The 57,671-nt window shown below is 71.3% G+C and carries 45 protein-coding genes and 1 tRNA gene (2 of these 46 only partly in view); 26 read left to right on the top strand and 20 right to left on the bottom strand.

Features of this window, described 5'->3' with window-relative positions; all coding sequences use genetic code 11:
• Positions 1–564, bottom strand: the 5' end (the start) of a protein-coding gene (locus EV385_RS08580) for a CocE/NonD family hydrolase (protein WP_130508984.1). The gene continues 1,104 nt to the left of window position 1, outside the view; 564 of the gene's 1,668 nt are visible here — the first part of the coding sequence; it begins with the start codon at positions 562–564; its stop codon lies off the left edge, out of view.
• A gap of 171 nt (positions 565–735) precedes the next feature.
• Between EV385_RS08580 and EV385_RS08575 the strand changes: the two genes are divergently transcribed.
• Positions 736–2,016, top strand: coding sequence for a serine/threonine-protein kinase (locus tag EV385_RS08575; protein ID WP_242624778.1), 1,281 nt, complete (start codon positions 736–738; stop codon positions 2,014–2,016).
• Between the two features lie 97 nt (positions 2,017–2,113).
• Positions 2,114–3,940 carry a serine/threonine-protein kinase gene (locus EV385_RS08570; RefSeq protein ID WP_242624777.1) on the top strand — a complete coding sequence of 609 codons (1,827 nt, stop codon included), beginning with the start codon at positions 2,114–2,116 and terminating at the stop codon, positions 3,938–3,940.
• Here the strand turns inward: EV385_RS08570 and EV385_RS08565 are convergent.
• Positions 3,923–5,470, bottom strand: a complete 1,548-nt coding sequence (locus EV385_RS08565) for a GGDEF domain-containing protein (RefSeq protein WP_242624776.1) — start codon at positions 5,468–5,470, stop codon at positions 3,923–3,925. The genes EV385_RS08570 and EV385_RS08565 overlap by 18 nt on opposite strands.
• Before the next feature lie 154 nt (positions 5,471–5,624).
• Between EV385_RS08565 and EV385_RS08560 the strand changes: the two genes are divergently transcribed.
• From EV385_RS08560 to adhE, 4 genes are all read left to right on the top strand, one after another.
• Positions 5,625–7,046: a hypothetical protein gene (locus EV385_RS08560; protein ID WP_130508980.1), complete on the top strand. Its 1,422-nt coding sequence runs from the start codon at positions 5,625–5,627 to the stop codon at positions 7,044–7,046.
• Positions 7,043–7,894: a hypothetical protein gene (locus tag EV385_RS08555; protein ID WP_130508979.1), complete on the top strand. Its 852-nt coding sequence runs from the start codon at positions 7,043–7,045 to the stop codon at positions 7,892–7,894. The genes EV385_RS08560 and EV385_RS08555 overlap by 4 nt, the downstream gene beginning before the upstream one ends.
• Positions 7,895–7,985: 91 nt before the next feature.
• Positions 7,986–8,576: a CPBP family glutamic-type intramembrane protease gene (locus tag EV385_RS08550; RefSeq protein WP_165449419.1), complete on the top strand. Its 591-nt coding sequence runs from the start codon at positions 7,986–7,988 to the stop codon at positions 8,574–8,576.
• A 124-nt stretch (positions 8,577–8,700) separates the two neighbouring features.
• Positions 8,701–11,340 carry a bifunctional acetaldehyde-CoA/alcohol dehydrogenase gene (gene adhE / locus EV385_RS08545; RefSeq protein ID WP_130508977.1) on the top strand — a complete coding sequence of 880 codons (2,640 nt, stop codon included), beginning with the start codon at positions 8,701–8,703 and terminating at the stop codon, positions 11,338–11,340.
• A gap of 7 nt (positions 11,341–11,347) precedes the next feature.
• On the opposite strand, the gene EV385_RS08540 is transcribed toward adhE, so the two are convergent.
• Complete coding sequence (locus tag EV385_RS08540) at positions 11,348–12,676, bottom strand: hypothetical protein (RefSeq protein WP_130508976.1); 1,329 nt, start codon at positions 12,674–12,676, stop codon at positions 11,348–11,350.
• 39 nt (positions 12,677–12,715) lie between these two features.
• Positions 12,716–13,786: a hypothetical protein gene (locus tag EV385_RS08535; RefSeq protein WP_130508975.1), complete on the bottom strand. Its 1,071-nt coding sequence runs from the start codon at positions 13,784–13,786 to the stop codon at positions 12,716–12,718.
• A 274-nt stretch (positions 13,787–14,060) separates the two neighbouring features.
• Here EV385_RS08535 and EV385_RS08530 point away from each other — a divergent pair, with 274 nt between their 5' ends.
• On the top strand, positions 14,061–15,227 hold the full coding sequence (locus EV385_RS08530) for a hypothetical protein (RefSeq protein ID WP_165449418.1): 1,167 nt from the start codon (positions 14,061–14,063) through the stop codon (positions 15,225–15,227).
• Between the two features lie 118 nt (positions 15,228–15,345).
• On the opposite strand, the gene EV385_RS08525 is transcribed toward EV385_RS08530, so the two are convergent.
• Positions 15,346–18,435 carry an amidohydrolase family protein gene (locus tag EV385_RS08525; protein ID WP_207229783.1) on the bottom strand — a complete coding sequence of 1,030 codons (3,090 nt, stop codon included), beginning with the start codon at positions 18,433–18,435 and terminating at the stop codon, positions 15,346–15,348.
• A gap of 346 nt (positions 18,436–18,781) precedes the next feature.
• Here EV385_RS08525 and EV385_RS08520 point away from each other — a divergent pair, with 346 nt between their 5' ends.
• On the top strand, positions 18,782–19,693 hold the full coding sequence (locus EV385_RS08520; RefSeq protein ID WP_130508972.1) for an SGNH/GDSL hydrolase family protein: 912 nt from the start codon (positions 18,782–18,784) through the stop codon (positions 19,691–19,693).
• A gap of 111 nt (positions 19,694–19,804) precedes the next feature.
• Here the strand turns inward: EV385_RS08520 and EV385_RS08515 are convergent, their stop codons facing one another.
• Positions 19,805–20,272: a MarR family winged helix-turn-helix transcriptional regulator gene (locus tag EV385_RS08515; protein WP_130508971.1), complete on the bottom strand. Its 468-nt coding sequence runs from the start codon at positions 20,270–20,272 to the stop codon at positions 19,805–19,807.
• 113 nt (positions 20,273–20,385) lie between these two features.
• Between EV385_RS08515 and EV385_RS08510 the strand changes: the two genes are divergently transcribed.
• The gene (locus EV385_RS08510; RefSeq protein ID WP_130508970.1) at positions 20,386–21,147 is read left to right on the top strand and encodes a pirin family protein; all 762 of its coding nucleotides are present in this window, start codon (positions 20,386–20,388) and stop codon (positions 21,145–21,147) included.
• Positions 21,148–21,183: 36 nt separating this feature from the next.
• Here EV385_RS08510 and EV385_RS36220 read toward each other — a convergent pair whose 3' ends face one another.
• Positions 21,184–21,306: a hypothetical protein gene (locus EV385_RS36220; protein WP_479723876.1), complete on the bottom strand. Its 123-nt coding sequence runs from the start codon at positions 21,304–21,306 to the stop codon at positions 21,184–21,186.
• Between the two features lie 17 nt (positions 21,307–21,323).
• Positions 21,324–22,817, bottom strand: a complete 1,494-nt coding sequence (locus EV385_RS08500) for a PAS domain S-box protein (protein WP_165449417.1) — start codon at positions 22,815–22,817, stop codon at positions 21,324–21,326.
• Between the two features lie 277 nt (positions 22,818–23,094).
• Here EV385_RS08500 and EV385_RS08495 point away from each other — a divergent pair, with 277 nt between their 5' ends.
• Positions 23,095–23,940: an ATP-binding protein gene (locus EV385_RS08495; protein ID WP_130508967.1), complete on the top strand. Its 846-nt coding sequence runs from the start codon at positions 23,095–23,097 to the stop codon at positions 23,938–23,940.
• Between the two features lie 37 nt (positions 23,941–23,977).
• On the opposite strand, the gene EV385_RS08490 is transcribed toward EV385_RS08495, so the two are convergent.
• From EV385_RS08490 to EV385_RS08475, 4 genes are all read right to left on the bottom strand, one after another.
• Positions 23,978–25,942: an N-6 DNA methylase gene (locus tag EV385_RS08490; protein ID WP_130508966.1), complete on the bottom strand. Its 1,965-nt coding sequence runs from the start codon at positions 25,940–25,942 to the stop codon at positions 23,978–23,980.
• A 2-nt stretch (positions 25,943–25,944) separates the two neighbouring features.
• Positions 25,945–28,677 (bottom strand): type I restriction endonuclease subunit R, encoded by a 2,733-nt coding sequence (locus EV385_RS08485; protein WP_130508965.1) that lies wholly within the window; start codon positions 28,675–28,677, stop codon positions 25,945–25,947.
• 268 nt (positions 28,678–28,945) lie between these two features.
• A complete protein-coding gene (locus tag EV385_RS36075) occupies positions 28,946–29,206 on the bottom strand; it encodes a HipA domain-containing protein (protein ID WP_207229782.1) in 261 nt (86 codons plus the stop codon).
• A gap of 431 nt (positions 29,207–29,637) precedes the next feature.
• Positions 29,638–29,709, bottom strand: a tRNA-Arg gene (locus EV385_RS08475).
• A gap of 241 nt (positions 29,710–29,950) precedes the next feature.
• Here EV385_RS08475 and EV385_RS08470 point away from each other — a divergent pair.
• Positions 29,951–30,331 carry a hypothetical protein gene (locus EV385_RS08470; RefSeq protein ID WP_130508963.1) on the top strand — a complete coding sequence of 127 codons (381 nt, stop codon included), beginning with the start codon at positions 29,951–29,953 and terminating at the stop codon, positions 30,329–30,331.
• A 46-nt stretch (positions 30,332–30,377) separates the two neighbouring features.
• Here EV385_RS08470 and EV385_RS08465 read toward each other — a convergent pair whose 3' ends face one another.
• Both EV385_RS08465 and EV385_RS08460 read right to left on the bottom strand, forming a co-directional pair.
• A complete protein-coding gene (locus EV385_RS08465) occupies positions 30,378–31,049 on the bottom strand; it encodes a DUF305 domain-containing protein (RefSeq protein ID WP_130508962.1) in 672 nt (223 codons plus the stop codon).
• The gene (locus EV385_RS08460) at positions 31,049–31,858 is read right to left on the bottom strand and encodes a DUF3105 domain-containing protein (RefSeq protein WP_130508961.1); all 810 of its coding nucleotides are present in this window, start codon (positions 31,856–31,858) and stop codon (positions 31,049–31,051) included. Before EV385_RS08460 ends, EV385_RS08465 begins: the two co-directional genes overlap by 1 nt.
• A gap of 98 nt (positions 31,859–31,956) precedes the next feature.
• Between EV385_RS08460 and argS the strand changes: the two genes are divergently transcribed.
• The 9 genes from argS to EV385_RS08415 all read left to right on the top strand — a co-directional run bounded on the left by argS (position 31,957) and on the right by EV385_RS08415 (position 46,798).
• Positions 31,957–33,621, top strand: coding sequence for an arginine--tRNA ligase (argS, locus tag EV385_RS08455; RefSeq protein WP_130508960.1), 1,665 nt, complete (start codon positions 31,957–31,959; stop codon positions 33,619–33,621).
• A gap of 3 nt (positions 33,622–33,624) precedes the next feature.
• Entirely contained in the window at positions 33,625–35,010 is a 1,386-nt protein-coding gene (gene lysA, locus EV385_RS08450) for a diaminopimelate decarboxylase (RefSeq protein ID WP_130508959.1), read from the top strand.
• Positions 35,007–36,329, top strand: a complete 1,323-nt coding sequence (locus EV385_RS08445) for a homoserine dehydrogenase (protein ID WP_130508958.1) — start codon at positions 35,007–35,009, stop codon at positions 36,327–36,329. The genes lysA and EV385_RS08445 overlap by 4 nt, the downstream gene beginning before the upstream one ends.
• Before the next feature lie 84 nt (positions 36,330–36,413).
• Positions 36,414–37,466, top strand: coding sequence for a threonine synthase (thrC, locus tag EV385_RS08440; RefSeq protein WP_130508957.1), 1,053 nt, complete (start codon positions 36,414–36,416; stop codon positions 37,464–37,466).
• Positions 37,467–37,542: 76 nt separating this feature from the next.
• On the top strand, positions 37,543–40,848 hold the full coding sequence (locus EV385_RS08435; protein WP_130508956.1) for an efflux RND transporter permease subunit: 3,306 nt from the start codon (positions 37,543–37,545) through the stop codon (positions 40,846–40,848).
• A 54-nt stretch (positions 40,849–40,902) separates the two neighbouring features.
• Complete coding sequence (locus EV385_RS08430; protein WP_130508955.1) at positions 40,903–42,126, top strand: MFS transporter; 1,224 nt, start codon at positions 40,903–40,905, stop codon at positions 42,124–42,126.
• Positions 42,127–42,180: 54 nt separating this feature from the next.
• Positions 42,181–43,125: a homoserine kinase gene (gene thrB / locus EV385_RS08425; protein ID WP_130508954.1), complete on the top strand. Its 945-nt coding sequence runs from the start codon at positions 42,181–42,183 to the stop codon at positions 43,123–43,125.
• 297 nt (positions 43,126–43,422) lie between these two features.
• On the top strand, positions 43,423–45,387 hold the full coding sequence (gene rho / locus EV385_RS08420) for a transcription termination factor Rho (RefSeq protein WP_130508953.1): 1,965 nt from the start codon (positions 43,423–43,425) through the stop codon (positions 45,385–45,387).
• A gap of 220 nt (positions 45,388–45,607) precedes the next feature.
• Positions 45,608–46,798 (top strand): nitric oxide synthase oxygenase, encoded by a 1,191-nt coding sequence (locus EV385_RS08415; protein WP_130508952.1) that lies wholly within the window; start codon positions 45,608–45,610, stop codon positions 46,796–46,798.
• Between the two features lie 47 nt (positions 46,799–46,845).
• Here the strand turns inward: EV385_RS08415 and EV385_RS08410 are convergent, their stop codons facing one another.
• The 3 genes from EV385_RS08410 to EV385_RS08400 are packed head-to-tail and all read right to left on the bottom strand — an operon-like array spanning position 46,846 to position 49,429.
• Positions 46,846–47,463, bottom strand: a complete 618-nt coding sequence (locus EV385_RS08410; RefSeq protein WP_130508951.1) for an RNA ligase family protein — start codon at positions 47,461–47,463, stop codon at positions 46,846–46,848.
• Positions 47,464–47,465: 2 nt separating this feature from the next.
• On the bottom strand, positions 47,466–48,362 hold the full coding sequence (locus EV385_RS08405; protein ID WP_130508950.1) for a phosphatase domain-containing protein: 897 nt from the start codon (positions 48,360–48,362) through the stop codon (positions 47,466–47,468).
• Entirely contained in the window at positions 48,359–49,429 is a 1,071-nt protein-coding gene (locus tag EV385_RS08400) for an RNA ligase (RefSeq protein ID WP_130508949.1), read from the bottom strand. Before EV385_RS08400 ends, EV385_RS08405 begins: the two co-directional genes overlap by 4 nt.
• A 130-nt stretch (positions 49,430–49,559) precedes the next feature.
• Between EV385_RS08400 and EV385_RS08395 the strand changes: the two genes are divergently transcribed.
• The 4 genes from EV385_RS08395 (at position 49,560) to prfA (ending at position 51,749) form a co-directional block, all read left to right on the top strand.
• On the top strand, positions 49,560–49,769 hold the full coding sequence (locus tag EV385_RS08395; RefSeq protein WP_130508948.1) for a CopG family transcriptional regulator: 210 nt from the start codon (positions 49,560–49,562) through the stop codon (positions 49,767–49,769).
• Positions 49,766–50,149 (top strand): type II toxin-antitoxin system death-on-curing family toxin, encoded by a 384-nt coding sequence (locus tag EV385_RS08390; protein WP_130508947.1) that lies wholly within the window; start codon positions 49,766–49,768, stop codon positions 50,147–50,149. The genes EV385_RS08395 and EV385_RS08390 overlap by 4 nt, the downstream gene beginning before the upstream one ends.
• Positions 50,150–50,351: 202 nt before the next feature.
• Positions 50,352–50,576: a 50S ribosomal protein L31 gene (gene rpmE / locus EV385_RS08385; protein WP_130508946.1), complete on the top strand. Its 225-nt coding sequence runs from the start codon at positions 50,352–50,354 to the stop codon at positions 50,574–50,576.
• 81 nt (positions 50,577–50,657) lie between these two features.
• Positions 50,658–51,749, top strand: a complete 1,092-nt coding sequence (gene prfA / locus EV385_RS08380; RefSeq protein ID WP_130508945.1) for a peptide chain release factor 1 — start codon at positions 50,658–50,660, stop codon at positions 51,747–51,749.
• On the opposite strand, the gene EV385_RS08375 is transcribed toward prfA, so the two are convergent.
• The 3 genes from EV385_RS08375 to EV385_RS08365 all read right to left on the bottom strand — a co-directional run bounded on the left by EV385_RS08375 (position 51,733) and on the right by EV385_RS08365 (position 56,058).
• The gene (locus EV385_RS08375; protein ID WP_130508944.1) at positions 51,733–53,058 is read right to left on the bottom strand and encodes an outer membrane protein assembly factor BamB family protein; all 1,326 of its coding nucleotides are present in this window, start codon (positions 53,056–53,058) and stop codon (positions 51,733–51,735) included. The two genes, prfA and EV385_RS08375, sit on opposite strands and share 17 nt — an antisense overlap.
• A 124-nt stretch (positions 53,059–53,182) precedes the next feature.
• Positions 53,183–54,547, bottom strand: coding sequence for an outer membrane protein assembly factor BamB family protein (locus tag EV385_RS08370; protein WP_130508943.1), 1,365 nt, complete (start codon positions 54,545–54,547; stop codon positions 53,183–53,185).
• Between the two features lie 5 nt (positions 54,548–54,552).
• A complete protein-coding gene (locus tag EV385_RS08365) occupies positions 54,553–56,058 on the bottom strand; it encodes a GGDEF domain-containing protein (protein ID WP_130508942.1) in 1,506 nt (501 codons plus the stop codon).
• A gap of 79 nt (positions 56,059–56,137) precedes the next feature.
• Here EV385_RS08365 and prmC point away from each other — a divergent pair, with 79 nt between their 5' ends.
• A complete protein-coding gene (gene prmC, locus EV385_RS08360; protein WP_130508941.1) occupies positions 56,138–57,040 on the top strand; it encodes a peptide chain release factor N(5)-glutamine methyltransferase in 903 nt (300 codons plus the stop codon).
• Positions 57,040–57,671, top strand: partial view of an L-threonylcarbamoyladenylate synthase gene (locus EV385_RS08355; protein ID WP_130513165.1) — the 5' portion only. Its footprint extends 25 nt past the window's final position; 632 of the gene's 657 nt are visible here — the first part of the coding sequence; the start codon lies at positions 57,040–57,042; its stop codon lies off the right edge, out of view. Before prmC ends, EV385_RS08355 begins: the two co-directional genes overlap by 1 nt.

Below are 57,671 nucleotides of genomic sequence, written 5' to 3'. Positions count from 1 at the left end.
GAAGAAGTCCGCCAGCGTGAACGAGCCGGTGCCGAACACCGCCTGCCGGAAGTCGTGCGGGGCGACGTACACCAGCGCCGCCCGCAACTCGGGCGGCGGATCCTGCAGCAGGGTCCACTGCGCCCAGCCCAGGTACGACCCGCCGAGGGTGGCCAGCCGCCCGTCGAACCACGGGCGGGTGCGCAGCCACCGGACCGTGTCCTGCCCGTCGTCGGTCTCCTGGGCCATGGCCCGGAACGTCCCGCCCGAGCCGTTCGTGCCGCGCACGCTCACGATCACCACGTGGTACCCGCGCGCCGCGTAGGTCCGCCCGTGCACCCAGCCTTCCGGGAACCCCCGCGCGTACGGGGTGCGGATCAGCACCGTGCCGCGCGTGGAGGTCCCGAGCGGGGCGAAGTGGTCCGCCAGCAGGGTGACGCCGTCGCGCATCGGCACCGGCACGCCGCGTGTGACCGCGTACGCATTGCGTCGCGGACGGTGACCGAGTGCTCGCCCGAGCGCCGCGTCGGCGAGCCGCTGCAGCGGCCCCGGCGCCCGTCCCGCACCCGCGCCCACGACGTCCATCGATCATCCTCCGTCCGCGACCGGGCCGTCCCGACCGCCATCGTAGGGGTCACGCCGGGGCGTCAGGGCCCGCGCGTTTCGCCCCTCCCTAGGTGGTTTCCGCACGTCATGGCTGTGGCGGCGCTCATTCGCGGTAGGCGAATCGGCGATCATCGAGGCAGACTCCGATCCGTGGAGGCGGAGCAGATCCTGGGTGGCCGGTACACCCTGCTGGACGAGCTGGGCCGCGGGGGCACATCGGTGGTCTGGCGGGCGCGCGACGAAATCCTGGGCCGGGAAGTCGCGGTGAAGATGTTGGACCGGCGGCACACCACGGACCCGCGTTTGCGGGACCGGATCCGGACCGAGGCCCGGGTCGCCGCCATCCTGTCGCATCCGAACATCGCGCAGATCCACGACTACGGTGAGTCGACCTGGGATGGACAGTGCGTGCCGTACGTCGTGATGGAGCTGGTCGACGGGTCCACCCTGCAGGAGTGCCTGACCGCGGGGTTGCCGACGCCGCGAGAGGTCTTCCGGATCTGCGCCCAGGTGGCCGCGGCGCTGGCCGCCGCGCACGCCGCCGGCCTGGTGCACCGCGACATCAAACCGGCCAACGTCATGGTCACACCGGTCGGGGCCAAGGTGGTCGACTTCGGCATCGCCGCGACGGTCGGGCCGGGGGAGCCGGAGGCCGAGCTGATCGGCACGCCCGCGTACCTGGCGCCGGAGCGGCTGGCCGGCCCGGGCGTGGCGCCCGCCTCGGACGTGTACGCGCTCGGGGTGCTGCTGCACCGGCTGCTCGCGGGGGAGTCGCCGTGGCGCGTGGAGAGCACGACGGAGCTGTTGAGCGCGCACGTCCACGTTCCGCCGAACCCGCTGCCGCCGATCAGCGGGGTGCCCGGCTTCGTGGTCGCCCTGGTCAACCGGTGCCTGCGCAAGGACCCGGCCGAGCGGCCGGCGGCCGCGGACGTGGCCGTACTTCTCGCCCGGGCCGAACGGCACCGGCCCGCCCGGTACCGGGCGGCGGCGCGCCCGCGCGCCGGGCGGCGCCATCGCGGCGGCGTCGCGCAGCCGGCGGTGGCGGGCCGCGCCGCGACCTCGGAGCGCGGCCAGGCCGTACCGGGGCTGCGCGGGCAGGCCGTCCCGGGGCTGCGCGGGCAGGCCGTGTCGGGGCTGCGCGGGCAGGCCGTGTCGGGGCAGCGTGGCAGCGGTCAGCCTGCGGCGGTGGGCCGGGTGGCTCTGGCGGAGCGTGGCCAGGCCGGACCGGGTGGGCGGGGGCGGCGCGGGCGTACCCGCAACCGTCTGCCGCTACGGCAGGCCGCGCCGTTCGAGGGCGGTGCCGTGCCACGGCCCGAGACCACCGGGCGACCCGTGGCGGTCCCGCGCTTGCGGTGGTGGTCGTACCGGAACTGGTTGACCCGTGCCGTGCTGCGGGCCAACCGCGACACCGTCGCCCCCACCGGAGCGTGAGCGTTTCACCCCTTTGCCGATGGTTTCGACACGCCGCGCCCCACGCGACTCGCATAGGGGTGTGCGAATCCGTGGCGATCACGGCAGACTCCCAGACGTGGAGGCTGAGCAGACCCTCGGCGGCCGGTACACCCTGATCGACGAACTCGGTCGCGGTGGCATGGCGGTGGTGTGGCGGGCGCGCGACGAGGTCCTGGGGCGCGACGTCGCGGTCAAGGTGCTGGCGGGGCGGCACACCGCCGACCCGCAGTCGCGGGCGCGGATCCGGACCGAGGCCCGGGCCGCCGCCACCCTGTCGCATCCCAACATCGCCCAGGTTCACGACTACGGCGAGTCGACAAGCGACGGCCAGTGCGTGCCGTACGTCGTGATGGAGCTGATCAGCGGCGTCACGCTGCAGGAGCGGATCGGCATGGGGCCCTTGACCCCGGCCCAGACCTTCCGGATCTGCGCCCAGGTGGCCATGGCCCTGGCCGCCGCGCACGCCGACGGCCTGGTGCACCGCGACATCAAGCCGGGCAACGTGATGGTGACCCGGGCCGGCGCGAAGGTGGTCGACTTCGGCATCGCCGCGACGGCCGGGCCGGGCGAGCCGGAGGCCGAACTGCTCGGCACCCCCGCGTATCTGGCGCCGGAGCGGCTGACCGGCGACACCGTCGAGCCCGCCTCGGACGTGTACGCGCTCGGCGTCCTGCTGTACCGGCTGCTGGCCGGGGATTCGCCGTGGCGGGTGGAGAGCACCACCCAGTTGCTGAGCGCGCACATCTACGTCGAGCCGAGCCCGCTGCCGGAGCTGCCCCGGGTGCCCGAGTTCGTGGTCGACCTGGTCAACCGCTGTTTGCGTAAGGATCCGACCGAGCGGCCGACCGCCGCCGACGCGGCCGCCATCCTGGCCCGCGCCGAGTACCTGGCGGAACGTGCCGACGCGGTTCCCATCTCCCGGCCGGCCCGTGCGGAGCCGTCCGCCGCCGGGCTGTCCGCTGCCGCGCTGTTCGGGGCTGGGCTGCCTGGGGGTGGGCCGTCTGACGCCGATCAGTCTGGGCGTGCGCCGTCTGGTGCCGATCGGTCTGGGATCGGGGGGTCTGGTGCCGGGCCGCTTGGGACCGAGGGATCTGGTGCCGGGCCGTCCATCAGCGGTCCGGCTCCCGCCGGTCCGGTGGAAGCCGCGCCGGCGGCCGAGGTGCCTCTGCGGCCGGCCGCCGCGCCTGGGCCGCCGCCCCGGGCGGCGTCGGCGTCGACCCGGCCGGGAAGCAAGTCCGGTCAACGTGCTGGGAGCGGCCAGGGCGCCGGGAGCGGCCGGGACTCCGAGACCGGTCGCCGCAGGCGGCTGCGGCGCATGCTCGTCGGTGGCGGCGTGTGCGCGGCGGCGGTGGCGGCGCTGTCGGTGTGGCAGTTCGGGCCGGTCGGCAGGGCCGCCACGGACGCCGCCGCCCCGCCGTCCTCGGCGCCCGGCGGTGCCCCGCCGCCCGGCCCGGGGAGCAGCGCAGCCGCATCCGCGGGCGGTCCCCCGGCGCCGGGCCGGCACGCCGCCCGTCCGGCGGACGCGATGGGGGCGCTCCCGGTCGACGGCCTCGGCCGGGTGACCGTGGCGCCCACCGGCAAGCCCACCCGACGTGGCACCGGCCCGGAGGCGCCCCGGACGACGCCGCCGGACGAACCCGCGACCACCACCCCGGCCGCCGAGCCGAGCACCGACCCGCCCGTCACCGTCCGCACGCTGTCGTCGGACGGCGGCTCCGTGGAGGCGCAGTGCAGCCAGGGCCAGGCCCAGCTGCTGTCCTGGAACCCGGTCAAGCCGTACAAGGTGGACGGGGTCGACGCGGGGCCGGCGCAGGCCGCCTCGATCGTGTTCCGGCACGGCAACCGGCGCATCCACATGACCGTCACCTGCGGCAGCGGGGGCCCGTCAGCCGAGGTGTCGTAACGACTCCTGGAGCTCCGGCGACCCGGGGGCGAGGTCCATGGATCGGGGCCCCGGCGCGGCGGCCTGGGCGCGTTCGACGCGGTCGCGTCCGGCGGCCTTGGCCCGGTACAGCGCGCGGTCGGCGCGGTGCAGCAGCGCCTCGCCGCTCTCCCGGCCGTCCCAGATGGCCAGCCCCGCCGAGAACGTGCAGCCCATCGGGGTCCGGCGGCGCAGCCGGTCGAGGACGCGCGTCGCCTCCGTCTCGTCGGCGTCCGGCAGCAGGGCCACGAACTCCTCCCCGCCGTAGCGGGCCAGCAGGTCGCCGTCGCGCAGCCCGTCCGCCCAGACGGCCGCCGCCTCCTTGAGTAGGCGGTCGCCCATCTGGTGGCCGTGGCGGTCGTTGAACGCCTTGAAGTGATCCAGATCGATGATCGCCACGCTGACGGGCGTGCCGTCGCGCCCGGCCCGGACCAGTGCCGCGGGTAGCGCACTGTCCCAGGTACGGCGGTTGGGCAGCCCGGTCAGCGGGTCCTGCTCGGCGAGTTCGCGCAGCCGTTCGGCCTGCTGTTGCATCACCCGCGCCTGCCGGTGCAGGCGGCGGACCAGCATCGTCATCCGGGTCAGCCCGAGCAGGAACATGGCCGCGCTGGCCACGGCGATCGGCAGGGCGTCGCGTACGGTGCCGTTGCCCGTCAGCGCCTGCCAGGCCAGCAGCGCCGGGGCGATGAGGACCGCCCCGGCCAGCAGGCCCAGCCGCTGCCAGCTCATCGGCCGGGTGACCGGGGCGGGGGTGGGCAGGCCCACCGCCACCATGCCGGGGTGCGTGATCGCCATCGCCAGCAGCAGGAACGACAGCAGGTAGCTGGCGCTGACGTACCGGCCCACGGACAGTGCGGGGTCGTACGAGGTCATGTCGACGAACGCCCACAGGTGGTCCGCGATCAGGGCCGTGGCCATGCCGGCTACCAGCAGCAGGAAGGCGGCGCGGCGCTTGCCGTCGGTGGTGAGCAGCCAGAGCACGAGTACGAGGACGACCAGGTCGAGGCACGGGTACGCCAGCGTGACCACGTGCCCGAGGGTGCCCATCGTCTCGCCCGCGGCGATGTACCGGATGAGGAAGACCCAGCTCAGCAGCGCGAACGCGACCCCGACGAGCAGGGAGTCGACGAAGCCCGCGTAGCCGCGCCCACGGTTGCGCCGCAGCAGCAGCCCGCACAGTCCCGAGATGGTGCCGAGGTAGCTGATCAGGTACGCGACGTCCCAGGGGCCCGGCCACGAGTCGTCGTGCAGGACCAGGGCGTACACGTCGAACATGATGTCGGCGACCACGCTGGCGGCCTGGCCCGCGATGAGCAGCGACCAGCCGGCGACCGCGGCGGGCCGGTTGCGGCGCACCCCGGCCACCATGGCGGCGACGCAGGCGAACTCGATGCCGTCGTACATGACGGCCGACGCGGTGGGGTTGGGCAGCAGCAGGAACGCGGTGATCACGAGCAGGCCGAGGCCACCGACCCAGGCCCAGGCCCGGTCGGCGCCCGCTGCCGCACCCACCACGGGGAACCCCATCGGCGCGCCGGCCCGGCCGTTGAGGACTTCCTGCGCTCGGCTGAACGCCCGAGGTTGGCTTTTGGTCTGACTTACACTTTTTGCACCGTACGCACACCGCGTCGGTCGCCGCCCGAGCACGGCGGAAGGGGATGGCGGCGTGTACCTCGCGCACGCGTTCGGCGAGCGGTACGACCTGCCGCTGCCCCTTCCGGTGTTCCTGCTCGGCGGCACACTCGTCGTCGTCTTCTCGTTCCTGCTGCTCGCCCGGCGCGGCGGCGAGCTCCGCACCATGCCGGTGGCACCCGGGGAGGCGCCGGGCGCCACGCCGGCGGCGGACGACGACGGCGGGCCGGCGACGGCGGAACGCGGCAGCGGTGCCGCGCCGGTGGGTGGGGCCGGCTGGGTCAGCCTCGCGGTGTTCGCGGCCCTGGCGGCGTGCGGTCTGTGGGGCGCACAGGAGCCCGCCGAGAACCTGCTGCCGACGACGTTCTGGCTGCTCGGCTGGATCGCGGTGCCGCTGTCCTGCGGGCTGGTCGGCGACTGGACCCGGCCGGTGAACCCGTTCGCGGTGCTGGCCCGGCTCGCCGACCGGCCCGGCCTGCGGCGGCGGCTGCTCGGAACGGACGACCCGGTGCCCTGGCCGTCCTGGCTGGGGTGGTGGCCCGCCACGCTCGTGTTCTTCGCCGTCGCCTGGGCGGAACTGGTGGTCAACGCGACCGCCGTCGTGCCCGCCAACACGGCGTTCGGGCTGCTGGCGTACGCCCTGGTGTGCGCGGCGGCCGGGCTGGTGTTCGGCACCGAGTTCGCACGCCGGGGCGAGATGTTCACCGTTCTGTTCGCCACCTGGGGCCGGCTCGGGCACTGGCGCTTCGGGGGGCCGGGGCGGCCCGGCCTGGGCGGCGGGCTGGTGGTGCCGTTCGACCCGAGCCCGTCGCGGACCGCGTTCGTGCTGCTGTTGCTCGTCAGCGTGACCTTCGACGGGCTGCTGGCCACCCCGGGCTGGGACCGGCTGGAGCGGCGGATCCCCGGCAACCTCGTCCTGCACCCGGGTTGGCTGGCGACCTGGCGTACGGTCGCCTTTCTGCTCGTGGCCGCCACGCTGGCGGTGGTGTTCGCGATCTTCGCCGGGGTGTCCCGGCGGCTGGCCAGCGGGAGCACCGGCCGCCGGGGACTCAGCGACCTGCTGCCCTCGCTGCTGCCCATCGCCTACGGGTACCTGCTGGCCCACAACCTGCAGTACCTGCTGGTCAACGGCCAGCTGCTGATACCGCTGCTGGGCAATCCGACCGGCCTGCCGGCCTGGCCGCTGCGGCTGCCGTACCCGTTCGACGACGACTTCCAGCCACGGGTGGATCTGCTGCCCAGCGCCGTCTACTGGTACGCCAGCATGGCGGTGGTCGTGGCCGTACATGTGGTCGCGGTCGTCGTGGCGAGCCTGCAGCTGCGCCGGGTGGCGAGCTCGGCGAGCCGGGCCCGCCTCGGCGAGTATCCGTGGCTGGCGGTGATGGTGGCCTACACCGCGCTGTCCCTGTGGCTGCTGGCCCAGCCCCTGGTCGCCGAGCCGGAGTACGCCGGATGAGCGGGCGGGTGCGGGCGGCGCGTGCCGCGTTCTGCGTCGTCGCCCTGGGCTTTGCCTGGGTGCTCACTCCCGCCGGGGTGCCGCTCTACGACGGCCTCGGCTTCCCGGACGAGCCGTACCGGTTCGTCGACCCCCCGCCGGGGTCGGTGGCCACGGCCCCGCCGACCACCGCCACCGGCAGCGTCGCCGCCACCGGCGGCGCCAACCGCGAAGCGGTACGCATCGCCAGCGCGGAGGTCGGCCCGCAGGTGGTGGTGTCCGTGCCCACCGGCGACCTGCTCGGGCCGCCCGCCGCCACCCGGCTCACGCTGACGGCCCGCCCGGTCGCCCCGGACAGGGCCCCGCCCACGGGGGTGATCGACGGGAACGTCTACCGGGTGAGCGCCGCCGCGGACCGCTCCGGGCCGGTGCGGCTGCGCGTCACGGACCCGAACTTCCTGCCCGGCATCGACCTGCGCAGCACGGTCGCCACCTCGGCGCGGGTGACCGCGGTGTACCGCGAGCGCCCCGCCGCCGCGTGGCGGGCGCTGGAGGCCTTCCAGATCGGCAACGACATCTACGAGGTGGTGATGCCGGGCCTCGGCGACTTCGCCCTCGTCCTGCCGTCCGCGGCACCCCCGGCCGCTGGCCCGCCGGGCACCGGCCCGAGCGGCGCTGGTCCGCCGGGATCCGGCCCGGCGGCCACCGCCGGGCGGGCAAGTGCCGGTCCGTCCGCCGCCGGGCCGCCCGCGCGCCCGGCGGCCGGGCATCCGGTGCGCCAGTTGATCGGGCTGGCCGCGGTGCTGCTCGTGCTCGGCGCCTGCATCGCCGGGCTCCGACTGGTTCGCGCACGCGGGCGGGACCGGTGAAGGCGGGCCACCCCGCTCCGCCTGGTTCGCGCCCGGAGGCGGACCGATGACGGCGGGCCGGCGGGCCTCGACCGTTTCGCAGGCTGGGCCGGTGACCGGCCCGCACGGCCGGGCGGCCGGGACCATGCTTCTGCTGCTGGCCGGGTTCGCGGCCGCGGTCGGGCTGCGGGTCCTCATCGCCGGTCCGGCCGGGCCCCACTCGATCGGCGCCGGGCTCGTCTTCGCCCTGGCCCTGGGCGTGCTCGCCGGGGCGGCCGGTGTCCGGGTGCCGTCCCGCCCGCGCGTCGCCCGCCGGGCCGTCCTGCCGGGTCTCGGCCTCGCCGCGCTGTTCTGCCTGCCCGCGATCCTGGGCCGCCTCACCGCGGCCGATGGCGGGCACCGCCCGGGTGGAACGTACCTGACCTGGGCCGTGGTGGTGGCCGCCGTCGCCGTGGCCGAGGAGGCGTTGCTGCGCGGTGCCCTCTACGACGCGGCCCTGACCCGGTACGGACCGTCGGCGGCGTCGGCCGTCGCCGCGGTGGCGTTCGCCGCACTGCATGTGCCGTTCTACGGCTGGCACACCGTGGGGCTCAACCTGGCGGTCGGCCTGTGCCTGGGTGTGCTGCGTGAGGTCACCGGCGACTGGACCGCACCGGCGGTCGCGCACACCGCCGCCGACCTGGCCGCCTGGTGGCTGCGCTGACCGAGGGCAGCGCGGGAATCGCCGTGATCTGCGGACACGCGGGGTGAGTCCCGACGAGAATCGGGAGGTCAGCCACCACCGGACGCGCTGGGCGCCCGAACCGTACCTGCCGAGGTGTTGTGCGATGACCAAACAAGCCCCCACCGTCGCCGTGCCGGATCTCCACGGCGCCATCGACACCCTCGTGGGGCACGGCCTCAAGGCCCTGACCGTGTACGAGGACTTCGACCAGGAACAGATCGACCACATCGTCGCCAAGGCGTCGGTCGCGGCGCTGGACCGGCACGCGGAGCTGGCGCAGCTGGCCATCGACGAGACCGGGCGCGGGATCTTCGAGGACAAGGCCGTCAAGAACATCTTCGCCTGCGAGCACGTCACGCATAACATGGCGAGCCTGCGTACGGTCGGGATCATCAGCCGGGACGAGATCAACGGCATCATCGAGATCGCCGACCCGGTGGGTGTCGTCGCCGGGATCACCCCGGTCACCAACCCGACCTCGACCGCGATCTTCAAGTCGCTGCTGGCGCTGAAGACCCGCAACCCGATCGTGTTCGCGTTCCACCCGGCCGCCCAGCAGTGCAGCGTGGCCGCGGCCCGGACGGTACGCGACGCGGCGATCGCGGCCGGGGCGCCGGAGCACTGCATCCAGTGGATCGAGCACCCGTCGGTGGAGGCGACCAACGCGCTGATGCGCCACCCCGGCATCTCCACGATCCTCGCCACCGGCGGCAACAACATGGTGCAGGCGGCGTACTCGGCGGGCAAACCGGCGCTGGGGGTGGGGGCGGGCAACGTCCCGGCGTACATCGAGGCGGGGGCGAAGCTGGCCCGGGCGGTGAACGACATCGTGCTGTCGAAGTCGTTCGACAACGGCATGATCTGCGCGTCGGAGCAGGCCGCCATCATCGACGAGGAGATCTACGAGGCGGCCCTGGAACAGTTCCGCGCCCTGCACGCCCACATGGTCTCCGGGGACGACAAACGAAAGCTGGAGGAGTACATCTTCGGCGCTACCGCGTACGGCACGAACTGCGGCGGCGCGAAGCTCAACGCGGAGGTGGTCGGCAAGTCCGCGACGTGGATCGCCGAGAAGGCGGGCTTCAGCGTGCCGCCGGACACCTCCGTACTGTTGGTCGAGGTCAGTGAGGTCGGTCCGAACGAGCCGCTGACCCGCGAGAAGCTCTGCCCGGTGCTGGCGGTGTTGCGGTCCCGCTCGCGGGCCGAGGGGTTGCGCTACGCCACCGAGATGGTCGAGTTCGACGGCCTCGGGCACAGCGCCGTGATCCACACCGAGGATCAGGCGCTGGTGGAGGAGTTCGGTCAACGGGTCAAGGCGGTCCGGGTGATCTGGAACTCGCCGGCCTCGCAGGGCGGCATCGGCGACATGTACAACGCGTTCCTGCCGTCGCTGACCCTGGGCTGCGGCAGCTACGGGAGAAACTCGGTGTCCAACAACGTCTCCGCGGTCAACCTGATCAACGTCAAGCGGATCGGCCGGCGCAACAACAACCTGCAGTGGTTCAAGGTCCCCGCGAAGATCTACTTCGAGCCGAACGCGATCCGCTACCTCGCCGACATGCCGGACGTGCAGCGGGTCACCGTCGTCACCGACGAGACGATGACCCGGCTGGGCTTCGTCGACCGCGTCAACCGGGTGTTGCAGCGCCGCCCGGGCGCGGTGTCGTTGCAGATCATCGACGACGTGGAGCCGGAGCCGCGGATGACCACCGTGGACCGTGGCGCCGACCTGATGCGCTCGTTCCGCCCCGACACGATCATCGCGCTCGGCGGCGGGTCCGCGATGGACGCGGCCAAGGTGATGTGGCTGAAGTACGAGCATCCCGAGGTCGTCTTCGACGACATGCGGGAGAAGTTCTTCGACATCCGCAAGCGGGCGTTCGCGTTCCCCACCCTGGGGGAGAAGGCCCGGCTGGTGTGCATCCCGACAACCTCGGGTACGGGCGCGGAGGTCACGCCGTTCGCGGTCATCACCGACCACCGCACCGGCAAGAAGTACCCGCTGGCCGACTACGCGCTCACCCCGAGCGTGGCGATCGTCGACCCGGTGCTGACCGCCAGCCTGCCCCGGGCCATCGCCGCGGACAGCGGCTTCGACGCGCTGACCCACGCCATCGAGGCGTACGTGTCGGTGTACGCGAACGACTTCACCGATGGGCTGGCGCTGCACGCGATCCGGCTCATCTTCGCCAACCTCGCCAAGTCGGTGATCGACGGCGACACCGAGTCGCGGGAGCGCATGCACAACGCGGGGACGATCGCGGGCATGGCGTTCGGCAGCGCGTTCCTGGGCATCGTGCACGCCATGTCGCACACCCTCGGCGCGACGTTCCACATCGCGCACGGGCGTACCAACGCGGTGCTGTTGCCGCACGTGATCCGGTACAACGGCAGCGCCCCGACGAAGCTGACCGGCTGGCCCAAGTACGAGAGCTACCGGGCGCCGGAACGCTTCGCCGAGATCGCGGCGATGCTGGGCCTGCCCGCCGGGTCACCGCAGGAGGGCGTGGCCGCCCTGGCCGAGGCGGTGGAGAAGCTGCGCGACGCGGTCGGCATCGAGCCGTCGTTCGCCGCCCTGGGGGTGGAGGAGCACGCGTTCCTGGCGTCGCTGCCGCAGCAGGCGGTCAACGCGTACGAGGATCAGTGCGCCCCGGCGAACCCGCGCATGCCGATGCTGGCGGACATGCAGGAGCTGATGCGCGCCGCGTACCACGGTGTCCGGCAGCCAGCCGCCGTGGGCTGACCCGGTTTCACGGCAGGGCCGGCTGGCGTGCCGGGTCGTCGTCGCGCCCTCCGCTGCATCCGGGGTCGTCGCTCCACCCGTCCGCGGCATCGGGGACGCCCGGGGGTACGGGCATCACCTCCGCGTCGGGGGTCAGGGTCCACGCGTCCGGGAACCCGTCCGGCTGAGCCGTGCCCGTGGGCAGGACCGGCTGGAGGTAGCGCAGTTCGTTGTCGGGCAGCGCGTCGAGCAGCCACCGCACCGCGGGCCACACCGTCGCGGCGGGCGGGCCGGACGGCGTACCCACCAGCAGCAGGAGCCGTTCGGGGTGCGCGGGCATCCGGCGTACGGTGTCGTCGTCGACGTGCTCGGGGCGCACCCACAGGCCGCACCGGACGACTTCGACCAGCCATCCCTCGCGGAGCCGCTGGGTACCCACGTCGAGGGCGGGCAGGTGCGGCATCGGGGCGCGCCACTCCAGCAGGCGGGGAGCGTCGCCGCCGTAATAGCGCAGCCGTTGGGCCGGAGGCCGCCAGCCCGGCAGGCCCGCGTCGTCGACCACGATGCGTACCGTCGCGCCGTCCGGCTCGGCGCCCACCAGGCCCGCGTCGACGCGCACCGCCGCGACCGCGTCACCCGGCAGCCGCGCGGCGAGATCGTCGACGTACCGGCCCCCCGGCCCGTACGGGACCAGGACGAGTTCGTCGCCGGCGGCGGGCGCCAGCTCGCGGACGTACTCGATCAGAGCCTGCGGGTCCGGGTCGGCGCTGCCGGGCCGGCCGATCACCAGGGTGACCCGGGCCGGGTCGGACGGCACCGCGAGAACGGGGTCGTCGGCGTCGGCGGGTTCGTCGCCGCCGTGCAGCCAGATGCCGGCCGGGATGGGCGTCGCCACCAGCCGCGCGCCGGCCGGCACCGGGCGGGTCACGGCGCGCTGCCACGGGGTCGCCGGCTGCCGTGGGCCCTCCGCCAGCGGGCCCGCGCCGGGGCGGAACGTCCACCACCCGCCGCCGACCACGAACAACATTCCGGGCAGGGCGATCACGGGCCCGTCCGGGGCGATCACGGGCAACCCCAGCGAGTCGGCGAGTTGCCGGGCCGGACACCAGCCGTCGGCATCGGCGGCGCCCGCTCCGGCCAGCACGAGCCGTACGGTGGCGCAGCCGGGTGCCAGCGCGGAGTTGAGCAGCGCGCGCAGCACGAGGGTCTCCGGCGGTTCCGCGGTGGCCACCACGACCGTGGTCACCTGCGGGTCGCTGGGCAGGTCCGGCAGGTCCGTCCCGGTGCTGTCGTGGTCGACGACCAGAAGCAACGAGCCGCGCTGGCGGATCATCGGGGCGGGGGTGCGCTCGTACACCGGGCTTTTCCTTCCTGTGAGACAGCGGGCGGGCCGGGCTCAGGCGGCGCGGCAGTCCACCCGCAGCGCAGAAACGCCGAGGTGGTCGCCGTCGCGGCCACTGCCGAAGTCGATGCCCCGGGTGACCATCTGGACGGAGATCTCGCCGTTGGTCACCGGGAACCGCCCGGCGTCGACCCACCGTCCCCGGTTCCCGGGCTGATCCACGTCGAACTCACCGATCACCGGGCCGTTGTGGTCGTCGGTGCTGTGTACGAGGTAGTGCGCCGGCTTGCCCGCGGAGTCCTTGCCGGTGCCGGTGTCGGGGACGTGGACCCGTACCGCGCAGCTGCCGGTGCGGACGCTTCCCGTGTGGAACCACCACACGATGACGTTGTCCCGGTCGTCGCGGGTCGCCGAGCCGCTCATCGGTACGGCGATCATCCGCCCGCCGCACCCGTCGCTGTTCCATCCGCCGTGCGACCGCGAGTACCAGTCGCTGGCCTGGCCGCGCGCGAAGTAGCCGCGGTCGCCGGACTGGGGACAGCTCTCGCCGCTCAGTGCCGCGAACGTGGCGACCGGAGGGGCGGTTGCGGGCCGGCTGGCCGGGGCCGTCGCGCTGTTCAGGGCCGCCGGGACGGTGGACAGGCTGGGGGAGGGCGCGTGCCCGCTGCCGGTGGGGCGGGGTGCCGTGGTGCCGCCGCCCGGCGGCGTCGCCGCCGAGCTGGTGGGGGCGGGCGCGACCGGCATGCCCGGATAACCGGCCAGCGCCGGGTCGACGGGCGCGCCCGCCGGGCTGGTGGCGGCGGCGTCGTTCACGTCCTCGGGACCGGCGGTGGTGAGGGCGCCGAGGCCCACGCCGCTGAACACGGCCGCCACGACGGCCGCGGCGGCGGCCAGCGTCACCCGGCGGCGGCGGGCGCGGTCCGCGCCGCGTCCACGGCGCTCGCGCGCGCCAGGCCCGGCCGGGGACCAGCCGCCTGCGACCGGGTACGGCCCGGCGGCGGACTTCGGCGACCGGCTGCTGTGCCGGGGTGCCGCGTGCGGCATCGACACGACCACCGGGCGTACGAGCCTCAGCTCGGTCGACGACTGCGGTGCTGCTCCACCCCCATCGTTTCGGTCCGTCACGCCGCCCATCCACCACTCGACCTGTCGATCACGAGCGGCATGTTACGGGTCCGGCCCTGATCTTGGGACCCACCTGCACGGGCTTTCCTGACCGACCGGTCGGCCTTTCGGGATCTTGGAGAGTTTGGGTGGGGAGCTGACCCAAACTCCACATCAACGAACCTCTTTAGAGGGTATGTCACTGATTCAATACTTATGGTGGTTTAGCTAACTTACGGTCATATTCATGCGTTTTGCTGCGATTGCGCGCCGCGTTTTCCCGCGGCGGCGCCACATGGGACTCCTGCTGGCCGCCGGGCTCGCCGTGACGGGGGCGCCAACGCCCGCCGCCGCGGCCGTACCGCTGGTCTCCATCGCTCCGGCCCGGGCGGTCACCTTCGACGGGCTGGTCTACACCAGCGCGTACGTCGGCACCACGATCTACGTGGGCGGCAGCTTCCGGAACGCCATCGTCAACGGCCGATCGGTGGTCCGCAAGCGCCTGGCCGCCCTGGACGCCCGTACCGGTGAGCTGCTGCCGTGGGCGCCGGTGGCCGACGGCACCGTCTTCGGGCTGACCGCCGCCGGGGTGTCGTTGTACGTCACCGGGAAGTTCAAGACGGTCGGCGGGCAGGCCCGTCCCGGCCTGGCCGCCGTCAACCTCAAGACCGGCGCGGTCGGAACCCTCAAGCACACGATCACGGGAACCGGGAACGTGCTGACCGCCGGTGGTGGGCGGCTGTTCCTCGGCGGCGCGTTCAGCGCGATCGACGGGCGTGCGGAGAAGAACCTGGCGGCGTTCCGGCTGACCGACGGTGCCCTGGACACCACGTTCCGCGGTGACGCGGACGGCCAGGTGAAGGCGCTGAGCGTGGCCGGGTCCCGGCTGTACGTCGGTGGCGCCTTCAAGAAGCTCAACGGGGCGAGCAACACCGCCCGGTTCGGCGCGCTGGCGCTGGCCGACGGGCAGGTCGACACGGGGTTCCGCCCGAACACGCCGTACCCGGTCGGCGGGATCGCCGTCACCGCGGAGCGGGTGTTCGCGGGGCAGGGCGGCCCCGGTGGCCGGGTGGCCGCGTACCGGCCCGACGGGGCATTCCTGTGGAGCAGCGTCACGGACGGCGACGTGCAGGCGATGACCTACCTGCGCGGGGTCGTGTACGCCGGCGGGCACTGGGACGTCGCCTGCCCGAAACCGTCGGCCACCGCGACCTCCTGGTGCCCGGCGACACTGCGCAGCCAGCCGAAGCTGATCGCCCTCGACGCCGCCACCGGCTTGCTGCTGGACTGGAACCCGCGCAGCAACGGCAAGTGGGGGGTGTTGACGATGGACGCCAACGCCCTGCTCGGCAGCATCGCGGTCGGCGGTGAGTTCACCGCCTTCGCCGGACGGAGCACCCCGCACTTCGCCCAGTTCTGCATCTACGGGTGCGGCGGCACATCCGGCCGCAGCGCTCGATAGGCCCCACGGGTGGTGCCGGCCCTCGGCACCACCCCGCTCTGCCACCGGACCAGAAGTCGCCCGCCTGACCGTCGAACCTCGAGCGTCCGATGGTCAGCGGCCTGGACCGTGGCTGGCCTCAGGCGCCGCAGCAGGCACGCACCGCCCATTCCGGTTCGTGCCACCAGTGCCGCCCGGCCATCGCGCCGACCGGATGAGCCGCACGGGTGGCCGGCGCCACCGGCTCGGGGAAGGCGGCCAGCAGCTCGTCGACCCGATGCGGCACCCCGCCGACCAGCACGCCCCGGACCGCGGCGGCGGCGGTGATGTCGCTCAGCGGGTCACCGTCCACGATCGCGAGGTCGGCGAAGGCCCCGGGCGCCACCACGCCCAGCCGCCCGGCCAACCCGAGCGACCGGGCCGGGTTGGCGGTCGCGGTGGTCAACGCCTCGTACGGGGTGAAGCCGAACCGCACCATCGCCCGCAGGTTCATGTGCAGTGCGATCGCGAGGTGATCCAGGGGCGCGTCCGTGCCGGTGATGACCAGGCCACCGGCCCGATGGACGCGCAGCACCGTGCCCACGTTGGTACGCAGGAGTTCCCGGGCCACCTCGCCCGCCGGGGACCCGGCGTCGGCGACCCGCTGGAGCAGGCGCGCGTACTCCCAGGACGGGTACAACGTCCTGGTCCGCCGGTCGTCGACCAGCGACCGGTCGTCGGCGTACAGGACGGTGGAGTGGAACAGGGTCGGGGTCAGCGACATGCCCGAGGCGGCGAAGAGTTCGATCACGTCCGCGTACGAGCGCTCCAGCCGGCTGGCCGTGTGCGAGTAGCCGAGCCGGTTCGTGGCGCCGGTGTGCTCCATCGCGTCCATGCCCAGGAACGCCGCCGGGTACAGGTAGTGGGAGCTGACCTTCCGGCCGCCACGGTGGGCGCGCTCGGCGACCCGGCGCTGCGCGGCGAGCGGCAGCCGCACATACGTTTTGATCAGGTCGTAGCCCAGGTCCTCGGCCCGGCCCAGCTCCCGATCTGCCTGGGCCACGTCCCGGGTCGGGCGCATGAAGTTGTAGTAGACCCGGGGACCGTCGATCGCCTCGCCGGTGGCGAAGTAGCGGGGCCCGATCCGCGCCCCGGACTCCAGCGCTTCGCGGGTCTCCAGCATCTGGTAGACCGGGTCGCCGGGAGAGCGGGTGGTGGTCACCCCGTAGCTGAGCCACAGGCGTCCCTGCCGGTCGCCCCACTGCCGGCCGCGCAGATGCCAGTGGACGTGCGCGTCGATCAGGCCCGGCATCACCGTCGACGACCGCGCGTCGATCACCTTGGCCCCGGAGCGCGGCCGCGTCGGCTCCACCGCGACGATCCGGTCGCCGTCGAGCACCACGTCGACGTCGCGGCGCAGCCCGGGCGCGACACCGTCCCACAGCGCCCCGGCCTGGATCACGACGTGCCCGGTGGCGCGGGCCCGCCGCCAGGACAGCTCCAGCGGGATCGTCCGGGGGCCGCCGCCGGACACGGACACCTCCCGCAGCCGGCCCGCGTGCAGATACATCAGCCGCTCACCCCGCCAGGACAGGGAATCGGCGTACTCGTGCGTGACCTGGCGCGGCGGGCCGGTGATCCGCCCGGCGCCGTCGACCGGCGCCACCCACGCCACCGAGTCGACCACGAACGCCAGCCAGCGCCCGTCCGGCGACCACGTCGGCCCGTCGTCACCCCGGGTGGACAGTGACGCGCCGGGCATCGGCTCGGCGTAGGTGAGCGCACCGGTGGCCACGTCCACGGTGAGGATCTGGCTGGTGCCCTCCCGGAACCGCTTGCTGTACGGCTTGACCGCGGCCAGCGCCAGGGTGCGCCCGTCCGGCGACCAACTGACCCGGCCCGGCTGGAACATCCCCGGCACGACCTGCCGGGCCTGGCCGGTGGCGAGGTCCAGGATCCAGGTGGCGCCGTCGTCGTCGGCGAAGGCGATCCGGTCGCCGACCGGCGACCAGCGCGGCGCGACCTGGCCGCCGGGCAGCCTGGTGAGCTGCTCCTCGGCGCCGGTGGTCAGGTCGCGCCGCCACAGGTCGGCGCTGCCCGCCCGGTCCGAGCTGTAGACCAGGTACCGGCCATCGGGGGAGAAGTCAGGGTCGGAGGCGAAGTAGCCGTCGGCCACGAGGCGCTCGGGGCGCGGCGAGCCGACGCTCAGCAGCCACAGCGCGTTCAGCGCCCGGAACGCCACCCGGGTGCCGTCCGGCGACGCGACCGGGCCGGCGATGCCCCGTACCGGCTGCGGCCGGGTGCCGGTCAGGTCGCGGACGAAGCGCGCCGGCCGGGTACGCGCCGGCAACGCGACCGTCGCGGCGAACGGGATCGGCGTGCGCGGTCCGTCGAGCGGGCGCTGCCAGACCCGGCCGTCCGCGGTGTAGACCAGCCGGTCGCCGCCCAGCCAGGTCAGCGGCAGGACGAAGACGTCCTCGCCGGTGCTCACCCGGGTCTGGCCGACCATCAGATCGCACGCCGCACCGGCCAAGCGTACGTAGGCCAGCGACCGGCCGTCCGGCGTGAACGCGGGTGCGAACACGCCGACCCCGGCCGCCGCGCCGATCGCCCGGGTGACCGCGCCGGTCGGCACGTCGACCACGTCGATGGCGCCACCGTCCACCGTGTACGCCACGCGCCGGCCATCCGGCGACCAGGTGGGCGCGGCCTGCTCCGCCGCGGTGTCCGAGATCGTGCTGATCGCGCCGGTAGCCAGGTCGTAGGCGTAGATGCCGTAGCCCGAGCCGCCGCGGTCCGAGGCGAACGCGATCGACCTGCCGTCCGGTGCGAACCGGGGTTCGCGGTGGTCGAACCGGCCCGAGGTGAGCTGGCGCCGGCTGCCGTCCAGATTGATCAGCCACAGGTGGTAGTTGCCGTCGGTGTACGCCTGCACCACCACCGAGGCCGAGTCGGGCGACCAGTGCGGCAGCGTCGCGTCGAGCAGTTCGTCGGTCAGCCGGCGGGCGACTCCGCCGGACGCGGGGAGCACCCACACCATGGTCAGCAGGTCCAGCGCGACCCACCGGCCGTCCGGCGACGCCGCCGCGGCGACGTTCGTACCCTCGTTGAGGGTGACCGATCCTCCGGCCGCCGCGGCGGCCGTGGCCGGCTCGGCGGAGGCGCCGGTGACGCTGACCGCCCCGGCGATCGCGGCCGCCTGGCCGCCCAGTTGAAGGATTCGACGGCGGCTGTACGGACTGTCAGACAACCTGTCCCCCATGGATCGTCTGTAGTGGATACCGACAATTCCATCAGAACATCGACACGTACTGAAGCCATCCGGTGAATCTTGACTCGGCCTCGAACCGTCGAAGTGCCCGGGTGATCGTCTGGCCCGGCTGGCGGGCCGGATGACGGACGCCGGGGGCGGCCTGCGCGCCGGGGGATTGCCTCGGCCAGCCGGGGAGAGGACGATAGGAGAGCTTCGTCACCGTCGGCCCTTGCCGTGGTGGTGAGCCGAGTTGCGCCGATCGCTGTTCTTCAGTGGCGTGCCCGGGGGCCGATCCAAGACATTGCCCCCAGTACCCCGCGCCTCAGTCCCAGGTGATGTTCCCGTGAAGAAGCCCGTTCTGGCCGCCGCCATCGTCGGGGTCCTCGCGTGGCCGGTCATCCCGGCCGCGAACGCGACCCCGGCCCCGGCCGCCGCCGGGCCCGTCGGGGCGGGCCCGGCGGCGGAGACCTCTGACGTTTCGGCGGCGCGCCGCACAGTGCTGCGGATCATGCCGCTGGGCGACAGCATCACGTACGGCATCGGCAGCTCCACGGGCGACGGCTACCGGTACCACCTGCAGCGGGATCTCACGGCCGCGGGTGCCCGGTTCGACTTCGTCGGCTCCCAGAAGCGCGGGCGCCACGGGGACCTCGACAACGAGGGCCACGGCGGCAAGTCGACCCAGCAGATCGCCGCCCACCTCGACGGCTGGCTGACCACGTACCGGCCGAATGTGGTGCTGCTGCACACCGGCACCAACAACGTCGCCCGCGGGCACGAGCCGCGGGCGATCGCGGCGAAGCTGTCCGCCATGATCGACCAGATCCACGCCAAGGTGCCCGGCGCGCACATCTTCGTCGCCAGGATCATCGCCACCCGGGTGCCCGGGGAAGTGGCCGCGAACCGCGCCTACAACGCGCTCATCCCCGGCGTCGTCGCGGCCAAGGGGCCTCTGGTGCACCTGGTCGACCAGACCTCCGTGGGCGGGCTGAGCCTCAACGACGCCCACCATCCCAACGACTACGGCTACCGCAAGATCGCCTACAACTGGTACCGGGCCATGCGTGCCGTCCTGGCCCCGTACTGGCGGCCGCCGGTGGACAACCCGTACGCCGACACCAGGCACGTCAAACTGACCCACTGGAACCAGGCACGTCGGCGCAACGTGAGCGCCTACTGGAGCCGGATCCGGGCCGTCACGGAGGACGGCCGGCCCGCGTACGTCTGGATCAGGGACCGGAACCAGAAGCCCTGACCGGGCGCGCTCCCGGGAGGCGCACCCCTTCGGTGCGGGGACGAGCCTGTGGGCCTGGTGTGGAAGGGCTGACCGGGCGCACGAGTAGGGGCGCTGACCGGTCGTGGTGTGTCAGGGGCGGTCTGTGGCGTCCAGGTGGGTGAGGACCTGGGTGCTGGTCTCGGCGATGGCGGTGACCTGCTCGGTGGTGAGGTGGTCGAAGAACATGCGCCGTACGGCGTCGACGTGCCGGGGGGCGGCGGCGGTGATCGCCTGGCGGCCGGTGTCGGTGAGGACGACGTAGGCGCCGCGTCCGTCGTCGTGGCACTCGTCGCGGGCGACCAGCCCGCGCTTGTGCATGCGGGCGAGGTGGTGCGACAGCCGGCTCTGCTCCCAGCCGAGGATGCGCTGCAGTTCGTAGGGACGCAACCGGCCGTCGGCGGCGTCGGTGAGGTGGACCAGGACTTCGTAGTCCGGCAGCGACAGGCCCGAGTCGGTCTGCAGTTGCCGGTTCAGGGCGGCGGTGAGCCGGTTCTGCGCCTGCAGGTAGGCGCGCCAGGCGTGTTGTTGGTCGTCGGTGAGCCAGGCGGCGTCGCTCATGGCCCCATCCTAGCCAATTTCCATGACACGTCATCCTTGCGGAATCAATGACGCGTCATGTATGTTGGGCCGAGGTACATGACGCATCATCTTCTGATCGAGGGGAACCAGCCATGAGCACCCTGCTGAGCCCGAAGGTCGACATCCGGCCCGCCGACAAGCGCTACAAGACCGCCATCGACTGGCTGGACTCGAAGCACTCGTTCTCCTTCGGTCACCACCAGTACCGCAGCAACACCCACCACGGGTTGTTGCTGGTCAACAACGACGACATCGTGCATCCGGGGATGGGCTTCGAGACCCACCCGCACCGGGACATGGAGATCGTCACCTGGGTGCTGCAGGGCTCACTGGTGCATCAGGACTCCACCGGCCACAGTGGCGTGATCTACCCCGGTCTGGCGCAGCGGATGAGTGCCGGCACCGGCATCCTGCACTCGGAGAAGAACGACTCCTGGCGCCTCGGCGGCCGGCAGCACACCGACCCGGTGCACTTCGTGCAGATGTGGGTGGTGCCCGACGAGCGCGGCATCACGCCCGGCTACGAGCAGTTGGAGATCGACAACGAGCTGCTGGCCGGCGGCCTGGTCCCGGTCGCGTCCGGCATGGCCAAGCACGACGGCAACGCCGCCATCCGGATCAAGAACAAGCACGCCGCGCTCTACGCCGCCCGCATGGAGCCGGGCCAGAGCGTGCAACTGCCCGACGCGCCGTTCCTGCACCTGTTCGTGCCGCGCGGCGCCGTGACTCTGGAGGGCGCCGGCCCGCTGTCCACCGGCGACGCGGTCCGCTTCACCGCCACCGGCGGGCAGCGGATCACCGCGACCGAACCAGCCGAGGTTCTCGTCTGGGAGATGCACGCCACCCTAGGCTGACCACCACCGGCCCGCGACCGAGACATTGCCCTGCGGTCAGGCGCCGGGCGACGGTTCCGGCTGCGGTTCGCTGCCGGCGGTGTCGAGTGGTTGAAGGGCGGGTTTGGTGGTGAAGAAGGGCTCGAAGAGGCGGTCTTTGACCTCGGCGCTCATGCCGATGCCGTTGTCGCGGACGGTCAGCTGGGCGTAGCTGCCCGCCGGCAGCGGCTGGGTCGGGCCGCCCGCCAGTCCCGTGATGCCGGTTTCGATGTCGATGGTTCCCCCCCTCGGGCAGCGCGTCGCGGGCGTTGATGACGAGGTTGAGCAGGATCTGGTCGAGGCGGCCACGGTTGGCGCTCACCGGAACGGTGCCGGGGCAGGTGTGGCAGCTCAGCGTGATGTTGGGTCCGATGGTCCTGCTCAGCAGGCTGGTGGCGGCCGTGACGATGGCGTTCAGGTCGACGGTCTCCAACTGGCCGGCGTCCCCGCTTGGCGAACAGCAGCAACTGGCCGGTCAGGTCCCGGCCCCGATCGGCGGCGTCGCGGATCCGGGCCAGATCGTCCGCCACGTCGTCGCCGGTCTCGTCGGCGACGAACTCGGCGCAGTTGACGATGACGGCGAGCAGGTTGTTGAAGTCGTGGGCCACGCCGCCGGCGAGCTGGCCGAGGCTCTCCAGCCGGGCGGCCCGCGCGGCCTGTTCGTCGGCGATCCGCTGCTCGGCCTCGCGGTGCTTGCGGGCGGTGATGTCGCGCTCGGTCGCGGCGCCGCCGATGATCACCCCGTCAGCGTTGCGCAGCGGCCAGAGGATGGTCGAGACGAAGACCTTGCTGCCGTCCTTGCGAAGCCGTACCGCCTCGTCGACATGCAGTTGGCGGCCCTCCGCCATGCGGGCGAGCACGCTGGCGAGCACGCCCATGCGGTTGGGTAGCAGCAGCATCGCCACGGACCGGCCGATGACCTCGTCGGCGGTGTAGCCGTAGATGCGCTCGGCGCCGCTGTTCCAGGACGTGATGATGCCGTCGAGGGTGAGCGCCCAGGTGGCGTCGGCGGACTGTTCGACGATCGCGGCCAGCATCGATTTACGGCGGGCCGTGGCGGCGGCGGTACGGGTCGCACGCACAGCCAGCACCAGGGCGAGCAGCAGGCACACGATCCCGACCACGATCATCATCGTCAACGCCCGGTAGTTCGTCCTGCGGGCGGCGGCGGCGCTCGCGTCGACGCTGGCCTGTGCCTCACCGGCGAGCTGCTCGACCGCGGTGGCGGTCGTCTCGTACCAGTACAGTTCCTCACCGGCGACCAGTTCGTTGGCGGCCGCGATCCGGGCCGGTACGCCGGACCGGTACCCGGACACGATCCGGGCGTCGAGCTCCATGAAGCGGCGGAAGGCGTCCTCGGCGGTGGCCAGCTGCTGCCGTTGGACCGGGGACAGCGTGTCGGCGGCCAGCCGGTCCAGATCCTCGCGGAACGCTGCCGCCGTGGCCAGAAACCTCGCGCGCTGCCCCGTCGCGTCCGCCGTGGCGTCGGGCACCCCCCGGATCGTGTCGAAGGCGTACCCCGTCCGCCAGCCGTTGAGGTCGGCGATGCGGAACTTCGCCCTGAGCGCGTCACTTCGCAGCGCCGCGGACGCGGTGATCTGCTGGTCGGCCCTGCGTTGCTCAATGATGTTGACGACGGCAAAACCGATCATGACGAGCACCAACAGTGCGACGAGTCCGAAGGCGCCAGTGAGGCGACCAGCGACGCGAATCCCACGCCACTTCTTCATGTCTCGGTCTTCCTGCGGACGGGCCAACGCACTCCACCCTAGTAGTCCTTGGGTGTAAGGAACCATTTATCGCAGTTGGGCATACAACGACCGGGGTGAGGATCGTCGATCTCGACGGTTGAACGGTCGCGCTGAGGGGCAAACGAGATGGAAACCGGGAGACTTCTGGCCGAGGGTCTCGTGCTTGGGGAGAGGGATCATGCGACGCGACGAGTCACCCTTCCTGCTTTTCCCCGGGGCCGGATCGATCGGTCAGGCGGTCACCGCGGTCAGCGACTTCTACACCGCCATCACCGAGGTCGCCGTGCATGGCCGTTGGGATGTCGACCTGAGCGCGTCAGCGGTCGAGGTCCTGCGGAAATGCTTCGCCGACCAGCCGTCCGGGCTCATCGTGGACCTCCACGATCTCAGCGACCCGCAGGGCGCCAGCGCCCCGTTGTGGAGCACCGCCCGGTCCTGGGGCGAGCGGCGGCGCCCGCCCGTGCCGGTCGTGGTCTGCCTGCCGAGCGCCGCGCCGCTGGCCGCCGTCCTGCGCCGGCGCGGCGCCCGCTGGTTCCTGCCGATCTACGCCACCGTGCCGGAGGCCCGCGCGGCCTTGATCGCCTCCGCCGCCCACCCAGAGCGGCTCACCATACATCTGGCGCCCGATCCCGACGCGCTGGCCGAGGTCCCTGCGGTCATCGACTACGCCTGTGCCAGCTGGAATCTTCCGGAGCTGGTGCAGCCCGCCACCGCCGTGCTGGCCGAGCTGGTCGCCAACGCCATCGACCACGCGCGCTCCCGCATCGACGTGGCCGTCTCCCGCCGTCGAGCAGGGCTGCACCTGACCGTGCACGACCGCAGTCCTGACATCCCGCCCGCACCCAGGTACGTGGCCGGAGACCCGGGCGACCCGGCCCGTCAGGGGCTGGGCCTGGGACTGGTGCACAGCCTGGCCGACGCGTGGGGCGCGCTGCCCACCCGGACCGGCAAGCTGGTCTGGGCGACCGTCAGCACGCCGCCCGCGACAGGCAAGACCGCCACGGCGGAACCGTCCATCGAATAGGGCCGCTGCGACGCCCAACGCGAAGCGCTCCGGCCAATCAGCTCTCTTGGGAGGCTGAGAAGCTCGATCGAAAGAGCTCGAACTCGCCGAACCTCTGCTCTCGCATGAGCTCGACCTGCTGGTTTAGCTGTGTGATCGAATCGTCGATGTCCGCCAAGGTGGAAATATATGCCATCTGATCCTGTGGATCCGGAACCGGGACTGACACGGATCCGATCTTTGAGAGGCTCAAGGAGACGTTCGCCGACCCCTTCATCAGCGGCACGAGGATCTCGTCCTTGTGTGCTTCAAGATAGTAGTAAAGGAACCGCGGGTGTACCTTGCCTGGATCTTTCACTTGCAGGATCGCCACGATTGTGGCGGCCGAAAATTTTCCTGAAGGAACGTAGGTCAATCGCTTGATGCTGGCGTGCCCATGGCCAGTCGATGAGACGAGGGGAATGCAGATGGACTCGCCTTCAGCGTGATATGAATCAGCGAACTTGGGTTCCTCCGAAGTCGTGACAAGGCGATATTCTCCGCCCGGGACGGCCTTGCTTGCCGGAAGCTGTCCCTTGCTGATGTTGCAGAGATCCTTCAACGACGCCGTTGGGAACCGCTGATCAACCTCTTGCGAGCGGAGGTAAAGCTGTGGCCACAGCTCCAATCCCCGCTTCCGAATGGCGCTCAGCTCCACCCACCCATGCTTACCCGGAGCGGGCGAGTAATCGGCGCTGCTTCGCCTTGACCATTGGGTGTGAAGATCCGGAAGGTCGGACTCAGCAATAGGCAACCGAGCCGCGTTCTGGGTGAAGCCATCCTCTTCAACCTGATACATCCAAACCCGTTCGGTTGAGCCGCCCTTTCGGAAAACGAGGATCGCCGTGGCAACACTCGCATATGGCTTGAACGTCGAATGGGGCAAAGCGATTACCGCCTCCAGAACATTGTTTTCGATGAGGCGTTGGCGCAGAGAGGTAGGGATGGGGTGATTTCCGAGAAGTATGCCCTGAGGGACGATCACAACGGCTCGTCCACCGGGGGTGAGAACATCCTCGAACAGCTGAAGAAAGAGCTGCTCCGTCTTCTTGGTGGAGAATCGAAATTCGTCAGAAATCTCTGACGACTCGACCGACCCACTGAACGGCGGGTTGGCCAGAACAACCTGAGCGCGCGCAGCGTGAGAAAAGGACTTCCCAAGCGCGTCGGCGTAGTTCACTTGCGGAGTTTCAATTCCATGGAGAACCATGTTCATAGCCGCGATACGGACCATGGAGGGGTCGAAGTCGTATCCTGCCAGACTAGCCGTGCGCAACCACTCCCATTGGCTTTCGGTTAGGCGGTCGCCGACCAGGCCATGGATGGCACCGTCTTCGTCGGTCGTCAGGAACTCAGCAGATGTGCCCTGGGCGATCAGATTTTGGTATGCGGCGATCAGGAACCCGCCGGTACCGCAGGCAGGGTCGAGCACCCGCTGACCGAACCGCAGGTCGGCCAGCTCGACCATCGCACGGATGATGTGCCGCGGTGTTCTGAACTGGCCTATTTGACCCGCTACAGAGAGCCGACTCAACATGTACTCATAGATATCTCCTTGCGTATCGATGTTTTGATCCGCGATCGCAAGGTCGTCAATGATATTTACTGCCTCGACCAGTAGGCTTGGCTTCTGGATGAGGAAGGTCGCATCCTCGAGGTACTGAGTAAACGCATGGTTCTCGGGAGCGAGACCCTTCATCCAGCGAAATACACGGCCCTGCACGTGGGGGACCATCTCGTCGCCCGGCAAGTTCCGCCAGTAGGACCACCGGCAGTCCTGGGCGTCTTCGGCGGCGTATAGAGACACGTACTTTTGGCCGCGAGCCCTCGCGCTCTGGGCGGCAGCGTTGTCCTTGTCCTCGAGTCGCTTCAAGAAGATCAGATAGTTCATTTGATCAATCGCCATCAGCGGATTGGCCAGACCGCCGGACCAGAACTTGTTCCAGAGGGCATCAATCTTCTTGCGGAGGTCAGATCGGAGCACAGTTACATCCCAAACATCGAATTGAGGGCCAGCAATTCTTCAAGGTCGTTAGGCGAGAGCTTCTGTTCAACATCCCCGCCCAACCTGCTGAAGGGCACTTCATAGAGATCTTGGCGTTCTACGCGTCCCACCTGTATTAGCCTGCGCGCGAAGAGGCGAACAAAGAGGATCTGGTCTGCTGTCAGATTTCGACTGTGGGTCAACGCCGCCACAGCATCGTTGATGGCTTCTTCACGTGACGGAAGCTTCTCGACCTTCAACGCATGACGGAGGAGCGTAGTGAAGGAGCCATGTGGCGCCGAATAGGTGCGTCGTAGGGTTGACTCCGTAATGTAAAGCTCGGGTTCGTCTAGCACCGCCTCAATGGACATTAGGTCTTGGTCTGTCAGCTGCTGTCCGGTGGCGAGGCGCAACATAGCCGGATGAGTCTGTGCCAGCATCCGGACACGATCCTCGACCTCGCGCCGGTAATCGTCCAGATCAAATTCGCGCGATTCCGGCCCGACAACGATCCAGTCACGCTGCTCGAACACGTCGTCGAGGTCCAGGGTGATGAGATGTTGCGGCTCGGGTTCTCGCAGGCGCATGAACCGTTCGAACCGGCTGCGGAGAGTCCAAACCTCGTCTGGCGTACGTGGGGGCGAAATGCGTTCCCTGTGCACATCGATCAGGAACGCCTTCTCCCGCTCCAGGTCTGGGTGATCGACAGGTAGATGCCGAAGGTCGTCCAGCATCTTCTCTTGCGCCCGCTCGATCTTGTCGTCATCCTCATCGAGGATGGCAACGATCGCGGACAGGCAGTGATTCGAGTATGTCTCACGTGCGACGTCGACACGCGGAAGGAAGCGCATTAGAGGGGCGAACTCTAATTTGAGGGTCTGAAGCTTCTGTGGCGTCAGTTGAAGCCAGTAGTTTTCACGAGCGACCTGCTCGATCAGTTCGCCTTCCGCCCGAACGAGCGGGCTCTCCATCGGCAGGCTGTCGACCATGCCGCGGAGCTCAGAAATCAATGTTTCTTCTAGATCTGGGCGGCCGACCTGCCGGGCTCCTACAACAGCTTGTAGGAGCAATCTGAACTTGCGTACTGCGACCGGAGTGGAAGCGGATGGCTCCACGCCCTCCGGGTCTAGCTGGAATCGGTTGAAGTTGTCCCAGAAGTCCAAGATCCGAAATACCTTCTTTGCGTCGGCGGGGCACCACTCCTTAGCATTGGTTTCGCTAACCACCCGAGTTCCTCGGCCGATCATCTGCCAAAACTTGATTCGTGAGAACACGGGTTTCAGGAAGCCGAGATTCACAACCGTGGGAACGTCAACGCCAGTGTCGAGCATGTCGACCGAAATTGCTATCCGGGGGAACGGGTCACGCTTGAAGCGCCTGATGAGAGATTCGGTGTCCTCCATATGAGAGTCGATAACCTCGGCTAGGCCGATGTGCTGAGGATACATTTCGTTGAAGATCTCAAGGAGCCGAACGGCGTGCTTGTGGCTAATCGCAAAGATGATGCTCTTTCCCGGCAGGCTTCCAGACGGGTCGGCAAGAGCGTTGTCAAAGAATTCACGCACGATGAGTCGAGTGGTCTCGCGGTTGGTGACTCGACGCTCTAGCTGAGTGCCCTCGAAGTTGAGGTCATCCGGGTCGATCCCCTCTTCCTCCAGCTGCGCTTTGACCTGCGGTGGCAACTCGGAGCCGTGAATTCCCTCGATCTGGATCTGGGTGCGAGCGTGGTAGGCCTCGTATGGGACGAGGTTCTTGTCTTCAACGGCCTGTTCGAGGTCGTAGGCGAACGTCGGGAGACGATCTTGGCATCCGAAGAAATCGAAGGTATTCCGGTCGATAAAGTCGGCAGGTGTGGCAGTAAGCCCTACTAGATATGCGTCAAAGTAGGTGAGTACTGACTTCCACTTGTGGTAAATGGATCTATGGCATTCGTCGATCACAATTATGTCGAATGCGCCCGCCGTGAATTCTTGGTAGAAGTCTTGCATGGTTTGTAGTGTTGCGACATAGATTCGCTTGCTGTTGTCGTACGTTGACGTTCGAATCTGCTCGGCCGGCTCACCGGGTAGGAACTCTCGAAATGCGTCCAGTGCCTGAGTTGCGAGTGTGTTGCGATCCACTACGAAGAGAACTCGTTGTGCCCATCTGGCCCGGATAACCGTGTCCACAAATGCGGCCGCCGTACGGGTCTTTCCCGTCCCGGTCGCCATCACCCAGAGGAGGCGTCGCTTGCCCTCGTCCAAAGTCTCGTGGGCCCGACGTAGTGCTTCTAGCTGGTACGGCCGGTTGACGATCTTCGAGTTGATTTCGACAGCGGCGAGCCTGGAACGATTCTCGCGTTGAAACAGCCGGCGGGCGATGTCCTCGGGGGAGAAGAAGGCGCCGACTTGCCTAGCGTCACCGATTCCGTCGCTGTACAGGATTCGATAGCCGTTCGCAAGGAAGATGACAGGCCTAAGCCCCTGCTGCTGTTCGATTGCATCGGCGTAAAGACGTGCCTGCTCTTTGCCAACGATCGGATCGCGAGAGCTTCGCTTCGCCTCGACAATTCCTACCACTCTGCCGTCTTCGCCGCGCAATGCATAGTCCACGAATCCCTGGCCCGCGGATCCGCGCGATTCAACGCGGTATTCGGCTTCGAGATCTTCCCCCGTGGCGTTCCATCCGGCACTCGCCAGCTGGTTGTCGATAAGTTGTGCTCTGGTGGCAGCTTCGTTCGGTCCGGCCGGGCTCATCAGTCAAGGTCTCCATCCAGACGCTGGCATCCGTGGCAGGTAGAGAAACCTAAGTGTGAGAGATGGGAAATCTTATCGTACTGTGCACTTACGTGACGTTTCGGACGGGATCTCCTGGCGACGATCGGGAAGCTTCCTCACATTACCGCGCAGGTCTGCACACCTATCGTTTCACCGTTCGTTCCCTCGACGCCGCTCGGGCAGTGCAATAGCCACCGGTGAAGGTTGCGTCGATTTGGGCGGTGCTGCTCGCCGGTGCTGACGTGAATCATCCGCGAGCACATCGCACGGTTCGGTCTCGGCCCAGGCGATCGGCTGTTCGTGGCGGAAGGGTCACCGCGCTGAGGTAACCGATGCGATGGGCGCCCTTCCGGTCGAAACGCTCGAGCAGAAGCACGGGGTTGCCCTCGACGCCGACCAGCTGCCTCTTCGGTACCGGGATTCCGGCGGCCTCGGCCAGGTCAAGAGCAGTCTTCTCCCATGCGATGACACTCCAGTCGTCGGCATGGTGCGGAAATTTTGCGATCATGAGCCGGTGGCCCCCCGGACCGAGGCAGGGCGGGAAGGGCGATGAGCTTCGGTACATCGGGTGCCGGATGCTGGAATTCGCCCTCGGTATCGGTCTTGAAACGCAGCGCGCCCTGCCGGGTCTCGTCGCTATGTGAGTGGCGGCGGAGGGGCTGCCGGGGTTCCGGCCGCGGCTGGTCTGGTGGCTGCAGGCGGCGCTGGAACCGTCGAGGACTTCCATGATCGCTGCTGTCTGTTCGGCTGCGAGTCGCCGTCCGCGTTCACCGTCCACGGTGGTGATCCCGAAGTCAAACTCCAGGTCTCGCCGGGCGCTCATGCTTCACCCGAGCGCAGCCCGGGCCGATGCGGAATGGGAGTCATCCGAGAGCGTGCCGAGGATCTTGCGCCGACCTGCTCCCCTGATCAGTGATCGGGGGACTGGCTCTATTGCGGTGCCCCCGGCAGGATTCGAACCTGCGCTTTCGCCTCCGGAGGGCGACGCTCTATCCCCTGAGCTACGGGGGCTCAGTGCAGACAGCCTAGCAAAGCTGATGACCAAGCCGCGACGAGGGGGCTCCGTGCCCGTTTGGGCCAGCCAGCCGGTTTGACACCCACCGGTCGGAAAGCCATAGTCTTCGATACGTTCGGCGATGCATGGCGTTGTCGACCGTGACACGGGGGTTATGGCGGTCTGCACGCGCACGTCCTGTATGTGCGGTGGGCGGAGCCGTGCCCTCTTCGCTGATGTTCCGCGAGGGGAGAAACCATGAAGGTTGGACTGAGGACCCGCGTCGGCGCGGGCGTCGCCGCGCTGGTCGGCATCGGGTCCGTGCTGGTCGGCGCGGCCCCGGCGATGGCACACGGGAGTTGCCAGTACGTACCGGACTACGACCGCCGGATCGGCTGGGGCTGCGTCCTGGACGGGCACGTTCAGGCGTACGTGCACGACGACGCGGCGGACAACAAGGGCCTGCGTATCCACCTGTGGACGTCGACGCCCGGCACGAAGTACGTGGTGGGCGACGGCAACGGCAGCCAGCGCGGCGACGGTTGGAAGACCGTCTCCGGCGAGCGCATCACCTACTACAAGGTCTGTGCCGGCGTGGACGGTGTTGACTCGATCTGCAGCCCACGGGTCGCCGCCTGACAGGTGAGTGACGGGGCGGGCGGGTGTGCTTACCGCCCGCCCCGTCTCATGCCTGCTGAAGTTGCGCGAGCATCTGGTTGATCAACGCCAGCTCCGACTGCTGGCCGCTCACCATCGTCTTGGCGAGCCAGACGACGTCCTCGTCGTCCGAGGAGTCGATGATCGCCTGCGCCATGTGGACCCCGCCCAGGTGGTGGTCGCGCATGCGGGTCAGGTACTGGATGTCCAGGTCCTTGCCCGTGGCCTTGCGCAGCTCGGCCATCTGTTCCGGGGTGGCCATGCCCGGCATGAGGTTGTTGACCACCGAGCCCGCCGAGTCCGGCATCCACGCCATCGGCGGCTGGGAGCTGGTCGGGCTGAGCCCCCAGTCCCGCAGCCACGCCTGCATGTACCCGATCTGCTGATGCTGGGTCAGCGCGATGTCGCCCGCCAGGGTGACGATCTGCGGGTTGGTCGAGTTCGCGTGGGCGATCATCGACATCTCGACCGCCTGGGCGTGGTGGGTGCTCATGTCACGCAGGAAGCCGGCCTCGACCGAGTCGTCGGCGGGCGTACGCAAATGGGGGATGAGCAGGCCCAAGGTCGCGCCGACCACCAGGCCGAGGACGAGCGTCGCGGCGATCCAGCCGACTCCCCAGCGGCGCCGGGTGGGCCGCTGGGGCTCGTCGCCGGACGAGGCGGCCGGGGCCGCCGCGTCCGGGTCGGTGTCGGTGTCCATTACTTGTTCATACTCGTTCCGTTGGGGGCGGCGGTCACCGGGCCGGTGGCGGTGTTGCCGCCGGAGCAGGCCGCGCCGGGCTCCTTGGTGGCGTTGATCCGCAGGGCCTTGATGAACTCGTCGATCCGCGAGTCGTCCGCGCTGTCGACCTTGAGCTGGTAGCCCCACGCCTGCAGCGCCACGTTCTTGTCGAGGTTCGCGACCGGGCTGAGCATCAGGTAGTCCTTGCCCTCGACCTTGTCGGAGAGCGCCTTGACCTGGTCGGCGGGCAGGCCCTGCTTGTACGTCACCCAGACGGCGCCGTGCTCCAGGCTGTGCACCGCGTGCTCGTTGGCGATCGGCTCGGTGTACACGTCGCCCATGCAGTTCTGCCACACCGAGTTGTGCGCGCCGCCCACGGGCGGGTTGGTGACGTACGTCAGCGGGCCCCCCTTGTGTTCCTGGGAGTCGATCTGCGGGTTCTTCTGGGCGCGGTAGTTGACGATGCCCTTGATGTCGGCGGCCTTGTCCTCCCACGACTTGCCGCCCTGCACCGCCGCGTAGGCCCCGAACCCGATGATGCCGACGGCGACCAGCACGACGGCGGCGACGACCGCGATGGGGCCCCAACTGCGACCGCCGCTGACCTTGACCGGCGTGACCGGCTTGCGGCCCTTGCCCTTGGCGCCCGGCTTACCGCCGCCGGGCTTGCCGCCGCCCGCCTTGGCGGCCGGCTTGGCGCCGCCCGCCGGGGGCTTGCCCTGGCCGGACGTCTTGTCGACCTTGACCGTGGACGGGTTCCGCTCGGGACCCGGGCTGCTGATGCTCATCGTGCCTCATCAATGTGTTCGAAAATTGAGGGCCGGGCCCGTGAGCAGGGCACCGGGACGCCGCCGAACGCCAAAGTCTACCCGGATAGCATGACTCGGTGACTCCCGCCGACCTTGCCACCACCGTTCTCGACGCCGCCCGGGCCGTGTTCGCCGCTCGCGGCCTCGACGCGAGCGTGCTGCCCGCCTCGACGACCGTCGAGCGGCCCCGCAACCCCGAGCACGGAGACTACGCCTCGACGCTGGCCATGCAGCTCGGCAAGCGGGCCGGCGTCGTGCCCCGCGAGCTGGCCGCCGCGCTCGCCGAGGAGCTGGGCCGCCGCGCCGGGATCAAGAGCGTGGAGATCGCCGGGCCCGGCTTCCTGAACATCCGCCTGGACGCCGCCGCGGCGGGCCAGCTGGCCCGCGACATCGTGCTGGCGGGCGCGGAGTACGGCCACACCGCCCGCCTCACCGGCCAGCGGATCAACCTGGAGTTCGTCTCCGCGAACCCCACGGGCCCCGTGCACATCGGTGGTGTCCGGTGGGCGGCGGTCGGCGACGCGCTGGCCCGGCTGCTGAGTGCCTCCGGCGCCGACGTCGGCACGGAGTACTACTTCAACGACGCCGGGTCCCAGATCGACCGGTTCGCCAAGTCCCTGTACGCCAGCGCCAAGGGCGAGCCGGTGCCGCAGGACGGGTACGGCGGCGAGTACATCGCGGAGATCGCGGCGGCGGTGCTGGTGGCGGTGCCGGACGCGCTGCTGCGGCCCGAGCCGGAGGCGCTGGAGGTGTTCCGGGTCGAGGGCGTGCAGCTGATGTTCGCCGAGATCAAGGCGTCGCTGGCGCAGTTCGGGGTGCACTTCGACACGTACTTCAACGAGAAGGACCTGCACGACCGGGGCGAACTGGACGAGGCCCTGGCGCGGCTGCGTGAGCAGGGCCACATCTTCGAGTCGGACGGGGCCACCTGGCTGCGCACCACCGACTTCGGCGACGACAAGGACCGGGTGCTGCGCAAGTCGGACGGCGACTGGACGTACTTCGCCGCGGACTGCGCCTACTACCTGGACAAGCGCAAGCGCGGCTTCGACCGGGTCGTGATCATGCTGGGGGCGGATCACCACGGTTACATCGGCCGGATGAAGGCCATGGCCGCCTGCTTCGGCGACGACCCGGCGACCAACCTGGAGATCCTCATCGGCCAGATGGTCAACCTGGTTCGCGACGGGGAACCGCTGCGGATGAGCAAGCGGGCCGGCACGGTGGTCACCCTGGAGGATTTCGTGGATGCCCTCGGCGTCGACGCGGCCCGGTACGCGCTGGCCCGGTACTCCTCCGACTCCTCGATCGACATCGACATCGACCTGTGGACCAGGGCCACCCGCGACAACCCGGTCTACTACGTCCAGTACGTGGCCGCCCGCACCGCCGCGGTGGCCCGCAACGCCGCCGAGGTCGGACTGACCCGCGGCGAGCCGGACGCCTTCCAGCCGGGCCTGCTCAGCCACGAGAAGGAGAACGACCTGCTCAAGGCGCTGGGGGAGTATCCGGCCGTGGTGGCCAGCGCGGCCGAGCTGCGCGAGCCGCACCGGGTCGCTCGTTACCTGGAAGAGGTCGCGGGGGCGTACCACCGGTTCTACGACAAGTGCCGGGTGCTGCCCATGGGCGACGAGCCGGTCACGGACCTGCAGCGCGCCCGGCTGTGGCTCAACGACGCCACCCGTACGGTGATCGCGAACGGGTTGGGCCTGCTCGGCGTCTCCGCGCCGGAAAGGATGTGACCCGTGAGGGCTCATGAGGCGGGTGCGCTGCACGGTGACCTGGGCAGCCGGGGGCCGGCGTGGCTGCGTACCCCGGAGGACGTCAACGCCCTGGTGCCGCAGCTGTGGCCGCGGACCGTGACCCGCGCGGACGACGGGGCCCTGACCATCGGCGGGCGCAGCGTGCGCGAGCTGGCCACGGAGTACGGCACCCCGGCCTACCTGCTGGACGAGGCGGACCTGCGGGCCCGCTGCCGGGACTTCGCGGCGGCCTTCGCCGGGGCGGACGTCTACTACGCGGGCAAGTCGTTCCTGTGCAAGGCGGTCGTGCGGATCGTCGCCGAGGAGGGCCTGTTCCTCGACGTGTGCACGGGCGGGGAGCTGGCCGTCGCGCTGGCCGCCGGGTTTCCGCCGGAGCGGATGGGCTTCCACGGCAACAACAAGTCCACCGCGGAGCTGACCCGGGCGCTGGACGCGGGCGTGGGCCGGATCATCCTCGACTCGTTCCACGAGATCGACCGGCTGACCGCGCTGGCCCGCGAGCGCGGGGTCCGGCCCGCGGTGCTGATCCGGGTCACGGTCGGGGTGGAGGCGCACACCCACGAGTTCATCGCGACCGCGCACGAGGACCAGAAGTTCGGCTTCTCGCTGGCCGGTGGGGCCGCGTTCGAGGCGGCCGTGCGGGTGCTGGACGACGACGTGCTGGACCTGCGCGGGCTGCACTCGCACATCGGCTCGCAGATCTTCGACACGTCCGGGTTCGAGGTCGCGGCGCGGCGGGTGCTGGAGCTGCAGGCGCAGATCCGCGACGCGCGCGGGGTCGAGCTGGTGGAGCTGGACCTGGGCGGGGGCTTCGGCATCGCGTACACCACGCAGGACGACCCGTCGCCCGCGCCGGACCTGGCGAAGCGGATCAACAAGATCGTCGAGTCGGAGTGCGAGCTGGCCGGGCTGCGCGTGCCGAAGCTGTCCGTCGAGCCGGGCCGGGCCATCGTGGGCCCGGCCGTCTTCACCCTGTACGAGGTCGGCACGGTCAAGGACGTCGACGGCATCCGCACGTACGTGAGCGTCGACGGCGGGATGAGCGACAACATCCGTACGGCGCTGTACGACGCGTCGTACTCCGCGACGGTGGCCGGGCGCGTGTCGGCGGCCGAACCGTTGCTGGCCCGCGTCGTGGGAAAGCATTGTGAAAGCGGGGACATCCTCGTGAAGGATGAATTCCTGCCCGCCGACGTGCAGCCCGGAGATCTTCTCGCGGTACCCGGCACCGGGGCGTACTGCCGGAGCATGGCCAGCAACTACAACCACGTGCCCCGGCCCCCGGTGATCGCGGTGCGCGACGGGGAGTCGCGGGTGATCGTCCGGCGAGAGACCGAGGCCGACCTGCTGAGTCTGGATGTGGGATGAGTTCTGAGCCAACCCGCGGAAAACCCGTGCGACTGGCGCTGCTGGGGTGCGGCACGGTCGGCGCCGAGGTGGTCCGGCTGCTGCACGAGCAGGCCGGCGACCTGACGGCACGGATCGGGGCGCCGCTGGAACTGGTCGGCATCGCGGTCCGCCGTCCGGGCCGCCAGCGCGGCGACCTGCCGGTCGACCGGGCCCTGTTCACCACGGACGCGCTGGGCCTGATCAAGCGCGACGACGTGGACGTGGTGATCGAGGTCGTGGGCGGCATCGAGCCCGCCCGTACCTGGATCGTCGAGGCGCTGCGCGCCGGCAAGAGCGTGATCACGGCGAACAAGGCGCTGCTGGCGGAGGACGGCGGCACCCTGCACGACGCGGCGGCCGACGGCGGCGCGGACCTGTACTACGAAGCGTCCGTGGCGGGCGCGATCCCGCTGCTGCGCCCGCTGCGCGAGTCGCTGCACGGCGACCGGATCACCCGGGTCACCGGCATCGTCAACGGCACCACCAACTACATCCTGTCGTCCATGGACACCACCGGCGCGGGCTTCACGGAGGCCCTGGAGGAGGCCACCGAGCTCGGGTACGCCGAGGCCGACCCCACCGCCGACGTGGAGGGTTTCGACGCCGCCGCGAAGGCCGCCATCCTCGCCTCCCTGGCGTTCCACAGCCGGGTCACCGCGGCCGACGTGTTCCGCGAGGGCATGACCGGGGTGACCGCGGGCGACGTGGCCAGCGCCAAGGAGATGGGCTGCACGATCAAGCTGCTCTGCCTGGCCGAACGCGGCCCGGACTCGCGCGGCGCCGAGTCGGTCAGCGTGCGGGTGCACCCGGCGATGATCCCGCGCAGCCATCCCCTGGCCAGCGTGGGCGACGCGTTCAACGCGGTGTTCGTCGAGGCCGAGGCCGCCGGGCAGCTGATGTTCTACGGCCGCGGCGCCGGGGGTACGCCGACCGCCAGCGCCGTGCTGGGCGACGTGGTCGCGGCCGCCCGCAACCGCCTCGCGGGCACCCGCGCGCCGAGCGAGAGCGTCTACGCCCACCTGCCGATCCGGCCCATCGGCGAGGCGGTCACCCGCTACCACATCAGCCTCGACGTGGCCGACCGCCAGGGCGTACTGGCGACCGTGGCCGGGGTGTTCGCCAAGCACGAGGTCTCCATCGCCACGGTGCGCCAGTCCGGCCGCGAAGCCGACGCCACCCTGGTGATCGTCACGCACGGCGCCCCGGACTCGCACCTGGCCGCCACGGTCGCGGAACTGGAGCAGCTCGACATCGTTAGGTCGATCGCGAGCGTGCTGCGCGTGGAGGGCGGCGCCTGATCCCGGCAGGTGGTCACGGGCCGTCCCACAATCGGTGAATACGGCATCATCGAACCGTCGCAGTTGCAGGTGAAGGGGTACGAGATGAGCTGGCGGGGACTGATCGAGGCGTACCGCGACCGGCTGCCGGTCACCGATGCCACGCCGGTCGTCACGCTGCACGAGGGAAACACCCCGCTCGTGCCCGCCCCGGTGCTGTCCCGGCGCGTCGGTGCCGAGGTGTACCTGAAGGTCGAGGGCGCCAACCCGACCGGGTCCTTCAAGGACCGTGGCATGACGATGGCCGTCTCCAAGGCGGTCGAGGACGGCTCCAAGGCGATCATCTGCGCGTCCACGGGCAACACCAGCGCGTCCGCCGCCGCGTACGCCGCGCGGGCCGGGCTGACCTGCGCGGTGCTCGTGCCGCAGGGCAAGATCGCGCTGGGCAAGCTGGCCCAGGCGCTGGTGCACGGCGCCAAGCTGTTGCAGGTGGACGGCAACTTCGACGACTGCCTCGCGCTGGCCTCCAAGCTGTCCCAGGACTACCCGGTCTCCCTGGTCAACTCGGTGAACATCTTCCGCCTGCACGGGCAGAAGACGGCCGCGTTCGAGATCGTCGAGGCGCTCGGCGACGCCCCGGACGTCCACTGCCTGCCGGTGGGCAACGCGGGCAACATCTCCGCGTACTGGATGGGCTACCAGGAGGACCACGACGCCGGCAACGCCAAGCGACTGCCGAAGATGTACGGCTTCCAGGCCTCCGGCGCCGCCCCGATCGTCAACGGCCAGGTGGTGCCGGAGCCGTCCACCATCGCCACCGCGATCCGGATCGGCAACCCGGCGAGCTGGACGAAGGCGCTGGACGCCCGGGACACCTCCGGTGGCCTGATCGAGGCCGTCACCGACCGGGAGATCCTCAACGCGTACCGGTTGCTGGCCCGCGAGGTCGGGGTGTTCGTGGAGCTGGCCAGCGCGGCCAGCGTGGCGGGGCTGCTGCAGCAGGGCGAGGCGGGCCGGGTGCCGGCCGGCGCCACGGTGGTCTGCACGGTCACCGGCCACGGCCTCAAGGATCCGGAGTGGGCGATCAGCACCGCCCCCAAGCCCACCACGATCGGCAACGACGTGGTGCTCGCCGCCCGCGCCCTCGACCTGGCCTGAACCCCCCGGGGCAGGGGCAGACCCGCCGAACGGGTCGGGCAGACTGTGAGGTCTGGTCGACCTTTTCGGGGGAAACATGTCCGTGCTGACCCGGTTCAGCCTCGCCAACCGTGTGCTCGTGGCGCTGATCGCGCTCGTGGTCACCGGCTTCGGCATCTACGCCATCCCATCGCTCAAGCAGCAACTGCTGCCCTCGCTGGAGTTCCCGGGCGCGTTCATCGGCGCCACCCTGCCCGGCGCCAGCCCGGAAATCATCGAGGAGCAGATCACCCGGCCCATCGAGGACGCCGTCAAGGGCGCCGACGGGCTGGAGAGTCTCACCTCCACCACCCGCGAGGGCTCGGCCACCATCCAGGTGATGTTCGCGTTCGGCACCGATCTGGACAATGCGATCAACCAGCTCACCACGTCGGTGAACCGGATCCAGCCGACCCTGCCGGCCGGGGTCACCCCGACAATCTTCGCGGGCAGCACGGACGACATTCCCGCGATCGTGCTGGCCGCCTCGGGCGGGACGAACCAGGCCGAGCTGGCCGACCGGCTCGACAAGGACGTGGTCCCGGAGCTCAGCGCCATCGAGGGCGTCCGCGCGGTGAGTGTCACCGGCGCGCGCCAGCAGCAGGTCGTCATCACCCCCAACCAGGCCAAGATGGTCGCGGCCGGGGTCAACCCCGCGTCGCTGGCCACGATCCTGCAGGCCAACGGGGTCTCGGTGCCCGCCGGTGCGGTTACGGACGGCAGCCGCTCGCTGAGCGTGCAGGTCGGCACGCCGATCACGTCGGTGCAGCAGCTGCGCGACATCTATCTGACCGGCAGCCGGGGTCCGGTCAAGCTGGGCGACGTCGCCACGGTCGAGAGCAAGCTGGCCACGGCCACCTCGTACACCCGTACCGAGGGGGTCGACAGCCTCGGCATCGAGGTCACCGCGGCGCCGGACGGCAACCCCGTACTGATCTCCGACCAGGTCCGGGCCAAGCTGCCGGAGCTGGAGAAGAACTCCGGGGCCACCCTCACGGTCATCAGCGACCAGGCGCCGTTCGTCGAGAAGTCCATCAAGAGCCTCACCACCGAGGGCATGCTCGGCCTGCTCATGGCGGTCATCGTCATCCTGGTCTTCCTGATGTCGGTGCGCTCCACGCTGGTCACCGCGGTCTCCATCCCGCTGTCGGTGCTCGTGGCGCTGATCGCGCTGTGGGTCGGCGACTACTCGCTCAACCTGCTGACGCTCGGCGCGCTCACCATCGCGGTGGGCCGGGTCGTCGACGACTCGATCGTCGTGCTGGAGAACATCAAACGACATCTCGGGTACGGCGAGGAGAAGGTGCACGCCATCACGGCGGCGGTGAAGGAGGTCGCCGGTGCGGTGACCGCCTCCACGCTGACCACGGTGGCGGTGTTCGCGCCGATCGCCCTGGTCGGCGGGTTCGTGGGGCAGCTGTTCGCGCCGTTCGCCATCACGGTCACCGTCGCGCTGCTGGCGTCGCTGCTGGTGTCGCTGACCATCGTCCCGGTGCTGGCGTACTGGTTCCTGCGTCCGGCCGGGGGCGGCAACGAGGCCCCCGAGGTGCGGGCGGCCGCCGAGGCGAAGGAGCGGCGCAGCCCGCTGCAGCGCACGTACCTGCCGGTGATCCACTTCGCCACCCACCGGCGGTGGACGACCGTGCTCATCGGTGTGCTGATCCTGGTGGGCACGCTGGGTCTGGGCTCGAAGCTGGAGACCAACTTCATCGACCAGTCCGGCCAGGACACGATCATGATCAACCAGCAACTGCCTGCGGGCACCAGCCTGGCCGCCACCGACGCGGCGGCCCGGCAGGTCGAGGCGGTGCTGAAGGACAACTCCGACGTCGACACGTACCAGGTGACGGTCGGCAACGGGACGTTCAACCCGTTCGCGGGGGCGGCCGACGCCAGCGGCGCGAACTTCATCGTGCACCTCGAACCGGACGCCGACGCGGAGGTCGTCTCCGAACAACTGCGGGACAGGTTCGACGGCATGAGCGGCCTCGGTGAGGTGACCGTCGGCGGCGACAACGGCTCGGGCTTCAACGCCGACCAGCTCTCGGTCATCGTCAAGGCCAGCGACCCGACCGTCCTGAACACCGCCACCGAGCAGGTGCGCCAGGCCATGGCCGCGACTCCGGGCGTCACGGACGTCGGCACCAACCTCGCCGCCAACGTGCCGCGGCTCGACGTCACGGTCGACCGGGCGGCCGCCGCCCGGGCCGGGCTCACCGAGGCGGGCATCGCCCGCACCGTGGCCGGTGCGTTCCGCCCGGCGCCCGCCGGGCAGATCACCGTCGACAGCGAGTCGCAGAACGTCGTGATCTCCCTGGGCACGCCGCCCGCGAACGCGGACGCGCTGCGCAAGCTGCCACTGCCCACCGCGACGGGCGTCGTCACGCTCGACCAGGTCGCCGACGTCACCGAGGCCTCCGGCCCCGAAGAGGTCACCCGCATCGACGGCAACCGCAGCGCCACGGTCACCGGCACCGCCACCGGCTCCGACGTCGGCGCGACCACCCGGGAGCTGACCCAGAAGCTGGACGCGCTGACCCTGCCGGCCGGTGCGTCGAAGGAGATCGGGGGCGTCAGCGAGCAGCAGAAGGAGGCGTTCGCCGACCTCGGTCTCGCCGTACTGGCGGCCATCGCGATCGTCTTCATCATCATGGTGGCGACGCTGCGCAGCCTGGTGCAGCCGCTGGTGCTGCTCGTGTCGATCCCGTTCGCCGCGACCGGCGCGATCATCCTGCTGCTGCTCACCGGTACGCCGCTCGGCGTGCCCGCCCTGATCGGCGTGCTGATGCTGGTGGGCATCGTGGTCACCAACGCGATCGTGCTGATGGACCTGATCAACCACTACCGCCAGTCGGGGATGGGGGTCCAGGAGGCGGTGGTCGAGGGTGGACGGCACCGGCTGCGGCCGATCCTGATGACCGCCATCGCCACCATCTTCGCGCTGCTGCCGATGGCGCTGGGCCTGACCGGGGAGGGCGGGTTCATCTCCAAGCCACTGGCCATTGTGGTCATCGGTGGCCTGGTCAGTTCCACGCTGCTGACGCTGGTGCTGGTGCCGACGCTGTACACGATGGTCGAGAACCGCAAGGAGCGGTCGCGGGCCAAGCGGGAACGGCGCCGGCTGCGCAAGTCGGGTGGGGACGCGCCGCGGCATGCCGCCGACGAGTCCGCACCGGCCGCTCCCCAGGCGCCGGGCGCCGGTGGCGGGGCGCACGAGGCCCCGGAGCCGGTGCACTTCGAGGCGGCGTCGCCCGAGGAGGCCAAGCCGGCGGACGCCCCGCAGCCCGGGGGTGCGCTGCGCGGATACACGGACCAGTTCGAGGTGCTGCGGATGCCGCGCCGTCCGGAGACGCCGCCCGCCTGACCGGACGCGTACCGGCCGCGCGCGGTAAAGCGCGCGGCCGGTAGGTTTCCGTACGTGGCCAGTTCGCTGTCGGTCCTTACCCGCAACCGGGACTTCCGCCGCCTGTTCGGCGCCGAGCTCGTCGTGTTTGGTTCCGACTGGTTCGTCATGGTTCCCCTGCTCGTGCTGCTGCCCCAGCTCACCGGCAGCGGGGTGTGGGGCGCGCTGGTGCTGGCCGCCGACACGGGGATCAACGCGCTGCTGCTGCCGTACACGGGAACCGTGGCCGACCGGATCGACCGGCGGGTCATCCTGGTGGCCGCCAACCTGGCCGCGCTCGCCTCGATGCTGCTGCTGTTCGCGGTCCGCTCGGCGGCGACGGCCCCGCTGGCACTGGTCGCCGTGGGAGCGATGGCGGTCGCCAAGGCGTTCTACTCGCCCGCGGCGTCGGCGGCACTGCCCAACGTCGTCGACCCGGACGACCTGGCCGCCGCCAACGCGGTCGCCGGGTCGGCCTGGGGCACGATGACCATCGTCGGCGCCTCCCTCGGGGGCGTGTTCAGCACCGCCTTCGGCCCGTACGTGAGCTTCGCCGTGGCCGCCGTGAGCCTGGCGCTGGCCGCCGTGCTCACCGCGCTGATCCGCCGCCCGTTGCAGGCCCCGCGCGAGGCCGGGCCGCCGCCGCGGGCCTGGCCCGCGCTGGTCGAGGCGCTGCGCTACATCGGCGCCCGGCCGCGGATCCGGGCCCTGGTCACGGTGAAGTCCGCGGTCGGCCTCGGCAACGGGGTCCTGACGGTGTTCCCGCTGCTGGCCGCGCTGTACGGCGCGGGCCCGCTGGGCACCGGCCTGCTGTTCGCGGTGCGCGGCGCCGGCGCCCTGGTCGGCCCGCTGCTGATGCGCCGGGTGCTCGGCCACCGGAGCTGGCTGCTGCCCGGCCTGGCCCTGTCGATGAGCCTGTACGGCCTGGGCTACCTCGGCGTGGCGGTCGCCCCGTGGTTCTGGCTGGTGCTGGTGCTGGTCTTCGTCGCACACTTCGCGGGCGGCACGAACTGGGTGCTGTCGAACTACGCGCTGCAGGGCGAGGTGCCGGACCGGCTGCGCGGCCGGGTGTTCGCCACGGACATGATGCTGGCGACGCTGGCCATCGCGGTGAGCCAGCTGGGCGCGGCCACGGTGGTCGACCGGGTCAGCGAGCAGGTCGTCCTCGCCGGCTGCGGCCTGATCACCCTCACGTACGCGGTCGGCTGGCGCATCGCCACCCGCCGGCTGTCGCTGAGCCCGGTCCCGGCGGACACCTGAGATTCCGGCGCGTGCGGGTCATCACCGTCGATGATCACCCCCTAGGCTGGGGCGATGGTACCGACCTTCGTCTCCGATCCGGTGCACGTACGGACGCCGGCGACCAGCGCCAACCTCGGCCCGGGCTTCGACGCCCTGGGCCTCGCCCTCGGTCTGCACGACGACCTGAGCGCGACTGTGACCGGTGACACATTCACGGTCGAGGTTTCCGGTGAGGGCGCGGGCGAGCTGCCCACCGACGAGCGGCACCTGGTGGTCCGCGCCATGCTGGCGGCCTTCGACGAGATGGGGGGCCGCCCCGCCGGGGTGGCCGTGCGCTGCGTCAACCGCATCCCACAGGCGCGCGGGCTGGGCTCCTCCTCCGCCGCGATCGTGGGCGGGGTGCTGCTGGCCAGGGCCCTGGTGGCGGACGGGTCCGCCCGGCTGGACGACGCGGCGGCGCTGCGGGTGGCGGCACGGCTGGAGGGCCACCCGGACAACGTCGCGCCCTGCCTGTTCGGCGGATTCACGATCGCTTGGACGGAGGCGGGCGGGGCCCGGGCGGTGCGGCTGGCAACCGCCGAGGGCGTACGTCCGACCGTTTTCGTGCCCGCCGAACGCGGCCTCACCGCCACCGCGCGGGCCGCGCTGCCGCCGCAGGTGCCGCACGCGGACGCCGCGTTCAACGCGGCCCGTTCGGCGCTGCTGGTGCACGCGCTGACCGCGGCGCCCGAGCTGCTCTTCCCGGCCACTGAGGACCGCCTTCACCAGGGCTTTCGCGCTCCGGCGATGCCTGGCACGGCGTCCCTGGTCGCGGGGCTGCGGGCGGCGGGGGTGGCGGCTGTGGTCAGCGGGGCGGGGCCCAGCGTGCTGGCGCTGACGCCGGTTCCGGCGGACTTCCATCCCGGCTCGGCGTGGCGCGCTGAGCCGCTGGGCGTGGATGGCGGCGGTGCTCTTGCCAGAGGGGGTATGGTGGAACACGCCGAGCGGGGCCCTGTTGCCGCAGGTCGCACGAGTTGACTACGCTCAAGACCTAGCACAGCCGCGAAGCAAGCGATCTCATGCGGTTCGGCGCGCACCCCCGAGACTGTCGGCGATCTTGCCGGTCTCATCTCTCATCAAGGCACACGTCGAACAGCAGTCTCCAGATCGGTGCACTCGCCGAGACCTACCCGTCACCGTCTGACGGGTCGGGAAACCGTCGAGCTGCCGTGCTGCAAAACTCCCGCGCCGCTCACGCGAAGCGGGGTCCGAGGGCACCCGGCCACCAGGCTGCAGACCCGGGTGATCTTGGCTTTTTTCGACGGAAGGAATCCATTGAGCGACACCACCGACGTGACGTCGGGTGTTTCTGACGTCGCTGACGACGCCACCAGCACCACGGTCACCGCTCGCCGCCGCCGCGGCGGCACGGGCCTGTCCGCGATGCTGCTGCCCGAGCTGCAGAGCCTCGCCGCCTCCCTCGGCATCTCCGGCACCGCCCGGATGCGCAAGGGCGAGCTGATCGCCGCCATCACGGAGCGCCAGGGCGGCGGAGCCGCGGCTGCGGGCGCCCAGGGCGGCGCCACGCCGCGCCAGCGCGCCACCAACGGGGGCAAGTCCGCTGAGGCGCCGGCGGAGCGCTCGGAGGAGCGCCCGGCCGCGTCCGCGGGGTCCCAGCCCGCGGCCGCCGCGGCGACCCAGCCGGCCGAGTCCCAGCCGGCCGCCGCTGCCGCCCAGCCCGCGCAAACCCCGACCGCTGAGCCCGCTACCGAGGGTGACGGGGGCCGACGGCGTCGCGAGTCCGGCTCCGGTGGCGAGCAGGGCGGCCGTGAGCCCGCGCAGAGCGAGGGACGTGCCGAGGGCGAGCGTGCCGACCGGGGCGAGCGTGCCGACCGGGGCGACCGGGGCGAGCGTGAGCCGCGCAACCGGGACCGTCAGCGCAACCAGCGGGGCGAGGGTAACGAGCGGGGCGAGCGCAACGAGCGGGGCGATCGTGGCCCGCGCAACGAGTCCCACGACTCCGACGAGGAGAACGAGGGCGGCGAGGGTGGACGGCGCAGCCGCCGCAGCCGGTTCCGCGACCGGCGGCGGGGTCGCGGTGACCGGGACTCCGGTGAGGGTCAGCGCGACGGCGGCCGCGAGCCGCACGTCACCGAGGACGACGTCCTCGTTCCGGTGGCGGGCATCCTCGACGTGCTGGACAACTACGCGTTCGTCCGCACCACCGGCTACCTGTCCGGCCCGAACGACGTGTACGTCTCGATGTCGCAGGTCAAGAAGCACGGGCTGCGCCGCGGCGACGCGGTGACCGGCGCGGTGCGCGCCACCGCCCGCGAGGGCGACTCGTCGCAGCGCCGGGACAAGTACAACCCGCTCGTGCGGCTGGACACCATCAACGGCATGGAGCCGGAGGAGGCCCGGCGGCGGCCCGAGTTCTACAAGCTCACGCCGCTGTACCCGCAGGAGCGTCTGCGCCTGGAGACCGAGCCGCACATCCTGACCACCCGGGTCATCGACCTGGTCATGCCGATCGGCAAGGGTCAGCGCGCGCTGATCGTCTCGCCGCCGAAGGCCGGCAAGACGATGGTGCTGCAGGCGCTGGCCAACGCGATCACCCGCAACAACCCCGAGTGCCACCTCATGGTCGTGCTGGTCGACGAGCGGCCCGAAGAGGTCACGGACATGCAGCGCTCGGTCAAGGGCGAGGTCATCGCCGCGACCTTCGACCGGCCGCCGTCCGACCACACCACGGTCGCGGAGCTGGCCATCGAGCGGGCCAAGCGCCTGGTCGAGCTGGGCCACGACGTGGTCGTACTGCTCGACTCGGTGACCCGGCTCGGGCGGTCGTACAACCTGGCGGCGCCGGCCAGCGGCCGGATCATGTCCGGTGGTATCGACTCGACCGCGCTGTACCCGCCGAAGCGGTTCCTCGGCGCGGCCCGCAACATCGAGAACGGCGGCTCGCTGACGATCCTGGCGACCGCGCTGGTGGAGACCGGCTCGATGATGGACACGGTGATCTTCGAGGAGTTCAAGGGCACGGGTAACGCCGAGCTCAAGCTCGACCGCAAGATCGCCGACAAGCGGACGTTCCCGGCGGTCGACGTGTCGGCCTCGGGCACCCGCAAGGAGGAGATCCTGCTGGGCAAGGAGGAGCTGGCCATCGTGCACAAGCTCCGCAAGGTCTTCGCCTCGCTGGAGTCCTCGGCCGCCCTGGATCTCCTGCTCGACCGGCTCAAGCAGACCCGGACGAACATCGAGTTCCTCATGCAGATCGCGAAGTCGACCCCGGGCGAGTAGTCGCAGCGGGCGAAAAGGGAGCGGTCACCCGTCGGGTGGCCGCTCCCTTCGCGTAACAGCGTTGTCGATTGCGTGACACATCAACGTCGCACAGGCTGTCTGACGTCGTTGCCCCTGCCGCAACTTGCACGTCCAATTCGCGGCAAAAGTGGGGAATGCTGTTCTGTTCAGCGGTCCGTCCTCGTGCGAACCTCCCGGAGTCGAATCGTGGGAGGCGCCGATGAACGTGCCCGGCTACCGGGATCAACCAACCGAAGCGTGGGACCCGATCGCTCCCGTCGATCCGGGCGAGGCCGAGGACTTCCTGCGCCGTTGCTACACCGAGAACCCGAGGCTGGGCCCGGTGGAACCCCGGCTGGCCGTCGTGCGCGCGCAGATCGCCGCCACCGGGGGCTACGTGCACACCACCGACGAGCTCACGTACGGCGCGAAGATGGCCTGGCGCAACGCCAGCCGGTGCATCGGCCGGCTGTACTGGCGCAGCCTGGTCGTGCTGGACCGCCGCCGCGCGCGTACCGCCGACGAGATCTTCTCGCTGCTCGTGGCGCACCTGCAGTTCGCCGGGGGTGGCGGGCGCGGCACGGAGCCGCCGAAGGCGCTCGGCGCGATCCGGCCGGTGATCAGCGTCTTCGCCGCCGCCCAGCCCGGCCAGCCGTACGCCCGGGTGTGGAACGAACAGCTCATCCGGTACGCCGGATACCGCCAGGCCGGTGGCGGCTGTGTCGGTGATCCGCGGCAGGTCGGCTTCACCGCCGCGATGCAGGGCCTCGGCTGGCGGGGCAAGGGCGAGGCGTTCGACGTCCTGCCGCTGGCCATCGAGACCCCCGCCGAGGGGGTCCGCCTGTACGAGCTGCCCGATCGCGCGGTCCTGGAAGTCCCGCTGTCCCACCCCGAGTACGGCTGGTTCGCGGAACTGGGGCTGCGCTGGCACGCCGTCCCCGCGATCGCCAACATGCGGCTCACCGTCGGCGGCGTGCAGTATCCACTGGCCCCGTTCAACGGCTGGTACATGAGCACCGAGGTCGGCGCCCGCAACCTCGCCGACGCCGACCGGTACGACCTGCTGCCCGTCGTGGCGGACCGGCTCGGCCTCGACGTCAGCCGGGAGTCGACACTCTGGCGCGACCGGGCCCTGGTCGAGCTCAACCGGGCCGTGCTGTTCTCGTTCGAGCGGGCCGGGGTCAAGATGAGCGACCACCACACCGAGTCGGCCCGGTTCGTGGCGCATCTGCGCAACGAGGAGAAGGCCGGCCGGCCGGTGCCCGCCGACTGGACGTGGATCGTGCCGCCCATGTCGGGCGCGCTGACGCCGGTCTTCCACCGCTACTACGCCGAGATGGATCTGCGGCCCGCGTTCTATCTGGACGACGACGCGGCGTCGCTGGCCCGGGGCTGTCCGCACGCGGGCTGAGTGATCGGGCGGCCCAGGACAGCGGCCACTTTCCTGATCCCGGGGGATCAGGCGAAGCCGTTCACCGCGAAGTCGTCGCGGTGGCGCCAGGACGCTTCGGTGCGCACGTGGTTCGCCCGTACCCATTTGAGGACGCGCAGGTCGAACTCGGCGGCGGGGATGCGGCCCGCGCTGCGCACCACGAAGCCCTCCGAGGTTTCGGGGTCGCGCAGGCCCGCCCACGCGGCGCGGGCCTCGCGCAGGCTGCCCCCGCGATACAGCACCGGCACCACGGGCAGCTCCAGGCGGCGTGCCCAGTCCACAGTGTCGTCCCAGCCCAGCAGCGTGTCCGTCTCGTCCCAGATGCCGAAGACGATGAACACCCCGGGCAGATCCGTGTACGCGATGCTGCGCCGGGCCCACATCGACTCCCCGCACACCCGCCAGTGGTCCGGGATGCGATGCGAGGTCATCGCCCACAGCGCCTTCGCGGGCCGGTCCCACGGGTGGGTGCCCGAGTCGAGCGAGCGGGCGTACATGGCGTCGCGGGTGAAGGTGAGGTTTCCCCCGTCCAGCTTCTCCGTCACCACCAACTCACCGTCCAACCAGGACAGATCGTCCTGGATCCGGTCGTCGGTGGTGGCGCCCGGGGAGTCGGGCAGGTGGAAGGTGCGGGGGTACTTCACTCTCAGAAGTCTCCCTCGGCCACCTGGAACACCGTCAGCCCCAACTCCCGCCACATCCGCACCACCTGCTGGCGGTCGTCGAAGACGCCGACCACCCGCCAGCGGTCCCGGATCTCGGTGTCGAAGATCTCCCGCTTGACGATCGAGTCCTTGCGGTTGTCGCCTTCCGGCCGCATGAACAGCGCCTCGTACGGCACGCCGACGTACAGCGCCAGCCACGCCTCGGTCTCCGCCCGGCACACCGCGTCGCGGCCGGAGCAGAAGACGATCGCGTTGCCCGCGGCGTGCATCGCCCGCACGGCCTCGATGACCGCCTGGTTCGGCTGGTCCTCGCCGACCCGGCGCCAGTCGAACGGGCCGCGCCCGTCCATCAGCGCGACCGTGCCGTCGATGTCGACCAGGACCACCGGCGGCAGCGTGCCGTCCGGCTCGTACACGACGCCGGGGCCGCCGCGCTCCACGAACGGCACCGGCAGCGGCAGGTTGCGCCCGGCCAGGTAGCGCTTGTGCATGCGGCGGATGGCGTCCTCGCCGACCCGGTCCTGCTCGTCGCGGACCGCGTCCCGCCGGATGCACTCGTCCAGCGGCACGTCGGTGAAGTCGTGCACCTCGAACGAGGCATGGAACCGGGCGGCCAACTCCGCCCACTCCTTGACGGTCTTGCCCCGCAGGTTCGTGTCGTCGACGATCACGTCGGCCCGGGCGCGCAGCAGCGCCTCCACGGCCGCCCGCTGGGCGTGCGTGACCTGCGCCTCGGCGGTCTGGGTGAACAGCCGCGCGCCGTGCAGCATCCGCCGCAGGTCGTCGCGGTTCACCCGGACGACCTGCGGCTGCAGCTTGCGCGCGAAGGTGGTCTTTCCGGAGGCGGGCAGCCCTCGGGTGATCAGCAGCCTCGTCATTCCTCATCCACTCGATTCGTCCGGTCGCCGGCCGGGCGGACCGCCTGCCACAGGCCCGGACGGTAGTCCTTGCCGTCGAGGCGCTGGAACAGGGCGCCCCGGTGCGGGCTGCGTACCGCACGCGCCGCGAACTCGCGCCGGGACCAGCCGGGCGGCAGGTTCGCGACGATCCGGGCGTACTCGGCCTCGATCTCGGCGCTGAGCGCGTCCACGGCGGCGGTCAGCTCGGCCGCCACCTTGCGTACCCAGGCGTGGAACTCGTCCGGCAGCGGCTCGGTCAGCGCCTCCAGGTCGTCGCCGGCCGCGAGCACCTCCCAGACGGTACGCGGGGTCAGGCCGGTGACCAGGCGGTGCAGCCGGACGTACTCGGCGTACTTGATCTTCACCCGCTCGTCGGTGTCGGTGAGGTGCACGACCAGGCCCTCGCGGCCCGCTCGCGGCGGCGCCGCGAGGGCCTCCGCCAGGGTCGCGTAGCCGAACGCGTCCACCACCGGGCCGGGCCAGCCCGGTACCGCGGCCGGGCCGTGGCTGCGGCCGGTCGCGATCTCCACCGCGCCGAGCAGGATCAGGTCGTTCAGGCCCGCGTAGTCGAGCACGATGCGGTTCTCCGGGTAGACGATCTCGACCAGGACGGTCAGGCCGTCCGGCGGTACGAAGCCCGGGTACCGGCTGCGCAGCAGCGCGGTGGCGTGCTTCGCCTGGTCCGAGGCGAACGAGCCGCGGGTCGCCACGGCCAGCGCGTCGCCGTCGCGGTAGATCACCCCGAGGCTGCCGTCGGCCTTGTCCGTCACGGCCACGGGAGCGTCCGGGCGCAGCGCCGGGGCGTGCGACTCGGTGTGGTTGAAGAACTTCGGGAACGGCCGGGCCAGCACCCGCCCGGTCGACTCGTCCACCACCAGGCCCCGGCAGGCCAGCGTCACCGGGGTCCAGGCACCGGCGTACTGGCAGGCCTCGGTGTAGTTGTAGATCACGTACGGCCGCGCCGGGTGGCGCTGCGTCCGCACGTGACCGTTGCCGACCGCGGCGGCCAGTTCGGCCGGGTCGAGGACGGCGGCGAGCAGCGTCATCGGAGCTTCCTTCCGGGGGAGCGGGGTGAGGGCCGCTCACGTTATCGGCGGCAGCCTGCCGAACGCCTCCCGTTTTCGATCAAGAAGTGGCCCCCTAATCGCGTGGTACCGGGTTGGTACCGTGGACGGCATGGCGATGAACTTCCGGCCCAGCGAGGAGCTGGCCGAGCGACTGCGCACCCAGGCCGCGACCGAGCAGACCAGCGTGCAGAACCTCCTGGTGAAGGCCGCGGAGGAATACCTGGCCCGGAACACGAAGAAAGCGATGATCAAGCGCGAGGTGGAGCTGGTCAAGACCAACTTCGCCGACGCGCTGCGGCGCCTCGGTGAGGGCGCGTGATCTACCTCGACGCGGAGGACCTGGCGGACATCGCGGCCGCGGTGCTGGAGCCCGATCCGGTGGTGATCCGCGACGTCGGTCTGCTGTCCATGGCGGCACACCGGCCCCGGACCGAAGTGTTCGGCCACGAGCCGTACCCGACCATCGCGCAGAAGGCGGCGGCGCTGCTGGTGTCGGTCTGCCAGAACCACCCGCTGCAGGACGGCAACAAGCGGCTCGCGCTGGCGGCCGGCTGGGTCTTCTGCGGTCTCAACTGCGGCCGGCAGCCCGCCCTCACGCAGGACGAGGCCTATGAGCTGGTCATGGGCGTGGCCAGGGGCGAGCTGGACGTGCCGGAGGTCGCCACGGCCCTGCGGGAGGCCGGAATCCCGGACGCCTGAGCGCGGGAATGCCGTGGGGGAGTGGGGCGTTGGCCAGGGCGGACCGGTGCCTGCCTCCTGATTTCTGATCGACCCTGGCGGCATGGCACACTGGTTCATCGGCCAGCAGTAGGTTCCGGTTCACGCCCGAGCCGCGCCGCCCACCGGGGCGGGCGGTGCCGACGGCGACCCGGCGACCTCACCATCGAGAGGGACCGAAGACATGAAGAGCGGCATCCACCCGGAGTACAAGGCGACCGAGGTCGTCTGCTCCTGCGGTAACACTTTCTCGACCCGCAGCACCGTCAAGAGCGGCGAGATCCGCGTCGAGACCTGCAGCGCCTGCCACCCGTTCTACACGGGCAAGCAGCGCGTGCTGGACACCGCGGGCCGGGTCGCGAAGTTCCAGGCCAAGTACGCCAAGGTCAACGCGGGCAAGAAGAAGTAGCTGCGCCGACGGCGCCCGCCCCGGGGGATCCGGGGCCGGGCGCCGTTCGCATGTGTGCGGACCTGCGTGGGGAGAGAACGCGTGAGCAACGACCGGCTGACCACCCTGCTCGAGGAGTACGCCGAGCTGGAGAAGCGGATGGAGGACCCCGCCATCCACGCCGACCAGGCCCTGGTGCGCCGGGTCGGGCGCCGCTTCGCCGAGCTGGCCCCGCTGCACGCCGCCCACGCCGAGCTGGAGGCGGCCCGCGCCGACCTCGCGGCCGCCCGCGAGCTGGCCGCCGAGGACCCCGAGTTCGCGGGCGAGGCCGACGCGGTGGCGGCGACGCTGCCCGCCCTGGAGGAGCGGCTCGGCGAGATGCTCATCCCGCGCGACCCGCACGACGCCAAGGACGTCATCCTGGAGATCAAGGCGGGCGAGGGCGGCCAGGAGTCCGCCCTGTTCGCGGGCGACCTGCTGCGCATGTACACCCGGTACGCCGAGCGCCGCGGCTGGGTCGTCGAGGTCATCGACGCCCAGGAGTCCGACCTGGGCGGTGTCAAGGACGTGTCCGTGGCCGTGAAGACCAAGGGGATGCCCGAGGGCGGCCACGGCGTCTGGGCCCGCCTGAAGTGGGAGGGCGGCGTGCACCGCGTCCAGCGGGTGCCGGTCACCGAGTCGCAGGGCCGCATCCACACCTCCGCCGCCGGGGTGCTGGTGCTGCCCGAGGCCGAGGACGTCGACGTGCAGATCGACGCGGGCGACATCCGGGTCGACGTGTTCCGCTCCTCCGGGCCCGGCGGGCAGTCCGTCAACACCACCGACTCGGCCGTACGCATCACCCACCTGCCCACCGGCATCGTGGTGAGCTGCCAGAACGAGAAGAGCCAGCTGCAGAACCGCGAGCAGGCCATGCGCATCCTGCGCGCCCGCCTGCTGGCCGTCGCGCAGGAGCAGGCCGACGCGGCCGCCTCGGACGCCCGCAAGGCGCAGGTGCGCACCGTGGACCGCTCGGAGCGCATCCGCACGTACAACTTCCCGCAGAACCGGATCACCGACCACCGGATCGGCTACACCGCGTACAACCTGGACCTGGCGCTCGGTGGCGAGCTGGACGGGGTGCTGGACGCGCTGGCCGAGGCCGACCGGGCCGCCCGCCTCGCCGGGGAGTCGGAGCTCAGCCGACGGCAGTGACGCTCAGGCGGCCGCGCACCGTCCTGCACAACAGCAGGTCCCGGTCCAGCGCGCAGCCGTAGTCGGGTACCGCGTCGATCGTGCCGAGGGTGAACGTCTCGCCGGTGCGGGGGCGTACCCGGGTCACCACCATGCGGCTGTCCGGCGCGACCGGCGCGCTCAGCATCAGCTCGACCTCGCCCGTTTCGTCCTCTACGGGTTGTCCGGCCAGCGTCACGACGGGTTGACCGGTGGCCGCGTCGATGACCCTCAGCGGTGATTCCGGGCCCTCGACGATCGCCAGCAGGCCGGCGCCGAACGGCCGCGTGACGGCGTCGGGCAGGCGCCAGCGTTCGGCGCCGGTCCGCCAGTCGTGGCCGGTGAGTCCCGTACCGGCGCTCAGGCACAACACCGGGCCGCAGCCCGCCGCGTTGGCGCCCGGTACGTCGATCCGCCAGCGCTGCCGCAGCGGCTGCCCGCCGTAGGCGGCGACGGTCGCCCGGGTGTCGTTCGCGTGCAGCACGAACAGCTGACCGTCGTGCCATTCCAGGCTGCTGAACGGGAACGCGGAGCCGGGCGGCCAGGCGACCGTCCCGCCGCCCTCCTCCGCGCCGTTGTCGAGCCGCAGCAGACGGACCCGCCCGGAGCCGGTGACCGTGGCGACCCGGTCCGGATGCCGCGGATCCGCACCGATCGTCGCGATCTGCTCGGCGCCCGGGGTGTCCCGGCGCCACCGGTCCCGGCCGTCCCGCAGGCCGACCAGGCGCAGCCGGGCCACGCCAGGGCCGTTGTCGGGGTGATCCACCAGCAGGGTGCCGTCGCCTATGCCCGCCCAGGCGGGGTCACCCGCGCCGCGCCAGAGTTCCGCGCCGGTCGCGGCGTCGACCGCGGTCGTCTCGGTGAACCGCGGCGGCATCGAGACGCCGTCCGGCTGGGTCGGCACGCCGGGCGGCGTGGAGGGCAGCAGCACGACGCCGGAGTCCGGCACCGCGATCACGAAGGGCGCCTGGACGTCCAGCTCGCGGGACCAGCGCACCGCGCCGTCGGTACGGCCGTACCCCGACAGCCGCCGGGGCGTGCCGGTGCTGTGCACCACGACCGTGTCCCCGGACACCTGGAAGGAGTCCTCGTCGCCGAGCGGGATGCTCCACAGCGGCCGCACCCCGCGCGGCGCCGGCGCGTGATCGGAGGCGGTGACGGTGAGCAGGCACAGCGCGGCGAGGACCGCCGCCGCGGCGCGGCGCACGTGACGCCTGAGCCAGCCGGAGGCGCGCGGCGACGGATCGGGTGGATCGTCGACGCCGACGTAACCGAGTTCGATGACAACCATCGGCGCCTCAGGCCGCCGGCGCGCGGTGCCCGGGCGGCACGGCCACGGACCCGTCCCCGGCGCGCCCGGCAGCCGCGTAGTCTCCCCGCATCACGCGGCAGAGGATACCGGTGCCCGCAAAGGCTCAGCCGACCGCGGAGACCGTCAATCGATCATGAACCGATTGGCAGACCAGCAGGCCACGGTCGGTCAGGCACCCATAGTCGGAGACCCCGTCGATCGTGCCCAGGGTGAAGGTCTCCCCGGTACGCAGATCCACCCGGCCCACCGCGCTGCGGCCCCCGGGTGTCACCGTGGGGCTGATCGTCAGCACCCGCGTGCCCGCGACGTCCTCCACGGGTTCACCGTCGAGGCGGGCGATGCTCCGGCCCGTGCCCGCGTCCAGGATCGCGTACCTCGCGTCGGCGGTGCCTTCCACCGCCAGCATGTCCGCGCCGAACGGCCGGGCGGAGTGGCTGAGGGGGGCGCGCCAGCGTTCGAGGCCGGAGTCCCAGTCGCGGCCGATCAGCGCGGCGCCGGTGCTGATGCACCACACCGGCCCGCAGCCGTACGCGGCAACGGCGTCGGGCTCGTCGACCCGCCACCGCTGCCGCAGCGGCTGCCCGCCGTACCCGGTGACGGTCACCCCGGTGTCGGTGGTCTGCGTGACGGTCAGCTGCCCGCCGTGCCATCCCAGGTTGACGTACCGGTCCGGAGCCGAGCCGGTGGACGGCACCGAGACCGTCCCGCCGCCGAGCTCCGCGCCGTCGCTCAGCCGCAGCAGGCGGACCTGCCCGGCTCCGGTGACCGTGGCGACCCGGTCGGGCCGTCGCGGGTCCGGGCCGATCGTCGCGATCTGCTGGGCGCCCGGGGTGTCCCGGCGCCACACCTCCCGGCCGTCGCGGGCCCCGACCAGGCGTACCCCGGTCACCGCGGTGGAGTCCGCGGCATGGTCGGCCAGCAGCACCCGGTCGCCTCCGATGGGCAGGTGGGCGAGGCTGACCGCGGTGACGTCGCCCGGCGCACGCCACAGCTGCGCGCCGGTGGCCGCGTCGATCGCCACGGTCTGCGTGAAGATGGACTGCATCTGGCTTCCGTCCGGCGTGGACGGCACGCTGCGCTCCACGGTCGGCAGCAGCACGACACTCGACCCGGGCGTCGTGATCAGGTACGGCACCGGCTGATCCATCTCGCGCGACCAGCGCGGCGTACCGCGGTCGAGGTCGTATCCGGTGAGTCGCTGCGTCGCGCCGCTGCTCAGCACCACCACCGTGTCCCGGGCCAGCGTGAACATGTCGCCCTGGAAGAAGAGGATCTCCCACCGCGCCTGCAGGCCGCGCGGCGCGGGCAGATGGTCCGACGCCGTCACGGTGACCAGGCACAACACGGCCAGCAGCGCCGCGGTCAGGCGGCGCAGATGACGCCGGCCCCACTCCGCCGGGCGCAGCGGCGGGGGCTCCGGCAGCTCGGCGCCGCCGGAGCCCACGTAACCGAGCTCGATGACCGCCACGCGCGTCAGGCCGGCTTGCGGTGACCGGCCGCGGCGGCCAGGGCGGCGGTCAGCGTACGGCCGTGCGTGCCGACCTCGGACCAGCCCGCCGCGACCCCGATCGGGGTGCCGGGCACCAGCGCCTGCCAGTTCTCGGCGGCGGCCGCGGCGGCGATGCGCCGGGACACCTCGGCGGCCTGGGTGTGTCCCGCGCCGGGCAGCACCACCACGAACTCGTCGCCCGCGAACCGGGCCACGAAGTCGCCGCGGCGCATCACCCGGATCAGCACTCCCGCGATGCGTTGCAGCACGAGGTCGCCGGTGTGCCGGCCGTGCCGCGCGTTGACCTCGGTGAAGCCGACCAGGTCGCAGACGCCGACCGCGGCGCGTTCGCCCCGGGCCAGCATCGCGGCGACGTAGCGTTCCAGCTGGCGGCGGTTCGGCAGGCCGGTGAGCGGGTCGGTGAGGGTCTCGTCGCCGTACCGGCCGATGTCGCGCTGGGTCTCCTGGGCGTCCAGGCGGGCGGCGACCCCGTCCAGGAAGCCGTCACGGAGCCGGTCGATGCGCTGGGCGGCGAGACGGAACGCGTACCGGTCGGCGTGGTGGGCGGCGGCGTGGTCCCCGGCCGAGGCGTGGCAGATGCTGCGCAGCCGGGCCGGCTCGGCGGGCCCGAGGATCTCCGGGGACACCGGTACCGCGTCCAGGCGCCGCAGCGCCTCCGTGGGCCGCTGCGCGGCGATGTGCAGGCACACCCCGCCGAGGTGCTGCAGGTCTCGGGAGCGGACGCTGTCGCCGCCGTCGGCCAGCAGGGCGGTCACGTCCGCCTCGGTGGGCTCGCCGAGGGCGGCGCGGCGGGCCAGCGCGTACCCGTAGACGGTCTTGCTGCTGGGCCGCAGCCGGGCGTCCGCGCCCGTGGCCACATAGCGGGCCAGCTCCGCGTCGATGTCGCGCAGCACCCGCAGGCAGCCGTCGGTGTCGCCCTGGTGGTCGAGCGAGACCGCGTTGCGCAGCCGGATGCCGGGCGCGGCGAACAGCTCGCTGGCCATGCCGGACGCCGCGCCGACCTGCCGGGCCTGCTCGATCGCGGTCAGCGCGTGGCCGTGAAAACCCAGATACGAGTACGCCATGGCGAGGTCGTGCCAGCCCCACGCGGTCTCCGCGTCACCCTCGGGTACGGCCGCCAGCGACCGCGACGCCTGCACGAGATGGGTGACCCCCCGGTCCAGATTGCCCTGCAGGTACGCGCCGAGCGCGGCGTACGCGTGCATCAGCCCGCGCAGGTACGGGTCGGGCGCCTCACGCACCGCACCGGAGGCGGCCGTCATCGCCGGGCCCAGCTCGGCGACCCGGCCCAGGTTGATGAGCGCGCCGAAGCGCTGCACCAGCGCGTACGCCCGGGTCGTGGGGTCGGCCGATGCGTCGAGGACCCGGTCGAGCAGTGGCAGGGCCTCGGCCGACCGGCCGCCCTGCTGCAACTGTCCCGCCTTGCGAAGTTCCTCGACGTTGTCCGCGAGCCGGTCCAACCAACTCACCGGCGGCCCTCCCCGGCATACATCGCCGAATCGGTGACCCGGCGGGCCACCGTCACATTCGACGTTTCATGATTATGCCGTGACGCCCGCCCACGAACACCCCTCGGTGGCGACAGAACGGGTGCGGCTCGTTCCGGCCCTGGCCGAGGCCACCGCTGAGCTGGCCGCCGCCGGGGTGCAATCGCCGCGGGTCGATGCCGAACTGCTGGCCGCCCACGTGCTCGGCGTCGGCCGGGGCCGCCTGCTGCTCATCGACACCGTTCGCGCCGGTGAGCTGGACCGTTTCCGGGATCTGGTGGCCCGGCGGACCCGCCGGGAACCGTTGCAGCACCTGCTCGGCACGGCCGCGTTCCGGCATCTGGAACTGGCCGTGGGCCCGGGCGTGTTCGTGCCCCGGCCGGAGACGGAGCTGCTGGCGGGCTGGGGGATCAAACGCGCCGCGCCCGGGGCGGTCGTCGTGGACCTGTGCAGCGGCACGGGCGCGATCGCGCTGTCGGTGGCGGACGAGGCGCGTCCCGGGCGGGTGCTGGCGGTGGAGCGGTCGCCGCGGGCGCTGACCTACCTGCGGCGCAACGCGGCCGGATTTTCGGTGGTCGAGGTGGCCGAGGGGGACGTCACCGATCCGGGGCTGCTGGCGGAGCTGAGCGGGGCCGTGGACGTGGTGCTGTGCAACCCGCCGTACGTTCCGCTCGGCACGGCCGTGCCGCCCGAGGTGGCCGAGCACGACCCGGCGGAGGCCGTCTTCGGCGGCGCCGACGGCCTGGCGGTGATCCGCCCGGTGGTGGCCCTGGCCGCCCGGCTGCTGCGGCCGGGCGGTGCGCTCGGCATCGAACACGACGATGCACACGGGGACGCGGTGCCCGCGCTGCTGCGCGCGGACGGCCGCTTCACCGCGGTCGAGGCCCACCGTGACCTGGCGGGGCGCCCGCGTTTCACCACGGCGGAGCGCAGCGAGAGCAACGTGGCAGACTGCTCCCCGTGATGCTCTACGACTGCCGCACGGTCGCGGAACGCGACCGGGGGGTCGCCGCGGCCATCGAGGCGGCCCGCAGCGGCGAACTGGTCGTGCTGCCCACCGACACCGTGTACGGCATCGGCGCGGACGCGTTCACCGCGCACGCCGTCGAGGCGCTGCACACCGCCCGCCACGCGGAGCGCCGGGTGCCGCCGCCGGTGCTGGTCGGCTCCCGGCACACCCTCGACGGCCTGGTCTACTCGGTGCCGAAGGCGGCGCGTGAGCTGGCGGACGCGTTCTGGCCCGGCGCGCTGACCATCCTGGTGGAACACTCGCCCAGCCTGCAGTGGGACCTGGGCGAGACCGGCGGGGTGGTCGGGGTGCGGATGCCGCTGCACCCGGTGGCCCTGGAGGTGCTGCGCGAGGTCGGCCCGATGGCCGTGACCACCGCGAACCGGGTGGGCGGCGCGCCGCCGCGCACCGCGCAGGAGGCCCGCGAGCAGCTGGAGTACGCCGTACGGATCTATCTGGAGGCGGGCCCGGCGCACGACCCGGCGCCGAGCACGATCGTCGACGTCACCGGCGACGTGCCCCGGGTGCTGCGCGAGGGCGCGGTGCCGTTCGGCAAGTTGCGCGACGTCGTGCCGGACATCCTGCC

Origin of the sequence: Krasilnikovia cinnamomea (genome assembly GCF_004217545.1) — a bacterium.
Lineage (GTDB): Bacteria > Actinomycetota > Actinomycetes > Mycobacteriales > Micromonosporaceae > Actinoplanes > Actinoplanes cinnamomeus.
Note: the sequence above shows the minus strand (reverse complement) of the source record. Positions and strands in the feature narration are given on the sequence as shown.

Coding starts and splice junctions, on each gene's coding strand:
- EV385_RS08555 (WP_130508979.1), top strand. CDS start 7,043: ATGAGCGGGCGGGTGCGGGCGGCGCGTGCCGCGTTCTGCGTCGTCGCC.
- adhE (WP_130508977.1), top strand. CDS start 8,701: ATGACCAAACAAGCCCCCACCGTCGCCGTGCCGGATCTCCACGGCGCC.
- EV385_RS08530 (WP_165449418.1), top strand. CDS start 14,061: ATGGGACTCCTGCTGGCCGCCGGGCTCGCCGTGACGGGGGCGCCAACG.
- EV385_RS08515 (WP_130508971.1), bottom strand. CDS start 20,272: ATGAGCGACGCCGCCTGGCTCACCGACGACCAACAACACGCCTGGCGC.
- EV385_RS08510 (WP_130508970.1), top strand. CDS start 20,386: ATGAGCACCCTGCTGAGCCCGAAGGTCGACATCCGGCCCGCCGACAAG.
- EV385_RS08500 (WP_165449417.1), bottom strand. CDS start 22,817: ATGATCGGTTTTGCCGTCGTCAACATCATTGAGCAACGCAGGGCCGAC.
- EV385_RS08495 (WP_130508967.1), top strand. CDS start 23,095: ATGCGACGCGACGAGTCACCCTTCCTGCTTTTCCCCGGGGCCGGATCG.
- EV385_RS08485 (WP_130508965.1), bottom strand. CDS start 28,677: ATGAGCCCGGCCGGACCGAACGAAGCTGCCACCAGAGCACAACTTATC.
- EV385_RS36075 (WP_207229782.1), bottom strand. CDS start 29,206: ATGATCGCAAAATTTCCGCACCATGCCGACGACTGGAGTGTCATCGCA.
- EV385_RS08470 (WP_130508963.1), top strand. CDS start 29,951: ATGAAGGTTGGACTGAGGACCCGCGTCGGCGCGGGCGTCGCCGCGCTG.
- EV385_RS08465 (WP_130508962.1), bottom strand. CDS start 31,049: ATGGACACCGACACCGACCCGGACGCGGCGGCCCCGGCCGCCTCGTCC.
- EV385_RS08460 (WP_130508961.1), bottom strand. CDS start 31,858: ATGAGCATCAGCAGCCCGGGTCCCGAGCGGAACCCGTCCACGGTCAAG.
- EV385_RS08445 (WP_130508958.1), top strand. CDS start 35,007: ATGAGTTCTGAGCCAACCCGCGGAAAACCCGTGCGACTGGCGCTGCTG.
- thrC (WP_130508957.1), top strand. CDS start 36,414: ATGAGCTGGCGGGGACTGATCGAGGCGTACCGCGACCGGCTGCCGGTC.
- EV385_RS08435 (WP_130508956.1), top strand. CDS start 37,543: ATGTCCGTGCTGACCCGGTTCAGCCTCGCCAACCGTGTGCTCGTGGCG.
- thrB (WP_130508954.1), top strand. CDS start 42,181: ATGGTACCGACCTTCGTCTCCGATCCGGTGCACGTACGGACGCCGGCG.
- EV385_RS08415 (WP_130508952.1), top strand. CDS start 45,608: ATGAACGTGCCCGGCTACCGGGATCAACCAACCGAAGCGTGGGACCCG.
- EV385_RS08405 (WP_130508950.1), bottom strand. CDS start 48,362: ATGACGAGGCTGCTGATCACCCGAGGGCTGCCCGCCTCCGGAAAGACC.
- EV385_RS08400 (WP_130508949.1), bottom strand. CDS start 49,429: ATGACGCTGCTCGCCGCCGTCCTCGACCCGGCCGAACTGGCCGCCGCG.
- EV385_RS08395 (WP_130508948.1), top strand. CDS start 49,560: ATGGCGATGAACTTCCGGCCCAGCGAGGAGCTGGCCGAGCGACTGCGC.
- rpmE (WP_130508946.1), top strand. CDS start 50,352: ATGAAGAGCGGCATCCACCCGGAGTACAAGGCGACCGAGGTCGTCTGC.
- EV385_RS08375 (WP_130508944.1), bottom strand. CDS start 53,058: ATGGTTGTCATCGAACTCGGTTACGTCGGCGTCGACGATCCACCCGAT.